Raw genomic sequence first — 56,816 nt, 5'->3', positions numbered from 1 at the left:
ATAACCACTGGCACGTCATTCCCCCAACGCGTCGGGGGAATGACGTGCAGGAATGTGAGATCATCTTACAATCCTATAAAGCAGGTGCAAACAGCCAATGCACAAATTCATCCTGTGTTTACTATAATATCTTTTGCTGTTGATACCAATAATGCCTTTGAGCCTTTTGATGGTATGACCTTTTTAATCATCATCGGCACCATCATATCATTCACCTTTCTGCCGGAATGGTCATTTTGTTATCCGGAAAACCACAGGCGTGTTCTTTGCTATTCTTTTACTGTTGACCGCCGGTTTTATTTCTGACATTTAAATTGTATATAAACTTGCTGAAAAACTTTTGCTGCGACTATACAACAGGAACTGGGAGGTTGAAACCAATCACCTGTTTGCTAACGCTTATTTTCTGTATTTTAATTTTGCGCGTTGTACGTCTTCAATATCCAATACTTCCTTTGCTTTAAAAGCCAAAGCTTTTTGAGCTGCATCCAAATCGCGGACAAGCCTTCTAAGACCATCAGGCTCTAATGAAGCAGAATGGTCAGTACCTTTCCATGTACGATCAAGGGTATAATGACGTTCTATCCATTCAGCGCCCAGCGTGTATGCCGCAATGTCTATAGCAATACCTAAATGATGGCCGGAAAATCCAATAGCTTTTACTTTGTCTCCATACTTTTTCTTAAGCGTACTAATCTCAAGCAGGCATACATCTTCAAAGGGCACCGGGTAACCGGATGTACAGTTATACACCACCAAATCCTTATTCCTGCCCTTGCTTACAAAGAACTCAATAAGGCCGTCAATTTCGTCTTTAGTCGTCATGCCGGTGGACACATGAATTTCTCCTTCATAATTATCGGCTAACCAGCCAAGCATTTCGTAGTGATTGTTGCAGGCCGAAGGAATTTTTATCAGATCCGGCTTCAAAGCGGCTATTTCCTTGGCTGATGTGAGGTCCCAAACAGAAGTGGCATAGACAATGCCCAGATCCTCGCAGTAAGCTTTTAGTTCTGCATGTTGCTTGCCGGTAAACTCCAGGAATTCACGATGTTCACCGTATGTGCTTCCGTATGAATTGGCGGGATTTGGATGTGGCGTATTATATTGCTCTTCGGTAAGCAGCTCCCGATTGTTACGTTTTTGAAATTTTGCAACATCGGCTTTACAAAAGATCTTTGCTACCTTAATTAGCTCTTTTGCAATTCCCATATCACCCTTATGATTGCACCCTATTTCCGCGATAACTTTAGCCTTGTGCATTTTTTATAATTTTTATTTGTTATATGAAATCTCCTACGTTGGATAGTTTATTTACGAATGAGCAAACTGAAAATGCATTTTACTTAAACGGATAAGAAACTTTATCTAATTTTTCCTTTTGTACAATTTCCAATTGTGTTTTGAGACGTATTGCTTAAAATCTGGTATTCATTTTTAAAATGAAATCCACACCTTCTCTTATTGCTTTATCACCACCTTTTGCATGCAGGAGGTAGTCAACCTGGCTTTTAACCTCGTTAACAGCATCCCGGGGCGCCATTCCCCAGCCAACACTCAACAGGTTGGCAAGATCGTTTATATCATCACCAATATAAGCAAGTTGATTTCTTGCATAACCCAATTGGCTGCAGAGCAAAGAAAGAAAGGTATATTTATCCTTTGTCCATTTATAATAATGATCAATCTCTAGTTTCTTCATTCGCTGGTCCACTACAGCGCTCAACTCGGATGTCATTACAATGATATTAAGGCCGTTTTCCCTGGCTATTTCCAGGCCCATACCGTCGCGCAAACTAAAGGTTTTGGAAAACTCGCCGTCGGCCGATACAGCCAGGGTGCCTGCTGTAAAAACACCATCAACATCCAATACCAGGGCCCTGATCCGATCAAAAGGCTGCTTAAATTTCCGTAACCGTTCTTTAATTATTTCCTCAACAATCACCCAATCACTTAACTCATCAATTTCATATAATGTGTCCTCTGGCATTTCTACCAAACCAATACGACCGCCCAGGCGATTATTAGTTTGCTGATATACTTCCTTTTTAATGGCATATACTGCTCCATTCTCAATAGACATTCCATCAAAATCCTGCCTGCGTGGGCGCTCCAGGTAATCATAATTCAGGCTCTTTCCCCTGGGCGACCAAATAAACCTTTTTGTGTTTACAACAGTAAGTGCAGAATCAGCCTCCCCGGAAACAACCCTTTCAATAACAAGATTAATATCCGTATGTGTAAGTAGCGGCGAGGTAGCCTGCAACAAACAAAAAATGTCAAAGTTATATTTCAGCGCTTTAGCCAATTCAAACATTCCCAACTCGGTAGAAGCGGTATCTGTTGCCGACTCATCGCTTCTGCGGAATGTTCTCACTTTATTAGTCCAATGATAAATACTGTTAATGCTTTCAATTAATTCATCATCATCCGTAAATACATACACTTCATCAATATTGCTTTGAATAGCTTCCCCTAAAACCCATTGGTACAATGGCCTTCCCAACAGTTTTTTTTTGTTTTTGCCAGGAATACCTTTCGAGCTTTTTCTAAGTGGTAAAATTGCAACTGACTTCAAGTAAGATTTATTTTAAGTTGATGTTTAAATGAATATAGCACATTCAAGCCTCTGCCATGCCCGCAAAAACCAGCAGAGTCTGATTGCCGGTTTTTAAAAATTTGTTCTTATATTTTGGCAGGTTGCAATTTGTCGCAATGAACTTTATATTTATAATTCACGATTATTGTATTTATTAAATAAATCAAAATAAAGACTGTTTGTACTAAAATCAATATTGCGCATACGCTTTTGCTACACTTGCTTACAACCTGGCATCTGCCAATTTTCTGTCAATACAGGCTTTCACATCAAATACAACGGCATTATCCTGCCTGTATTTTTTATAATCAATATTTAAAAATTCTTTATGCGCAACAGTAACAATTATAGCGTTGTATTTTTCATCAGTATTTATAGCAGGCAGCAGGTCAATACCAAATTCTTTTCTCACTTCAGCCTTATCGGCATGCGGGTCATACACATCGGTATCAATGCCAAACTGGCTTAATTCATGAAATATGTCAACAATTTTACTGTTTCTTATATCAGGGCAATTCTCTTTAAAAGTAATGCCAAGCAATAACGCTTTTGCCCCCTTTATCGCATGCCCCTTCTTAATCATCAGCTTAACAACCTTACCGGCTATAAAAGCTCCTATCATATTATTTACCCTTCTGCCGGATAATATAACCTGTGGGTGATATCCTAAAGAAGCTGCTTTATATGCCAGGTAATATGGATCAACGCTTATGCAATGCCCGCCAACCAAACCGGGCCTGAACTTTAAAAAATTCCATTTTGTACCCGCGGCCTCCAGCACATCATTGGTATCAATACCTATACGGTCAAATATGAGCGCCAGTTCATTTACAAAAGAAATATTCACATCCCGCTGGGCATTTTCAATGGCCTTTGAGGCTTCGGCCACTTTAATGCTGGGCGCTTTATGCGTGCCTGCTGTTATTATTGTTTTATATAGCTGATCAATGCGTTCTGCCACTTCCGCTGACGAGCCCGATGTTACCTTTTTGATCTTACTTAATGTATTCACTTTATCACCGGGATTGATACGCTCAGGCGAATAACCAACATAAAAATCTTTATTGAATATAAGGCCAGACAGCCTTTCAAGCACCGGCACACACTCTTCTTCTGTACACCCGGGATACACAGTTGATTCGTAAATAACAATATCACCTGGTTTTAACACCCGTGCAACCGTTTCTGAAGCCTGCAACAAATAACTAAGGTCCGGAGAGTTGTAGCGATCAACAGGCGTAGGCACTGTAACTACATATATGTTCGCCGCTCTTATATCTGCAGAACGATCTGTAAAAACAACTCCCTTTTTATCATTGTCTTCCGGTTTAATGACAGCCTTAAGCATGGCTGCATCGGCTTCTTCTGTGTGATCCTTGCAACGCCTCAATTCTGCAATCCTTTTCGCGCTAATATCAAAACCAACAACAGGGTAATGTTTTGCAAACTCCAGCGCAAGCGGCAAGCCTGCATAACCTAAACCAATTAATGCTATTTTGATATTCATACTATAAAATAACATTACTGGTACCGGTAAAAAAAATAGTAATAATTTTCACTTTGTTAACGGCTTCGCCTCCCTCACTCACATAAGTAGGCAGTTCTCATCCTTAATAGTTATATAGCATAATAACTATAGTTTTCGATAAGCAACAATTAATTATTTCGTATAGGTACAGATTGCATTAAAGGCAGGCTAAATACGTTTAAGATATTGAATGACAAACTTTCAAAAAGTGTTTGCACTTTCTTTCCGGCTTCACAGATTAAATTTTCTGGTCGCAAAAAAAAGGATAAAAAAACAAATTTCAAAATAAAAGCCATAAGAATTTAATGATGTGTTCATAGCGCATCGTTAATTAATAGATTAATAATCATTTGATTATCAAGAGCCTTTAAAAGGCCGGAATAAGGCTTCTTCCAAATTCATACATGCCCGGCCATGGGATCATTGTCAGTATAATGAGTAGTGCAAGCGCATACAGTACAATGCAGCGCCTGTGCTTTTTCTTATCGGGGATATCTTTTCTGTAAACACCGCGCGCTATTGTAATAAGTACAATGGCTGCAATCATTGCAACAGTATGCTCAACGGCAAAGAAACGGCTTGTATTGTTCTTCATTACCCCGGCGCCGTTATTTATAAAGTTTTGTAATCCCCATGAACCGGCAAACCATTCGTATAAACCAATAAGCAATTGTATATGGGCAAAGATCATGAGGATCAGGCCCAGCTTTTTATCAGCCGCTGCAAAAGGCTTATGCATGGCAGCCAGATGTTTTAGAAGATTTATGACAAGCAGCAATAATATCACCCAGCGCAGTAAACTGTGCAGGCTAAGCAGGAAATTATACATGATTTGCGAAGTTTAAATTTGCCAAAAATAAGCATTGTTGCTTATAGCGAAGCTACATTACGGGTTCAATTACAATAAGGCTGGTAAAAACAAGTATGCTTCCGCATTACCGTCCCATAAAAACTTAACTGCTGCGTGTTTTCCATCCGGATATATCAGGCCATCAGCATGTCGGGCATTTATAGAATATAGAAAAGCAGCTGCCCGGAAGATTTTGTAATCAGGCTTTTGGCAATTTTTCGCAAAGAAAAATAGTGCGCCCCTCTGTTGGCTCTGCTTTCTCCGTACGGGCACTTTTTATAAACTACTGCTGAAATTTTACTGTAATCATCCAATCTATTATCTTTCCCCAAAATTTATTATGGCTGCTTCAAGCGAATTTCTTGCTGCAATAAACAACGGTTATACTTTTAAAGGCGATCACATTAAAATAGGCTGTGGCATGCTTAACGGCGAAGTGGTGCCGGGTGCGGACATCTCTATACCGCTGCGAATGCTTAACCGCCATGGCCTCATTGCCGGTGCAACGGGAACCGGCAAAACAAAAACTCTGCAGGTACTAAGCGAATTTTTAAGCGATGCCAGCGTGCCGGTTGTTATGATGGATATAAAAGGCGACCTGAGCGGCATTGCTGCGGCTGGCGCCGTAAATGATAAGCTTGCCGAGCGCATAAAGCTGCTGAACATTAATTATACGCCAACCAGCTTTCCCGTTGAGCTGCTTACGCTCAGCAATGAAAAAGGTGTGCGGTTAAGGGCTACGGTAACTGAGTTCGGGCCGGTATTATTAAGCAAAATACTGGGGCTGAATGATACGCAGGGCGGCGTTGTATCCATGCTGTTCAAGTACTGTGATGATAATAAACTTCCCCTGCTCAACCTGAAAGACTTTATAAAAATACTGCAGTATGCCGCTAATGAAGGCAAGGATGAACTGGGCAATATGTATGGCAATATTTCATCGGCAACCACAGGCACTATCCTGCGCAAGGTGGTGGAACTGCAGCAGCAGGGCGCTGATATATTTTTTGGCGAACCCAGTTTTGAGATTGACGACCTCATGCGCATAAGCGATGATGGCCGCGGCATAATAAACATTTTACGGGTAACCGATATGCAAAACAGGCCAAAGCTTTTTTCCACATTCATGCTGCAGATGCTGGCTGAGCTATATGCCACCTGTCCGGAAGAAGGCGATATAGACAGGCCGAAGCTGGTGATGTTTATTGATGAAGCGCATCTGCTTTTTGAAGAAGCCACCGATGCTTTGCTGCAGCAGATAGAAACAATCATCAAGCTCATCCGTTCAAAAGGCGTTGGTATTTTCTTTTGTACGCAAAATCCGCAGGATGTGCCGGCTTCCATATTAAGCCAGCTTGCATTAAAAGTGCAGCATGCACTGCGTGCCTTTACGGCGGCTGACAGGAAAACCATTAAGAAAGCAGCGGAGAATTTTCCCGAATCGGCTTTTTATAAAACAGAAGACCTGCTCACCCAGCTCGGCACAGGCGAAGCGCTGGTAACCACATTAAACGAGAAAGGCATACCTACACCACTGGTGCATACCATGTTTTGCCCGCCACGCAGCCGCATGGATATTTTAACCGAAAGCGAAATAGATGCGCTGGTTAATAAAAGCAGGCTCGTAAATAAATACAACCGGGAAATAGACAGCCAGAGCGCCTACGAAATATTAAACGAAAAAATACAGGTTGCCACAGAAAGGCAGCAACAGCAGGCACAGGTGGCACAACAGCAAAAGCAGGCGGCAAAGCCGGTTAAAGAAAAAAGTATTTTTGACTCGCCGGCCATCCACCAGGTGGAACGGACAGCCGCTTCTATAATTACACGCAGCGTATTGGGCGCTTTGGGTTTGGGTGGCAGCAGCCGAAAAAGGAAAAGCTGGTTTTAAAATAGTGAGTGGCGTGAGGTATGGCCCATTGGCCCCAGGCCATAAATGCCCGCCGTTAACAACCCATTGCGGGGCGCCGCACCCACTCACCTCATACCTTCTTCTGCCTTACGCCCCACACCCCATGGGCTCGCCGTTCATTTCTCACCTTAAAAATATTACTATAATGAAAATAGCCCTGTTCAGCGCTAAAAGCTACGATAGAGAATATTTTGATAAGATCAATAAGCATCATAACATTACCTATTTCGAAGCCGGCCTTAATAAAGATACCGCCAGCCTGACGCAGGGCTTTGAGGGCGTTTGTGTGTTTGTAAATGATAACCTTGATAAAGAAACGATTGAAAAAATTGCCGCAAATGGCATTCAGGTTATTGCCTTGCGTTGCGCCGGTTTTAATAACGTTGATATGGCTGCAGCACATAACCGCAATATTAAAGTGGTACGTGTGCCTGCCTATTCACCTGAAGCCGTTGCAGAGCATGCTGCAGCGCTTATTCTTACACTGAACAGGAAAACACACAAAGCCTATAACCGGGTAAGAGAAAGCAATTTCTCCCTCGAAAAACTTACCGGCTTTAACCTGCACCGTAAAACGGTTGGGGTAATTGGCACGGGTATAATCGGCCGGGCTTTTTGCCATATCATGCTTGGTTTTGGATGCCGGATAATTGCTTATGATATGTATGAGTCAGATGAATTAAAAAGCAGGGGCGCCACATATACCAGCCTTGACGAATTGTTCAAACAGGCAGATATCATTTCATTGCACTGCCCGCTTACGCCTGAAACAAAGCATATAATTAATGAGCATACTTTCGGTAAAATGAAGGATGGCGTTATGCTCATCAACACAGGCCGCGGCGCGCTCATCAACACAAAAGATGCCATCAAAGCTTTAAAAGACCAGAAGCTGGGTTATCTTGGCATTGATGTGTATGAGCAGGAAACCAATATCTTCTTCCGCGACCTCTCGGAAGAAATTATGCAGGATGAGGTCTTTGCAAGGCTTATGACCTTTCCCAATGTTTTGGTTACAGCGCACCAGGCATTTTTTACCGGCGAGGCGCTGGAACAAATATCAACCGTAACCTTACAGAATTTAACTGATTTTGAAAACGGCAGGCTGCTGGTAAACGAAGTAAACGCCTGATGCCCGGCTGAAGCTTTTCTCGCACAGAGAACACAGAGCCAGCAGAGGCGCTTCATTACGCTGTTTACTCCTTTGCTCTTGCGAAAAAGAGCTAAACTCCTGTAAAGAATTAAATTTTCAAAAGATTTCCAAGTAATTACTGTGTTTCTTGTGGTCAAGAATACGTGTGCACATCCTGAAAGATTTAAAAAAGACGAACCTCAAAAATGAATACCAAATGAAGAAATTTACATCCGCATTGCTTATTGCCATCGCATGCTTCATATATGCAGATACCAAGGCGCAGCCGCCCCGTTTCAGCGTTGAACATTTTATAAGCGATACAGGCGATACACTGAATTACCGGCTGTTATTTCCTGATGCCGATCCCGGGCGTAAATACCCGCTTGTTATTTTCCTGCATGGCTCCGGTGAACGCGGCAGCGATAATGATGCCCAGCTAAAATGGGGCGTCATGAATTTCGCCACCGATGAAATGATGAGCCTGCACCCTGCTTTTATAATTGCGCCGCAATGCCCGGCGGGAATGACCTGGTCAAACTTTAACCGCACCAATGCCAGCCGCGCCATGACACTGTTGCCTACACCTTCCAAACCAATGGAACTGGTGATTGCGCTTATACAGCAAATGAAAAAAAATGAATCAATAGATACCAGCCGCATTTATATTACCGGGCTATCAATGGGTGGCTTTGGTACTTTTGATGCTATTGAGCGTTATCCTCACCTGTTCGCAGCAGCCATGCCGGTGTGCGGTGGCGGCGATACATCCAGAGCCGCATCCATTGCACACATTCCTGTATGGATTGCACATGGTTCGGAAGACGCCACGGTAAACCCGCAGTTTTCTGTTGATATGCTGCAGGCGTTAATGCAGGCAGGCGCACATCCCGGGTTTTCCATGTATCCTGAAACAGGCCATTTTTCCTGGCTGGCTGCTTACACTAACAAACCGGCCATGGAGTGGCTGTTCAGGCAGCGGAAATAGCATGAACCTGAATTTGCCGGATGAATACGCGGTCAGACGCTTTTCTGGCGTCAGACCGTTAGCCCACAAAAAATTTATAGCTATGGCTAAATGTATCAGCCTGGCTCATCCTTCATAAAAAGGCGTGATAAATAATTATAATGTACATGAATGATGTTACTCTTTTTTCTCATATACCAATCCCCAAAAATTAAAGCTTTTTACTTTTCCTTCTTCATTCAAATCAAAACGTAAAAAGTCTTTGCCATACCATTTGTGCTCAAACTTTCCAAGGAACGTATCATAATTCCAATGGCTCAAATTAACAGTCACATTATTCGGAAACCTGGCAATTAAAGAATCTCCCAACATAACAATAGCAGCGTCTCCATAAATTTCATTGTGATAATTGCCGGCATAATTTTTCAGTTCAAGCGATGGCTTTGTATTCAAAACCCTTTTAGCATCTGTGGAATCATCATTTGCTTTACGTTTGGCTGCAAGCCCTGTGTAGAGCGCATAAAAATCTTTGCTCCAGTCGTTTTTATCGTCATTAAAAACAAAAAGGTCCATTGCCTTGTACATTAAAGCATGGCGTATTTCAGTATGGTCCATATTGGCAAAAATGTAAATGCCAAAATTTTCATCCGGTATCATTCCTAAAATAGCAACGGCGCCATCAAGGCTGCCTGTATGAAACTGTACCATTTTGCCTTTATAATCTTCCTGAAACCAGCCCAGCCCATAAGTTGTCCAGTGTGGTTTTGTTAATTGTGCGGTGGGATAAAATTCACTCGCCGTAACCATTGCCTGCGGCTTAAATAATTCCGTGTATGTTTCAGGCGTTAATAATCTTTTGCCATTCACTTTGGCACTATCAAGCATAAATATCATCCATTTATTAATATCGTCTGTACAGCTCCAAACGCCGCCTGCAGCATCAACGGTTTTGCTGTCAATAAACGGAATGGTTTCTATCACACTGTCTTCATACATGTAGTGTGGTGTAATATGATTGCTGCTTACCAGCGATTGCCTGTAATCAGGAAAAGTATTATTCATGCCAAGCCTTGCAAACAAGCTGTCTTTTATAAACTTATCCCAGGCTATGCCGGAAACTTTGTGTATCACTTCGCCGGCCACCATGTACATAAGGTTTTGGTATATAAAAGAAGACCGGAATGAGTACGCCGGTTGTATATAGCGCATCTGGTGAATGATGGTATCCATGCTGTAATCAAACATCCAAAGTAAATCGGCATTGCCTAAACCCGTATTGTGGGTAAAAAGATCCTTTACCGTCAGTTCACTGTTGGCATAATTATCATACAGTTTAAGCCCGGGGTATATATCGCTTACCTTATCTGTCCATTTTACTTTGCCGGCATCCACCAGCATGCCCATGCAAACGGCCGTCATGGCCTTGGTGGTGGAAGCGCAAATGGATAATGTAGATGTAGTGAAAGGCGCTTTGGTGGCAATATCTTTCACACCATAACCTTTATTAAAAATCACTTTACTGTCTTTTACAATTACCACAGCAAGGCCGGGCGTTTTCCATAGCTGCATGGCAGTTTGTATGTATTTATCAAAAGCCGTTATTGTTTTTTGCCAGGCCGCATTTTGGGCGTTGGCTGTTGCCAATACCAGCAGCATACATAAGATAAATAATTTTCTCATTGCAATAGTGTTTGGTTTAAAATGACAAGATACTATTTGCATTGGTTTTTCAGAACATTCATTAGCAGTAAATCAGGATTTTATACATTATTGTGCAGAAACATGGTTAAAGCCCGTCTGCCGATGATAAAAATTAAGCACCTGTTGTAATTAATCCGCTATTCATTAACAGCATTAAAAAAGCTAATTGTATATATTTGTGCTTTAAACAATACATTATGAAACTGAAATATTTTCTTCTGGCCGTTATGAGCATTTGCTCAGTAAGCTTATTTGCCCAAACAAAAACAGATACGGTAAAGGTTTGGGGCAATTGCGATGAATGCAAAAGCAAAATTGAAAAGGCTGCAGAAAAAGCCGGTGCTGCAAAGGCTGACTGGAGCGATGAAACTTATTTGCTTGCCGTAAACTACGATGCATCAAAAACATCGGTACTGGATATTGAGAAAGCTATTGCAGCCGTTGGCTACGATACGCAGGATGTAAGGGCCGATGACGCCGCTTATAAAAAACTGCCAAAATGTTGTCAGTACAGCCGCAAACCTGCAACTAAAGCGGATTAATCAATAAAATTTTATTTTTGAAAAGTTGCAACTGTATTCCGGTTGCAACTTTTTTTATTCCGGCAACCAATTATAATATATGATGTGTAAGAAAGTTTTGTTCCTTCTTTTAATACCTGCATTATCTTTTATTCCTGCTTTTTCCATGGCACAAACGCCGCCTGCTTATAACAGCGCTGACATATACCGGCAACTGAAAAAATTAAATGTGCTGGGAAGCGTACTGTACATAGCAGCTCACCCGGACGATGAAAATACCAGGCTGCTTACTTATTTTGCCAACGGCGAATTATGGAGAACGGGTTATTTAAGCTTAACGCGGGGCGATGGCGGGCAGAATTTAATTGGCGATGAACAAGGCATTGAACTCGGATTGATAAGAACGCAGGAGTTGTTATCGGCAAGAAGGATTGATGGTGCAGAACAGTTTTTCAGCCGCGCTTATGATTTTGGCTTCTCAAAAACCTCGGATGAAGCATTAAAATTCTGGGGCCATGATAAAATATTGAGCGATGTGGTTTGGGTGATACGCAACTTTCAGCCCGATGTGATCATCACCCGCTTTCCCGGCGATGCAAGGGCCGGCCATGGCCATCATGCTGCCTCTTCCATCCTGGCAAAAGAAGCATTTACTGCTGCAGCCGATTCAGCCATGTTCCCTGAACAGTTTAAATATGGCGTGCAACCCTGGCAGGCAAAAAGGATTTTATGGAACACGTTCAATTTTGACGGCGATAATACAACCAGTAATGGCCAGTTTAAAATGGAAACCGGCGCCTATAACAGCCTGCTTGGTAAAAGCTACGGGGAGATAGCTTCGCTAAGCCGCAGCCAGCACCGCACACAGGGCTTTGGCTCTGCTGCACAACGAGGCCAGGCTTATGAGTATTTTGAACTGCTTGCCGGCACGCCTGTTGAGAATGGTTTGTTTGATGGCATTGATACAAGCTGGCAACGCATTGGCGCAGCGAATATGGAACAACAGGTTGATGCAATCATTACATCTTTTCAGTTTGAACATCCTGAAAACACGGTTGATGCCTTATTGAATTTATACACATCAATTAAACAGTTGCCGGATAGCTACTGGAAAAATAAAAAGCTGGGCGAAGTAAAGCAACTGCTTATTGAATGCTCGGGCATTTATGCAGAAGCCACCACCAGTAATGAATTTGGCGTGCAGCAGCAAAAATTCACGGTGCAGTTTTTCGTGAATAAAAGATTAGATGCAAACGTTGCATTGAAAAATATAAAGCTGCTTGCATTCGATTCTGTTTTCAATACCAATCTTGCCACCAATGCCAATCTTGGTTTTTCGCACACCTTTGTAGCAGGTGATAACATGCCCGTTACACAGCCTTACTGGCTTCAGTATGGCATTGACAGCATTGGAAGCTTTACCGTAAAAGATCAAACCCTCATTGGCAAAGCGCAGAATGATGCGGCCTGTTCGGCAAGCTTTACTTTCCATATAAACGGAACGGATGTTACTATTGACAAGCCTGTTCAATACAGGTTTACCAATCCAGCCAGGGGCGAGCTATATGAGCCGTTTATTATCATTAATCCTTTAAGCGTTTCGTTGCAGCCTTCGGTTATTTTAACCAGCATCAAACAAAATAATACCGCTGTTAAAAATGATGCGGTATATGCCCAGGTGAAATCATATATTGATGCGCCCAAAGCAAAGCTCAGGTTATTTTTTGTGCAGAATAAAGATTCTGTGTTTATAAAGGACACCGTGGTTGACCTTGAATACAATCAAACGTATGATTTCAGTTTTCCTTTATCAAAATATTACAGTCCTAAACAGGGCGACCCTTCTGTGGCGGTTGAAGTAAGCATGAACAATAAGCCCGAAGCGTATAGCGGCGACCTGCATGCTGTTCAATATGAACATATTCCTGATGTGCATTATTATGCAACAGATAAAATTCATGTGGTGAATGAGGAAGTAAAAACAGTTGGCAGGCGCATTGGATATATTCCCGGCGCCGGCGATAAGCTGCCGCAGGGTTTAAGGCAGATGGGGTATAATGTTACGCTGCTTTCTGCAAAAGACGTTACGCCTTCCAATCTAAAGCAATTCGATGCAGTTATAACCGGTGTGCGGGCATACAACATTTATGAATGGCTGAATGAAAAATACAGTGTGCTGATGAATTATGTAAAAGATGGCGGCAACTTAATTGTTCAATACAACACCAACAACCAGAATGGCGCAGGCAGGGCAAACATAGGGCCATATAATTTTATTATTGGCCGCACAAGGGTTACAGAAGAAGTTTCACCCGTGCATATTTTATTGCCCAACAGCCCGGCGTTGAATTATCCCAATAAAATTACAAGCGCCGATTTTAATAACTGGATACAGGAACGCAGCACTTACCATGCAGAGCAGTTGGATGAACATTACCAGGCGCCGCTTGGCATGCACGACGTGAATGAACCGGAAAGCAATGGCAGCCTCATTATTGCCAGATATGGCAAAGGCAATTTTGTATATGCGGGCATTGTATTTTTCAGGCAGTTGCCCGCCGGTGTGGGCGGCGCTTACAGGCTGATGGCAAATTTAATTGCCTTGCCGAAAGAGAAATAATTGAATGAAGTCCGGAGGCCCGTCAGTTGCCGGACAGGCTTCACGCATAGAACTGCGAAGTCTCCTGGCCACAAGTGTTCGAAACCATTTTCTTAAAGCCTCATAGAGGCTTAACGTTTTTTGCAAGTGTGGCTGGCCGTTGTAAGCATCAGCGTCAGTTCCATCAAATCTTCTTTTGATAGAACTGGATTCTTCCGTAAACAGCACTTTATGTATCCAGCCATCTTCAGGCAAATGCCAAATCTTCAATAACGGGATTGTTCAACACTGAGGCATTGAAATAGAAATCATTATATTCGTGATGTAGCTTTACAGGAAGATGCCGAAAAAATCCTTACAACGTTTCTCTGTACTCAAAAGCATTCCTCTCAATATAGCAGAAACAATGTGTTTCCAACATAAAAGGACAACTACACTAAATTCCCTCCATTGAACTGATGTTTTTACTTGCCATAAGCCGTCACTTAGAATTGAACAGCAGCCCTGCTTCTATATCATAAAATGGCTCATAGGAAGATTAGAATTTTGTCTCTATTTTTAACATGCCTAATGATACTTAAAAATGCTTTTACGGCATTAATAGTTAAAAATCTACAGGTTTCATTTTTGGCGTAATTGTACATACTAACAGCCATGCAATTAAAAATGAAAGTCCGCAAAAAATAAAGATAATATTATATCCTGCAGTGATATTGCCTATCCTCTTGTAAAAATCAAGAATAAACCCAATAAGCATAGGAAACAATACACCGCCTGCTGCGCCGGCCATACTGCCTATTCCAACCACAGAACTTACCGCTTTTTTTGGCAACATATCAGAAACTATGGTAAAAATATTCGCGCTCCATGCCGCATTGCCGGCAATGGCTAAAGCAATTAAACCAATTACTAACCACATATTGGTTGTATAACGGGAAACGATAATTGGCAATACGGCAAGAGCAGAAACCAGTAAGGCTATTTTGCGGGCTTTATATACCGGCATTCTCTTTTTTATTAGCCAGGATGATAAATAGCCGCCACCAATGGCACCAATTGTTGCGCCGCTATATACTAATATTAATGGCAGGCTTGGCTTTTTAAGATCAATGTGGAATGTATTGGAGAAGTAAGATGGAAGCCAAAAGAGAAAAAAATACCAGATTGGGTCTGTGAAAAATTTACCGGTAATAAAAGCCCATGTTTGCTTCAGTTTAAATAATTGAATCCAGTTAACATTTTTTATTACAGATGGCGCTTCAGTTACTTCGGCATCACTGGTGATGTAGGATAGTTCTGCAGGTTGCAATCTTTTTTGTTTGGATGGCACTTCATAAAAAATCCTCCACAAAATCAGCCATAAAAAACCAAGAGAACCCGTTATAAGAAACGCTCCCTGCCATCCATAAGTGCCCAATATCCACGGAATAATTATAGGCGCAGCAAGTGCCCCTATGTTGGAACCGGAATCAAAAAAACCTGTGGCCAGCGCCCGTTCTTTCTTAGGAAACCATTCGGTCACTGTTTTAATAGCTGCAGGGAAATTTCCCGATTCTCCGATGCCTAAAAATCCTCTTGCAATACCAAATCCAAATGTACTTTTTGCCACTGCATGCAGCATTGCAGCAATACTCCATGTTGTAATGGAAATGGTATAACCGGCCTTGCTGCCGATTTTATCAATAATTCTGCCGAATAACAAAAGGCCTGCAGCATAGGCGGCAGTAAACGCCATTACAATGTGACTGTAATCTGTTTCTGTCCAGCCAAATTTTTTTTCCAGTACCGGTTTTAACAAGCCCACCACCTGCCTGTCAATGTAATTAATTGTAGTGGCAAAAAAGAGCAGACTGCATACCATCCAACGATAATTTCCCGGCTTAGCACTTTTTTCCTTATTTCTTAAATTATTCATCTTTCATATTTTATAAAGAAAAGCTTCTTTCTTTCCTTTTAAACTGTAATAAAGCATAAATAAATATGCGGGTATCAGGATAGCGTAGGCATACTGGTTATTAATAAAGTGGGCCAGCCAACCATAGCATAACGGCATTAAAGCGCCACCTGCAATCCCCATAATCAAGATGGCTGATCCGCGTGCCGTCATCTTGATCGTTAGCCCTCTTAAAGCCTGCGGCCAAATGGCGGGCCATAACATGGCATTGGCGAGGCCTAATATAGCCACACATGCAAGCGAACCCATGCCCGGCAATACGATTATTAATAGAGTGATGATAAGCCCAAGCCATGAAGAAAAATAAAAGGCCTGCTGTTGTGATATGTATTTAGGTATTGCCCAAATGCCAGTGAGATATCCGATCATCATACCCGACAAAGTATATGATGTAAGGCTTTTTGCCACCTCAAGACTGAGACCATGATATAAGCCATAATTGCCCATCGTATCACCGGCAAGGACCTCTGCGCCTACGGCAAAAAAAATAGCGATGAACCCTAAAGTAAATTGTTTTTTGATGGCAGGATCAGAAACGGAAAGCTCGGGCGATGTAACAGGCATTGCTTCACTTTTTATTTCAGGCAAATGTGCATACCGTATTAAGATTGCAAGTGAAAACAAAATAACAGTAAGAAAAGTATAAGGCATAATAACAGTATGCGACAACTCGTTCAACCGGGCATTTTTATCGGTTTCATTCATTTTAGTCAATGCTTCTATTAGCCCATTGGAATTTTTTAAAATGATTCTGCCCATTATCAATGGCGCCAAAATGCCGGCCACTTTATTACATACCCCCATGATGCTGATTCTTCGTGCAGCAGACTTTTCCGGGCCTAATAATGTGATGTATGGATTAACGGCAGTTTGCAATAAGGTTAATCCGCCGCCCGTAAAAAATAATCCTGTCAGGAATAAAACGTAATTGCGTATAAGCGCTGCCGGTATGAATATAATGCAACCCACAGCCATTACACCAAGGCCGGTACTCATCCCTTTTATCATTCCCTTTTTTTGAAGCAACCTGCTGGAGGGAATAGCCATTGCAGTATAGGATATATAGAAAGCAAATGTAACGAGGTAAGCCTGCCACTCTTCGAGTTCGCAGGCAATTTTAAGATAAGGAATCAATGTCCCGTTTATCCAGGAGATAAACCCGAAAATAAAAAAGAATACGCCTATTATCGTGATGTTTTTAGCGTAATCTTTACGGACGGGGGATGTGACAGATGCGTTGACAGTTGTTGCCATAACTTAAGTTTTCATATTATTTAATGCTATATGAACACTTCCGTATTTTAATAATAATGATTTGGCTTCCTCATAATTACTGATTCCCGCTTTCTCCATAAACATTTTCGTTCCTCTTTCAATAAGTTTTTCATTATTGATTTTCATGTGCACCATACGGTTGTCATGTACACGCCCCAGTTTTATCATAACAGAAGTAGAAATCATATTCAACACCATCTTTTGGGCGGTACCACTTTTCATGCGGGTGCTGCCCGTAACAAACTCAGGCCCTACAATAACTTCAATAGGGTAATCTGCATATAAAGCCACAGGCGAGCCCGGATTGCAAACAATACAACCAGTGGAAATATGATGATCTCTGCATTGTTTTAATGCGCCTGCAACATAGGGCGTAGTACCGCTTGCTGCAATACCAATCACAAAATCCCTATCTGATACATTATATCGTTGCAGATCATGCCATCCTGTTTCATAACTGTCTTCTGCATCTTCAATACCAACCCGCAGTGCCGCGGCGCCGCCTGCTATTAACCCATTTACCAGCGTTTCAGGTACGCCAAAAGTAGGTGCCCATTCACTGGCATCCAGTATGCCCAGCCTTCCGCTGGTTCCTGCTCCCACATAAAATAACCTTCCGCCTTTTGACAGCTTTTCTGTTAGTGCGTCAATCAAAGCAATAACAGAAGCAAGCTCTTTCCTCACTGCGCCTGCAACTGTCGCATCTTCGGTATTTATGCTTTTAACCATTTCTTCCGTTGACATTTTTTCAAGATGCCTGTAAGATGAAACCTGTTCCGTTGTTTTATTAAAAAGGTTTTCATTGCCCATATAGTAGTAGCGATATTACTTTATCAGAGTTTTATCATGCATAAACTATTCATTGTAAAAATCAACCTGCTCTTTTGAAAGCTTGTACTGCTCTCATTCATCCGGAGACCAGGTAAAGATATCAGCAATAATGTGATGTGCATTTGAAAGTTTTTAATAATATCAGTTGCCATAATTAACAGGTTTGGTTATCGCTAAATTTTGAATATCATTTTCGGCTAATAACATAGCGGCACTTTCTTTTTCAAGGAATAAATATGCATCATCATGGTTCCTTAAAACTGTTGATGGATATAGTTCTGAAACATCAGACATAATCGTATGATAAACCGCCTGCGCCTTTAAATTTCCGGGCACCATGCAAAAGATATGTTCCGCCTGTAACAGAGCGGGTATGGTTAATGTAAGCGCATAAGAAGGCACTTCGCTGATGTCTTTAAAACAATCTTCATTTACCTGCTGTTGTTTGCAGGCCTTATCTAAATCCACTACTTTTACAAAATAGGGATCATTGAAATCTGCTACATGCGGATCATTGAATGCAAGATGTGCATTCTCTCCAATGCCCATAAAATTAATATCCAAAGGATGTTTCTTCAGCAATGTAGTATAGCGCAAACATTCTTCTCCTATATTTTCTGCATTGCCATTCAAAAAAAATAATTCTTTGAAAGGAAGCTTATCAAAAATCTTTTCTTTGAGCCAGTGGCTGAAATGTTGTGGCGCATTTTTTTCCAGCCCGATGTATTCATCCATATGAAACGCATTGATACGCCTCCAGTCAACATCTTCTTTTATTATCGACGCAAGAAATTCATTCTGTGAAGCTGCTGCTGCAAAAACAATATTTACTATTTCTTTTTTTTGGAGGATGTTGTTAATGCTTGCAGCGGCCATCTTTGCTGCTGCAGCGCCTAATTCTTTACGGTTTTCATATATCCTGACCTTTAGTTTCCCTGCTGCAAAATCTATCATAGTGTTTTTTTTATGATCCTTTTTTGAGTTAAAAATTAAAATGTATTCTGTATTCTATCGGTTTATAATTCTGCCCTGTATCATTAAAGTCCTGCTATCGTGATAGTAATAATCTTGACAGCAGAAATACTTCATCATTCTGCGAGCGACTGGCAGGACTGTTGCAGATTATGCTTTGATTACTTATAACCTGAACTTTAATCCTGCGCGTCCCCAGAAAGAATAATATTGCTTGGTATAAATTCTTTCTCTCACGCCAAAATAATCTACCTGTGGTGCATTGGTAAGGTTCACCGCCTCAGCATAAATGGTTAATTTTTTGTTGATGCTGCAAGAAGCATTGGCATCAATTTGTATTCTTGAATCGCGGATCACATCCGTAGCATCATCAGCGCCGAGACTTACAGTATATGATCCGTTATAGTTGAGATTTCCCTGGATCGTAAATCTCTTTATAGAATAGGCCAATGAAGCATTAGCCGTGTTGGTTGCCTGCCCGGGAAGCCTTATATTTTTCCTATACTGGGCGTCTGCCTGTGAATGGGAATAGGTATAGTTGGCAAGTATTGAAAATCCCTTCAAAAAGCCTGGAAGAAAAGTAAGATTGGTTTGAGCATTTATTTCAACGCCATATACATTGGCTGTATTGCCGTTTAATGTACGATACCACTGATAGCCCAAATACAAATCTGCGTTATCAAATTCACTACCCTGTATTGTGGTAACGCTGCTATATTGAAAATCATCAATCTTCTTATAAAAAGCGTTAAAAGACAGAATGCCGAGATTGGAAAGATATTTTTCTATTGCCAAATCAAAATTTGTGGCAAAAGCTGGTTTCAGGTCAGGATTGCCGTCAACTACTGTTTCAGCCAGCAGGCTGGCAAGGCGATTAGGTACAAGATCAACAAAGTCTGGCCTGGAATAACCAAAAGTTATCCCTCCACGTAATAATAAACTATTGGTAAGGTTATACTTGCCCTGAAGATTGGGAAGAAACTTTGTATAATTGGTCTTTTTGCGATTAGGCGTTGTAGAAACATATAAGCCATCAGCATCCTCGTCAACTATATTGCCCTTGTAATCTACTTCCGTAGCTTCAATACGCAGCCCGGCCAATAGCATAAACCTGTTGAACTGGATGCGATTCATTAAATAACCAGCTGTTATATTTTCAATGGCGTTGTAGAAATAAGTATCGGTTGTTCCCCGAATGCTTGAGCTGTCCATCGGAAAATCCGACGATCCCTGGTTATTATTAAAATAGTTAATGGTTTTGTCTTTGTCAACACCTAAACCAAAATCAAAATTACCATTAAGCAGGCTTGATGATACATCTTTCTTACCTTCAAAATTGGTAAGGCTTCCCGACGTGGCATCTCCATCGTAAGTACTTATGACCACACCTGTGGGATAAAATCTTTGGCTATGGGTATTTTTGATCTTAAAGCCAGCTTTGAATGTGGCAGAATTGTTTCCAATTTTGTAGGGGAGGCTCATATTTAATCTTGCCACAAAATTCCTGGCACTGGTTTTATAATGCTCACGTTCTACAGTGTTATAAGTAAAAAGTGATGCATCATTGCGCCAGTCAGTACCTGTTGCAGTTAGATAATCTCCGGTAATATCACTTATGGTTAGCGGGATATTGCCGGTAATAAAATTGTATGTGCCTGTGCTTTCTTTATACCCGGCGTTGGTTGCAAAAACACCTGCATCCAACTTTAATTTGCCGATGGCTGTTTCACCTATAAGACTTAGATTAAGGTTGTTATTATCAGTATTTCCTGATTTTACTTCGTTATATGCCCTGCCCTTTGTTGTAACATAATTTCCATCATCATCTACTGTCGTATTCTTTGTCTGCATTCTTGTGCGCTTGCGATAGCGTATAATATCAGTAAAATAATCACTATACATCAGATTTGCCACAATGTTTGAAGTGGAATTAAAGTTGTAGTCTATGGTTGCTGATCCGCCTTTTCGTGTACGTTGGTTTTCAACAAAAAGATAACGTACATCTGTAGGAAAATAAATGTCTCCTTTCCCATCATCAAAATCTACTTGTTCCCAAACCTGGGCATTCAGTTCATCATATCCGTTTTTAGTGCGATAGTAACTGCCATTAAGAAGAACACCTAATTTCCCGTTTGGATTTTTTTCATCTGCAAGAAAACGTTTTCCTAAAGTCAAATTCCCTATACCATTGAGGCTCTTTCTAAGATCATTGTATCCTGCACCTAAATCAGCACTCATTTTTGTTTGGGTAGATGTAGCGGTAGGTGATTTGAGGTTGATAGCACCCGCAATAGCATCGCCGTCCTGATCCGGCGTAAGCGTTTTTGACACTTCCATTGAGGAAAGTAATCCTACAGGAATTCCGTCAAGGCTTACACTTCTTTGCCCGTTTTCCTGGGTACTGAGTATTTGTTCTCCATTCACATTGATATTTGTAAAATTGGCCGGCGTACCCCTCAACTGAATCGTAGAACCTTCGCCACTGCTATTGCGGCCAATTGTTACGCCAGGCAATCTTTGCATAGATTCAGCTACGTTGAGATCAGGATAGCGGCCGATAAGATCAGCAGATACGATTTGTTTTACATTATCTGAATTCCGTTGTTGGTTCAGGGCCTTTTGCTGGCCCTCCACCACAGCAGATATCGTTACATTCTTTAAAGTTGCATGGGTATAGCTAAGGGTAAAATCTTTTACAATTGTTTTTCCGGCGCTTACATGTATATCTGCTTCAGCAGGCTGGTAACCCATGTAATTTACCTGGAGCGTATAATCGCCATCTTTCACATCCAGTAATTCAAAAACGCCCGATAGATCAGTTGTGGTTCCACGGGTCGTGCCATTAATGATTATGGAAGCGCCGGGAAGTGCAGTCCCCTCCGCACCCATTACCTGGCCCTTAATATTGCCGCTTCCCTGTGCGAAAACACTACAGGAAAATAAAGTTAATGCTGACACCAACATAATTGTTTCCTTCAGCCACTTAGCAGATTGTTTCATAATGCAATTTTTTCTGGTCAAAAAAAATATTTAAAGTTTGTTTAAACAGTTGCCGTCTTGATTCTCATTTTAAAAGTTATTTATACTTAAACCTCGCGTATTCAACTAAAAACCTAAGCCCGAAGGATGTTCCAATATCGCGGTTGGTTAACCACACTTTATCTTTTTTAAACCGGGTTCTTGTTTCCAAAACAGCGCCGCGGAGATTGGGATCGGGATGATCAAAGGCATAACGGTTCTTTATTATCCACTTTACCGATTTTTCAATGGAAGAATCAAATTCTTTATAGCCCTCTTTTGAAAGTTCTATCCATACAATGCCGGCAAATGCCACTGCAGAACCGGTTGAAGATCCACGGTCAGGCGCACGGCCGTTGGTATAGTTATCATAAAAAATAGTTCCGTTATCAAACTGTGCTTTTTGGAAGGCCCGCGCCGTTTTAGCCGCAGCCTCAAGATATTTTTTGTCGCCTGTAAGTTTAAATGCTTCAATCAGTGATTCCGCATACCATAACGAAAACCGGGGATGAAAGGAATGTTCTTCCACCGAGTTAGGCATGAACTCCATCCAAACACCTTCTGCGCCTTGTTTTTCAATTAAACTATTGCATAAGGTGATGAAGGCTTTTTTAAATTTTTCTTCATGTGAAAACTCATAGGCATCTTTAAAAAGATATCCTTCGGTATTCGGCCTTGATACATCAAATAATTGCTGAGTTTTTTTATCCTTCCAAAAGGGACTGTATTCTTTTAATACTTCTCCGGTTTTTGCATCAACATTATCATAGCAAACACCTTTTTCCGGGTAATACATGTGCTCGAGCATCCATGATGCGGCCGAGGTAGCTACCTGTGCATATTTAGGTTCTTTTGTAACCCTCGATAATTCATAAATGCCAGGTGTGCCATCAGACACGGTTGCAAAAACAATAAAATCATCTCCCAGCACATCTCCATGAATAGCATTTACCATTCCCTGAAGCGCAGAAGGGCCGCTGTTTTTAAACTCGAGGTTAATCCACCAATCGCCTCCTTTTTTTGCAGCTTCCAGATAATCGTTGTTGCCGGTTTCTTTATATGCAGCAAGCAATGCGCTGACGGCTTGTCCCGTATGCCACGGCACTTCATAGGGATACCATTTTCCTTCCATTACATTATAATCGCATCTTGATTTCCCATCTTTATCTAAAATTACATTTGCCACATAATAAGCCGTTTCGTTGATGGCTTCTTCAACATCTTCTTTCGAAACCTGTGTATAACCACTTGCAGCTATCAATATAAAAAACAGGGTGATTGAACAATATCTCAACTCTTTATTCAGCATCATACGATTTTATTTTTGGATTTAGCTGGTATTTATGTTTATGATTAGTAATCTGAAGATTGTCCTGGAGATGAAAATCAAATGTGCCATCACCGGCTGCATTTTTTCTTATTTTTAAAAGGATATTGTTGATTCCTTTTTTTAAAGGAAGATTTATTTCAATCGTATTTGAATCTCCCGGCTTTGTATTGCTATATACTTTTTCGCTGTTGCAAACTATCTCCATTGCCTGATTGCTGTTCGCAAAAGCTTTCGCTGTAAGCGCTGTATCTGAGCTTATATAGCAATAGGCATATACAAATGCAGGGGACGGTTCCGGATAATATTCGTGTAAATCAATAATGCCTCCATCTTCTGACGCAAATTTTCTCCACCGGTATAATTTTCCATCATATTTTGTAAAGTCGCCGGGTGCTGGAGGTTTATCATATTCTTTTGTATCTGAGTATAAAAAAGATGGAAAAGTATTTTCGTTATTAACAGGAAAGGGGCCTGTTAACATCCAGTTCTGAAAATAAAAGCTGGAGCTTTCACGAATTCCCAATCCGATAGAAGAAGCGGCAGGAAGTGCATTTGCGTTATGCAAATCTTCTTCAACTTGCTTTAGATTCTTTTGGAGTCCATCAAGGCTTGATATTTTTTTATCAAATGATTTCATTACCACATCGAGCCAATAATATTGGTTTTCATTCAACCAGGCTTTTCTAAATTCCTCCCGCAATAATTTATATTTTTTTATTAAACCGGAAAGTATCACTTCATCGTTTTTCAGCATTGGAATAGCTTGCGCAGCAGAAAGAGGCGATGAACATATCTTTTTATAATCCTCAGCAATTTTTACAGTTTGCAATCTTGATTCGATCATGATGCGGTATTGCCGGATACAAAATGAAAGTGTTTGAATATCTGAAGTGTTCATAGCCGGTTTTGCATCAGCAAGAAATTTTTCTGCTTCAGTAATTATCTTTAAAGCCTCACTTGCAGATACATTATTTACAATCAATTCTTTTCCCTTTTCAGGCAGCAGCTTTTGTTGCCAAAGCCTGAAATTAAGATCGTATGTTAAAGGCACATCCCGCAAATTCATTAAACTAAAAAGTGCATTTACATAACTGCCGTTCCTGGTTCCGTATGCATTTATTTCATAGCGTTTATCAAACGATTGCCACGCTGCAGTATCCGTATTCCAGCTGCTTTCTGCCGTAACATACACCCCATACCAATCTCCCGAAAAAAGGTAAGCGCCGCCGTCGTCCCAAATCATAGTAATAACGCCTTCCGCATTTTGCTTTGCTCCAGCTTGTGTAAAGCCCCTTATATTGCCTTTTGCCATTACCATATCAGGAAACATCCGGTACGTATTCAGAATGCCGGGGCACACCATATAATGAAGATGGCGGCTTGCAAAAGGCTGTATCCATTTTTTGTATGAAGGCTGATCGCCATATTCCCAGGTGAGGTAAATAATATCTTTGGGAAGCATGTCCAGCACCGCTTCATGATCTATAGGAAAATCACCGGTCATCATCATTATTTTTCCATGATGTTTTATTACTTCATGCAAAAATTTTAAATGATCGGCATATACAGTTGCGATGCCAAGACTGTCAACAAGCGCCTTTGTAGTACCCTGTCCAAGATCAAACGTTTCATCGCAATCAACATTAAAATAGGGAGCGTTAAAAGCATCGCACATTTCACCAATTACATCTGCAAGAAATTTTTTTGATTTAGGGTTGGTTGGGGAGATTAATGTTGACGTAGCGCCCAGTGAAGCATATTGGGGAACAGCCAAGATGTTTGCAAAATGCCCGAATGACTGAAAGCTGCCAACCAATTGCATATAAAATTTAGCGGCATACGCAGATAGCTCTTTTACCTGTGCTATGGTTAGCTTGCCATTTTCAGGAGCAAAGTCAGGATGAGAGAGCGGCTGAATAACATGCTCAATATAAAAGGAGAGATAATTAATTTTTATCTCTGACATTCTTTCAATTTGCTTTTTTATATAATCTACTGTAGAAACAGGGCCACGGCTTATATCATCATAAATCTGCCGATGTTCAAATGCAGGCCAGTCAGCTATTATAATTGATTTATTCCAGCCGGCGCGTACCAGTTGTTTGAGTGTTTGAATTCCATAAAAAAGGCCGGTTTCAGTTGTGGCAGCAATAATTTTTTGTTTATCGGTAAGTAACAAAATATATCCCTGGTCATTAATCTTGTTAATCCATTGAAAGGCTTTTTCTGCAACGAGTTTATCAAAATCTTTGTCTTTTCCCAATATGCCCACCTGGAAATTGGTATTAGTACTTTTTGACGCATTAGAATTAAGCGCTTCCAGTTTTCTCCAGTGAAATAATAATCTTTCTTCAGCAGATGTTTCTAATCCCTTCCATCCAGGTTTTTGGGGTATTGAAAAAGACAGTTGTTCTTTTTCCCCGTAAAAATATCTTGGTAAAGGCAGCACGGGAATTTTTGCAGTAGTGCCGGCCGCATTGCTTTCCCAGCCACTTGCTGCATTGGTTACATTTTGTTTTTCTGCAGATGATTCGAATGTGATGCACAAAAAGAACAGCAACAAAAAGAAGCGATAACTACAGTGTGATATATATGTTGCAGAATTCATTTGTTAAGTCTTAATATGGTTTGGCACATTCGTTTTAAAAATTACGTGTACGTACCCACAAAATAGGAAAAAAAATACTAACCCAAAGAATCTTGTTGATTTTTTGCCTTTGAATCTCTTACATTCCGCTCTCCTGAATGATCGAATCCCTGTTCACGTTCGTAAGCAATCATTGCTTCGGGACGATAATTTGTTATAAAAGCCCGTCTCATATTATTTGTAGTATTGCCTCGGCTATAATGAAGTGTTCCGCCGTGATGCCATATACAGCATCCTGCTTTAATTTCAACAGCAATACCTTCTTCTTCTGAAGCATCACACTCCAGTGCGCCTCCGCCCTTGCCTGCAGGCCTGTGCCCGCGAACCGGTAGTTTATGAGAGCCTTCTACATACCACATACATCCGTTATCTTTTGTTGCATCATCCAATGCAACCCAACAACTCGCGCTCCTCGTATCGGGCATGGTAATCCAATAAGCCCGGTCCTGATGCCATGGCGTAGCTGTTGCAGAATGAGGCGCTTTGCTGATAAGCATATCAAAATCAAGCGCCATATCTTCACCCAACAACTGCTTCGCAATAGATAATGCTTTCTTATGCAAAGGCTGATCGAGAAGTTCAGGAAACAGCCTGCTTGCCAGCATTATCTGTGTAATGCGTTCCTGTTTTAAAGTGAATAGATCATTTTCTGCATGGCTTCCCAAATCAGAACGGTATTTTTGTACATCAATCTGATTGGTAAGAAATTTTTCATAAATATCCCGGTAATACGCTATTTCTTCCTTATTCAATATATTTTCTACAACCAGATAACCTTTTTCTTCAAAAAAAGAAAGTTGCGACGGACTTATGGATAACATAACACTATTGTTTACTCCAAAAATAACATAGTACCTTTAATAATTTTTTTCAGATAATATCCTGATACAATTTTATAAATGAGCAGAAAATCTTCTTTGGATACATTGTCATCAAATGAGCGAAAAATCATAGACCTGAGGCAATATGGATTTCAAAATGTAGTGGTACTTGGAAAATATAATTATACACAGGCTAAGGAGCAATTGCCTTTACATACGCACAGGTCGATGATGGAAATATGTTTTTGCAGCAAAGGCGAACAGGAATATGAGGTGAATGAAAATGTTTATAAAATAAAAGGAGGCGACTTGTTTGTAACTTACCCGGGAGAGCCTCACGGAACAGGAAAATTCCCGGAAGAGAAGGGTGAGCTTTATTGGATTATTATAAGAATAAATAAAAAAAACACACCTACGCAATTTTTAAGGTTCGAAGGTGAACTTGCAGAAGAATGGCAAAATCAATTACTGCAATTACCACGTTTATTCAAAGGGAATAGTCAATTAAAACCAATGCTTGAAAAAATAATCAATTTTAAGATTGATAAGAAAAACCTCTTTTCACTTATTTCAATGCAGCACTTGATCGCAGGTTATCTATTGGAAGTAATCAATTGTTCTAAAAAAGAAATTGTTTATAAACAATCGGGTAAGATTGTAAAAGTGAACAATTTCCTGGAAGCTCATCTTGATGAACCCGTGTCAGTGCCGGAACTGGCACGCGTTGCAGGTTTATCAGTTTCGCGGTTTAAATCATGGTTTAAACAGGAAACAGGCACAACGCCGCTTGATTATGCTTTAAAGTATAAGATAACAAAAGCAAAGAAGTTATTGAAAAAAACGAAAGCGTCTGTAACATCCATTGCTTTTGAAACCGGATTTCCCAATTCTCAATATTTCGCTACCGTATTTAAAAAGTTTACCGGGTTTAGCCCAACAGCCTATAAGACCCATATAGTGGATAGTTTGGATTCATGATTTTATGCTAAAAGCTGCTGTGCTATTTAATTGTAACATTGTAAACAGCGCTATTATTCCAGGTAGTTATTTCTTTTTGATTAACCGCAAGCTCTATTTCAAGATTGTGCTTACCGGGTTTAGCAAGCCAGGTAAAATGTACATTTTTATGTTTCGGCATTAAACCGTTTGGCGCTTTTTTCAAAGCATAATCTTTATATTTTTTTGCAAACGCATTGTATTTTTCAATATTGATTGCATCGCCAAGCTTCATAATGCCCCACACCATCGTACCATGAGCATATTGCCAATCGGAATAAGGGTCTGTCCGGTAGGCGGCATTACTGTCTGTAACAAGTTCCGGTAAAAGTTTTTGGGGTGCAGTTTGCCAGCTAATAAATTTTCCTTTTTCCGGTTCATAAAAAGTTTGCAAATCTTTTTCCGGTGTAATCAAATTTGTTAAAGATGAAAAAGAACCGGCATACATCCAAGGTTGCTGACAATTTATATTAAACTGAACGGATATATCCAAATCGCCGGTGCCGGTAATGGGCCGCAGGAAAACAACAGGTGCAGATAGATTTGCTTCATATTTTATTAAAAACTGATTTTCTCCTTTCTTAATTTTTGCAGCGAAGCTCTTATTAAAATGAAAACGGCCATAGGACATTTCACGGGGATTTCTAATTGCCTGTTCTTGCTGTTGATATACCAATTTTTTGTTCAGCCATATCTGCATTTTGCCGGCGGCGGTTATACCAAACAAAACTGCTGTATCAGTTATAGCATTGGCCGAACAGGCTGCATAAGCTGTTTGATCTTCGTTTATCTTCATGAACCGGAAGTCAATTATCTGAATTCCTAACTGCTCTGTTTGCGGTACTAATTTGAATTCAAAATGCGCATCGTCAATTATTTTATCAGCAACTTTTTCAGCGACCTTCAAAGGCGTATCATTTTGGCAAAACACCTTTAAAGCAAATAGCATTGTGATAGATACACTTACAATAAATGTGGCAGTTATTTGCTTCATGCAGGCAATCATAAACAATCATTTTTTTATTGAATCTGTTTCAATGTTTGCAGACAATTGACCTTTCAGTAAAAATTGTTGTACAGGATAATGATGAAGATTATTTTTAATTACACCATTACTGCTGCTGTTTATATAAACTGCTGCTTTTGTATCGCTGACAGATTGTATATCCAGGCCTGTTAATAAAAAACGATCGGTTTTATCTACAATAATACCAGGCCGCACTTCTTTATTTTTTGAGCGGATAGTAATATTGGACAATTTAATATCCCTGGCGTAGCGTATAAAAAAACCGTAGGAAGGGAGTTTACCAAACATTGCAGCCTCGGGATATTCGCTTTCTTTTTCTTCAACGGGTTTTGATAAATCAACCGGTTCGTCACTGCCTGATGTTTCAATACTGATATTGCTTAATGAAATATTTTCGATTGCTGCTTTTTCAATTCCGGTAAATGAACAACCTGTTTCATCTGCACTTGTTGCAATAATATTGGAGATATTAATGTTTCTTATTTTACCGGGTAAAGGAACTTTTGCCGCATCAATATATTTTCTTGCCCTGTTACCCAACCGTATAAATAACGGAACCTGCGGCCCTTCAATCACAATATTATCTACCGTTACATTTTCCATTATGCCCCCATCAACCAGCTCCAGTGAAATACCACTGTTACCGGCCGGCTTGCCATAAATTGTACTAAGCTGTGCCGAAGGTTTTATGATGCAATTAGACACTGTAATATTTCTAAAACCGCCCGTAGATTCTGTACCAAACTTCAGTGCATTGCAATGGCTGCTTAACACGCAATTGGTTATAGTAATATGTTCTGAAAGCAAAGGTGATGTACTTTTTATAGTGATGCCATCATCATCAGAATCTCCAATAACATTTGATATAGTAACGTATTTGCAGCCATCTATATCCATCATATCATTATTCTTATTGGAATGATTCCAGATTTTAATACCATTAATATTTACATATTCACAACCCAGATAATGCTGCATCCAGAAAGCTGAGTTCCTTAATTGTATTCCTTTTACAGAAATATTTTTACAGTTAATAAACCAAAGAAGGTATGGCCGGTTTTTGTACCGATCCGGCTTTTTTATTGTAGCTGTAATAAATTTTGCACCCTGCCCATCAATGATTCCATTGCCTTCGATGGAAACATCTTCCTGATCTTTGCAAAAGATAAGGCTTTGCTTAGCCCAGTCTTCTCCATAAAAATGAATACCTGCATTTAGGTAGGGGTATTTTTTAAAATCAGCTATGCCAAGAATAACGGCGCCACCGGAAAGATCAAGTGTAACATGGCTTTTGAGGTATAATGTAGCTGTTAAGAAAATGCCCCTGGGAAAATAAACCTTACCGCCTGTTTCAGCACAACTATCAATTGCCTTTTGTATAAAAAGAGTATTATCAGTAATGCTGTCGCCGATTGCGCCAAAACGGGTAACATCATATACCTGTGCATGCAACGATGAAAAATTTATTATTAGCAACCAACAGGCAAGCATCAACCGCTTTCTCAGAATAAGATTCCCTTTCATTTCTTTTTTAGTTTAATGCGTATGCTGACAATTTTTCGTTTAGCCAGTTGGCAGATCGAATGTATGCTTGTCGTATATCCGCAATGTTTGTTTCTGCACCGCCTACATCTATCGCAAAATTTCCTTTAAAATCTATGGTACGAAGCATGGCAAAAAAACTGTTCCTGTCAATTTCTCCGTCACCGGGAACAAGGTGATCCACAAGGTTACCCCTGTTATCAGATATATGTATGTAGCTGACTTTTTTTGAAAGCCGTAAAAGGCTCAATGGCAAATTATCCTTATAATAAAACTGGTTGGCTGTATCAAGATTGAATAAAAGATTTTCACTTTTTACGGATGATGCAAAATTTAAAAAAGATTCTGTTCCTGTAATAAGGCTTCCTTCACATGGATGAAGATGATAGGACAAATTATAATTCGCCGCAATAGCACATGCCTTTTGAAATGTATTTGTAAGCGAAAGCCAATAATTATTCCAGTCAAAACCAGCGGGCAGCCCAATTCTTGAAAGTGTTGCTGAAGAATAGTGTCTTTGTATCGGTGCATTTTTAGGATACTCCAAGGGAAGCAGGGGGCTATTATCTAATACTGCGTTCGCACCAAGTTGGTTTGCTGTGATACATCCTTTATCAAAAAGTTCAAGGCTTTTTGCCTGTTCAGAGGAATAAGCAGAACCTAATTTTGGAAGCACTATGCAGAAAACGGGAACCGAGCAATTAGCAGATGTGAGCTGCTCCGCTATCAAAGGGTAATGCTTAAACATATATTCAACATTGGCTTCGCCAATTGCTTCAAGTTCTATCGAGGAAAAGCCCATACTTTTCATTTCATCTATATACTGAACGGTATTGCGCACATCGGAAGGGTAGCCATATTTAGTGATAGAATATAAATAAGCACAGGTTATTTTATTTGAATATTGATCTGTATTCATATTATAGTTTTCAACTAAACTGAATAAAAATAAGAATTTCCGGTTACGTACACGAAAAATTAATAAAAAAATTCTACCGGAAATTTTATTCCTAACCTATTTTACTATTGTTATTCTGTAGATAACTGAATTGGTAAAATTGTTTGGCCTGGGATGGACTTCCAATTCAAGAGGATAGGTTTTCAGGGCAGGATAAGGTGTCCAGAATTTACCTTCATTTCTTCCTGTAGTCAAATCAGCAACTGATCTGTTGTAGTTCCTGTCCATTCTTCCGGGGTTTCTTTCCAACTGCCATTGGACTGTTGCTGTCGTATCAGCCAGGACACATCATTTTTTGCAGCCGCAAGGTATTTTTTTTCGTTAGTTATTAAATACATTACGGTAAAAGGGAAAACGGCTTCAGCAGCACGGGTGTGCCATGCATGGCAATGCTCACACCAGATACCACCAAAATTTTGGTTAAAGCTATCCTTCATTTGCCTTTTTAACAGCGCGTCTGTTAATTCATTGGAGTATGGCTGCATATTCTTTTTTAGGATAGATACTTTGTGACCAGACAATAGTATTCAGTAATGCTAAAAAAAGAATAAAGGTGGTCTTTTTTAAAATTTTCAATTCCTGATTTATTATTTATACGACAGTTTAAAGATCAAAAAAACCGGGACATTAAAAATGCAAAAACCGTTTTTATAAAAAGCTTAAGTATTAGTTACGATAAAACTGATAATTCTCTTTTGTGATGATGTCAATCGGCATGAAATATTTTTTTTCCATTGGTTTGGAAAAAACCAGGTATTGAAAGAGAGCCATAATACCGCGGTAACCCTGTTCCTGCGGTTTTTCACAAATAAGAAAATCAATAAATCCCTTTTTCAGGTAAGTTATATTTTCATTTATAAAATCATACCCCAGCAAAATAATATCTTTTAATCCCGCACTCTCCAAATACTTTGCAACTACAGACACACGTGAGTTTGTAACCAGGATAGCTCCAATATCATTTTGTTTTTTTATCAGCCCACTTAATCTTTTGGAAACAGATGAATAGCTCGTTTGAGTGGTTTTAAATGATAGCACTTCGTTAGGCAGATTATTATCTTTGAAGTAATTCATAAAACCTTCTTCCTTTCTGAGAATTGCATAATTGTTGTCTATCTCTGCAGCAATATTGGCAACAAGTACTTTCTTTTTTTCATCAATACAATAATGTACGAGTTGCGCTGCAATATAGCCGCTGCTGAATATTTCAGCCCCAATATAACAAAGTGTATCTGTCTGCGGGATATCAGCGTTGATGAGTACATAAGGTGTTCCTGTCTTTTCTGCTCTTTCAATTAATTTAGTTGATTCTTCGGGAAAGGTTGGTGTAAAAAGAATGCCATCAGCCTTAAATTTAATAAGGTTTTTAACTTGTTTACTAAATGATTTTTGATCGTTTTGATCAAACAAAAATTGTTCAATATGTATTCCATATTGCTTTATTTCATCTAAAGCTTGTTTTGCACCATCCAAAGGTGCCTGCCAAAATTCTGTTTCTTCCGATATAGCTGGCAAAAGAACGGCTAAGCGAATAGTACCACGGGAAGTAAGTGCCAACCTTTGAGCAAGCACATTGGGTTGATAATTTAATTTTTCAATGATAGATTGAATTTTAGCTTTTGTTTTCTTGGAAACGCCGCCCCTGTTGTGTATTACTCTGTCAACGGTAGCGATAGACACTTTACCCAACCTGGCTATTTCTTTAACTCCTGCTGTAACCTTCTCTTTATTTTTTTCCATTATAATCTTAATACTAAAAACAAATTTATTAAACGTTCCTTGGCTAATTCTGCTTTGACAAACTTAATCAAATCATTTTAGAGGCATATAGGGTGCATTCCAAATTGTCGCAATTTAAGTGGCTCGTTTAAAATCAGTTTTAACCATCTTTATTATTTTGTTCCATTGGCCAATTCATTTTAATCACCCTTAGGTTTAGCATTTTTTGAGCGCCTTCATAACTCCAACGTTGTCCGGGTTGTTTCATCCGTTTTTGCACTGCAGTTCTATGTGCTGACTCTATGGATCCTGAACCAATAATGCCTGCGCCTATCGCTTTGTAATAGCTATAATCCATCCGGTTGGCATTGCTGCTATAATAATTACTGTCACTCAAACAATCTTGCAAAATGATTTTGCAGATGATTACGCATCGCATTTCTAAAAAGTTCTGGATTGCCTTTTTCAAGAATGCTTATAAGTTCCTTATGCGAGATAAATGTTTTTAATTGCGGCTGCTTTTTTAGTAACCCACTTTTATGTACATAGTCAAAAATGGGCAGTAATAATTTTTGAAACTTTTTCATTGTTTCGTTGCCAGTTATTTCGTATAACTTTCCATGAAAAGCAATTTCATGTTCAATATTAAATAAATGGTATTGTGTAGCCGGTGGTTCATTCTGCACTATTTTTTTTAATTCTTCAATATCTTCCTTCGTGATCCTATAGAATAAAAGGTCTGCCATACCAATTTCCAGAACTAATCTAATCTCAAACATCTCCCTCAATGTATCCTGGTCAAGAATATGGGGATTCATGCTTTTACTGAGAGTAGCAAAAACATCGGGGCTTGTGACTACCGCCCCTTTTTTCTTTTTTGAATCAATCAGCCCCATCATTCTCAAGCGCAATAAAGCTTCACGTATAACAGTTCTGCTCACACCCAGGGTTTCAGCCAGCTCCACTTCTTTCGGAATACTATCACCAACTTTTAGCTTGCGTTTTTGCAATAGTTCCACAAGTTTTGATTCTACCTTATCAACCAGCGAACTTTTGTCAAGTGATTGAAAATTGTATTTTAAATTATTTGTATCCATATAAATAAATTGCTAAACAACCAATTTTCCAATTATTAAAAAAAGATAAATTTTTTTCGGCAATTCATTTTAAATATTACATTTGTATTATGTAGTACATAATACAAAATTAAATTGCTATGAATTTATTGTCAAAAAAATTACTTGCGTTTTTTGTGTGCCTGCTTGTTGCAGTTACGTCTATTGCACAGTCAAAAACCATAACAGGAAAGGTTATTTCAGCGGACGATGGCGGTCCACTTGCCGGCGTTAGCATCTCTGTAAAAGGAAAACCTGCCGGAACTTCTACCAGCAACGCCGGCGACTTTTCCATCAACGCAGAACCAACTGATGTACTTCAGGTTTCTTATGTTGGATTCACTTCGCAGGAAGTGCCTGTTGGCGAGAATTCGAGTTTTACAATCAGTCTTATATCAAATGCCGGCAAACTGGGTGAAGTTGTAGTAGTAGGGTATGGTACCCAAAACAGGAGAAATGTAACCAGTGCTATTGCAAAGCTGGATAACAAAGTGCTTGAGACGGCGCCGCGTTCCAATATCGGCACAGCGCTGCAAGGATCTGTTCCGGGTTTACAGGTAGTAAACTCCAGCGGCACGCCGGGTTCTTCACCCTTGCTTATACTCAGGGGTGGTGCTTCCATCAGCAGCCCCGGTTCGCCGCTTGTGATTATTGATGGCGTAATACGTTCTTATAATGATATAGCATCAGAAGACATTGCCTCTGTTGAACTGCTTAAGGATGCCGCCGCCACGGCCATTTACGGGGCACGGGCAAACAATGGCGTTATTCTTATTACCACCAAACAGGGCAAAACCGGCAAGGCGGAAATTTCTTATAAATATACCCATGGGTATAACCAGAGGAGAGAGGGGTATACATACTTAAATGCACATGATTACATTTATTATAACCGCCTGGGCAATCTCAATTCCGGGAGAACGCTGGCACAGGTAAACGCATCCAGGGGCTATGGCTTGCTTACCGATGATGCCAACCTGGCTACATTTGATATCCGCTCATACAGTTCAGATAATGCCTATCTTTTAGATAAGGGTTGGGATACCGTTGGCGATCCTTATGGCGGTACAATAATCTTTAAAGACCATAGCGGTGAAGTAGAAGACATCGTATTCCGGAACACCAATACACAGGATCATTATATTGATGTTTCCGGTGGCAACGACAAAGCTAAATACCTGGCATCATTTGATTATTATAATGAAGATGGCACAATTGTGGGTTCATATTACAAACGTTATTCGGGTAACATTAACGGCTCGTATAAGGTAAAGCCCAACGTGGAGGTTAGTACCGGCGCAACCATGTCAACCTCATCGCAAATTGGCGTGGTTAGCTCAGAGGTAAATACCTTATACCGCACGCTTGCCTTGTGGCCAACATTCAATCCCTGGATGGACAGCGCCAAAACGCTGCCTAACCCGGGCAATGGTATAAGCGACGGCAACCCTTTATACTGGTTAAGCAAATATCATCGCAGCAACGAAGTGAACAGGATTTCTGCCAATGCCGCTGTTAAATGGGATGTTTTGCCGGGCCTTTATATAAAAGGAACAGGTAATTTTTACCTGGCCGAAACCTTATCACAATCCTTCCAGGAGGCAACACAGCTATACACAAATATTTATGCAGATCCACAAACATACAACAGCACAACCCGTCCTTCCATTTCTTATTTTGGCAGGGATTTTCAGCAGCAGTATAATGTTATAATCAACTACACCAAAACCTTTGCAGAAAAGCATCACCTGAATGTTATGCTGGGAAGCGAATATTATGATACGAAAGCTTATGCCATGCAGGTGTATGGCACAAGCGCTGCAACAGATGATATTGAAACCGCAAATGCATCAACCACTTTTGCTTCAGGCGATAATTATACTACCCGTACCGAATATAAAATGATCTCCAATTTTGGCAGGATTAATTATGACTTTATGGAGAAATACCTGCTGACATTCGTACTTCGCGAAGATGGCGCATCCAGCCTTGCTTATGATAACCGTATTGGTTATTTTCCCGGTATGTCTGCCGGCTGGAATGTGCACAAAGAAGAATGGTTCAGGCAATCAAATGTTAGCAATATCATATCTTCCCTTAAGCCTCGTATAAGCTACGGTCAGAATGGTAATATTTCAGGACTGGGCCGTTATGAGGTGCAGGGTGTTTACAGTTCGCAGGGCACCTATAATGGCAGTACCGGTTTTCTTAATTCCAGTGTAATAAACAGCGACCTTAAATGGGAAAAAAGTAAAACCTTTGATATTGGCGCTGATATTGGCTTGCTGAAAGACAAGATTGCTGTCATCTTCGATTATTACAACAGGAAAACAAGCGATTTACTTACAGATTTATCACTGCCCAGCTATCTTGGCTTCAGCTCGGTTACAACCAACCTGGGCACGCTGCAAAACAAGGGGTATGAAGTAACGGTGAATGCCAATATTATTACTTCGCCCAAAGGGTTTAGCTGGAGTGTGAGCACCAATGCTTCTTTTGTAAAGAATAAAATTTTGCAGTTGCCCTATAATGGCAATGACAATAACAGGCAGGGCGGTTTGCAGGTTTATGATCCAAAGCAAGGTGAAGTGGTATGGGTGGGCGGCTTGCAGGAAGGGCAGGCCATGGGCGCAATTTATGCCTATAAACAGGTGAGCATTTTTAAAGACGATGATGAGGTTGAAAAAATTGCCGGCAACCGTTACGATGCCGTTGCCGATATTTCCGGGCCAAACCTTTCAAGCGGCGCCGGAAAAATAACGCCGGGCGATGTAAACTGGCTGGACGTGGACCAGAACGATACCATAGACTCAAGGGACCAGGTATATATGGGCAACATTAACCCTAAATGGACAGGTGGCTTTTCTACAAATCTTTCTTATAAAGGGTTTTCTTTTTATGCACGCTTTGATTTTGCATTGGGCCATACCATATACAACGATTTAGTGGCCAGAACGCTGGGCAATTACCAGGGAACATTCAATTATATTGAATTACAAAAAAGGTCATGGACTGAAACCAATACAAACACCGATATTCCCAAAGTGTATTATGCCGACCAGGTATCTGCGCCCCTCGGCAAAAAAAATTATACACGGTCTAATAATGCCAACGCTGCACTAAACAGCAACAATTCGAGGTTTTACGAAAAGGGAGATTACCTGGCCTGCCGGGAAATTTCATTATCCTACACATTACCAAAAAGCTTTTTTAAAGTAAATGCTTTAGAGAACCTGTCGGCAAAATTGTTTGTAAGCGCAAATAATCTCTTTTACATAACCAAATTCAGCGGCCCTTCGCCGGAACCTCCGGTTAATACCAGCGGTGTTATTACGGGTATCTATTCCGGTACATACCCCACGCCCAAAACATTTGTGTTTGGCCTTAACGTTAATTTTTAATGCAATAAAAAATTTATATGAAGAATTATATTATTCTCCTCAGCATATTATCACTGAGCGCCTGCAAAAAAGCGCTTGACCTTTCGCCGGAAAGCAGCATTTCAGATGCAAATTATTGGAAAACGGCAGACCAGTTCGATGCTTTTGTAACAGGCGTTCACACACAGTTTAGGAGTGATAACGTGTACTTTTTGTTTCTTGGTGAACTTCGTTCAGATATTTTCGGCACCGACCCCGGCTCCTCTACTGCATTTACAGGAGAAGCTACACAGGGACTGGAAAACGCCTGGAATCAAACCTTAACTTTAGATAATCCTGTTGTAAGTAATTTCGGTGGCTTTTATTATAATATTAATCAAATTAACCTGTTGATAAATAAAATTTATTCAACGACCGTGCTTACCAGCGCCGACAAAAATTATTACCTTGGAATAGCGTATGGCCTGCGGGCTTTTTATTACTTTCAAATGGTAAGAAGCTGGGGCGATGTGGTAATTCAAACCGACCCTGTTACAAACATTGATGTATCTTCTCTGGCTAAAGCAGCCTCTCCGGCAAGTGATGTAATGCTGCTTATAAAAGAGGATATAGATAGTTCTGAAACAAATTTTGGAACAGATTATTCTTTCATGAACACTAAATCGTTCTGGAGCAAGCCCGCAACGCTTATGCTAAAAGCGGAAGTGTATTTATGGACTGCCCACAGAGACGGGGGAACTGCAGATGCTGCCATAGCCGAAAATGCATTAACTGATATACAGGCTAATGTAAGTGCTCTATCGCTTTTATCAGATTATGAAGACATCTTTTCTACCACCAATCGCGGGAATGATGAAGTAATTTTTGCTTCACGATATTTACTGAATGAAGCAACACAATCATTCATATCCACCTATTTTGTTCCGCAAACCGGCCTTATAGCCAATTATTACGATTCAGTGGAAAACAGGCAGTTTAATACATCAACAGACAATTGGGGCGGCCTGCTGCGGGCGCCGGTTTTAATTTCAACTTTCAGGAAATTTGATGATGCAGACACCCGTAAATGGGTGTCTATACAAGCTGCCTATACTTTAAGCGGAACTGAATATACCATCGCAGGTTGTTTTGCAGGTAAATACTCAGGCGAACAAAGTTCAAGTGTGCGTTATTATACAAACGATTTTATTATTTACCGGTATGCTGATTTGCTCTTACTGCTGGCTGAAGCCAAAGTAATGCTTGGTGAAAGCCCTGCCACAGAAATAAACCAGGTAAGGGCAAGGGCTTTTGGCAGCGCGTACGATGCATCTGTAAATGGTTATCCTAACCAGGCAATAGACAGCGACCCTTATGAAGCAATTTTGCAGGAGCGTTTATATGAATTTATTCTTGAAGGCAAACGCTGGTATGATTTGAGAAGAATGGGAGACGATTACGTATTTGAGCATACCTCCGTGTTATCATCAGAATCCTATAAATTGTTGTGGCCTATTGACAGGTCTTCTTTAACCAACAATAGTGCCCTCGTACAAACAACCGGTTATGCCAGTTTTTAAAGTTAAAAACATATATTAGTTATATACATGGAAATACAACATTTAGGCGGCCTTATTGCTGCTCCCTTTACACCAATGCATAAGGATGGGTCTTTAAACTTATCAGTCATACCTTATTACTACAGGTTATTAAAAACAAATCAGAACACCGGCGCTTTTATCTGTGGTTCAACAGGAGAGGGAGTTTCTTTAACGCTTGCTGAAAAGAAAGAGATGATAAGCGCATGGACAGATTGTACAAAACACGATAATGACTTCAAGGTAATGGCATTAATTGGCGGCACCTGCCTCAGCGACTGTATTGACCTCGCAAAATTTTCAAAGCAGGCAGGCATTTATGCGATTTCATTTACAGCGCCGTTTTATTTTAAGCCATCAACCGTGCAGGTACTGGCTGAATGTTGCAAAACCATTGCTGATGAAGTGCCGGGCATGCCTTTTTATTATTATCATATCCCGGTGCTGAATGGCGTTGGCTTTCCTATGATTGACCTGCTGCAGGCCATTGATGGTGACATACCAAATTTTGCCGGCATTAAATACACGCATGAAGACTTTATGGATTTCCTTTCCTGCCTGCATTTTAAAAACGGCAAATACGATATGCTTTGGGGCAGGGATGAGAACATGCTGGCAGCGCTGGCAACAGGCGCAACAGGCGCTGTGGGCAGCACCTTCAATTATGCAGCGCCATTGTACCACAGTTTAATTGAGGCTTTTAATAAGAATGATTTAAAAACAGCACAGTCATTGCAACAGCAATCCATTGATATGATACGGTTACTTGGCAAATATGGCGGCATTGCAACGGGCAAAGCTTATATGAAATTGATTGGCCTTGATTGCGGCGGATTCAGGTTGCCTGTCAAGAACATGAGCAGGCAGTCTTTCGAATTGTTTAAGAAAGATGTGGAACAATTAAACTTTACAAGCTTTTGTTCACGCATGCCTGCGGCAGCAACAGCACAATAAAGAATGCATTATTTTATCAATAACATTTTACCTGCACTCTGCATGAGTTTGATTTTTTGCGCATGTACGCATGCTGATATAACTGCAATGGAATGGAAGCTGGCGGGTGAATTGCCGCAGGCGGGCAAAGGCCTTGCAGGCCCTGCAACAGGTGTGAGCAATAACAGGCTTATTGTTGCAGGCGGTTCCAACTTTCCTGATGGCATGCCCTGGCTTGGTGGTAAGAAAAAATATTACAGCGAAGGATACATTTATAACAAAGCGAATGAAGATTCACTTGTTTATAATAAATCATTCAGCCTGCCCTTCAATCTTGCGTATGCCGCATCCTGCAGCACACCGAAGGGCATTGTGGTTGCAGGCGGCGAAAACGAAACAGGCATCAGCAATAAAGTATTATTGATTGAGATAAATAAAGCAGATAGTGTAATTACAACGTATTTACCTGAGCTTCCTTTTGCTGTTACCAATGCTGCTATCATATATTATAACAATAAAGTGTACCTGGCAGGCGGTGAATTATCAAATGCAGTATCTGATAAACTTTTAATGCTTGACTTAAATGATACCACAAAAGGATGGCAAAGCCTGCCGCATTTAATGCATCCTGTTTCATACGCGGTGATGGTTACGCAATTCAATGGTATTGATACAAGTATTTATCTTATCGGCGGCAGGAAGAAGAATGATAATGGCATCAGCGATTTATATGCTTATACTTTTGAATTCAATTTGAATAAAAATAAATGGTCACAAAAACAATCATTGCCATATACACTTTCTGCAGGAACAGGTGTTGCAGCAGGCCATCACAACATTATATTGTTTGGCGGCGACAAAGGGATAATCTTTCATAAAACAGAAGAAATTATAGCGGAGATTAATACAATAACGGACGGAACAAAAAAGCAACAGTTAATTGAAGAAAAAAAGCAGTTGCAATCTTCCCATCCCGGCTTTAGTAAGGCGGTGCTTGCATACAATACAATTGAAGATAAATGGACAGCAATTGATTCTATTCCGTTTACTGCGCCTGTAACAACAACAGCCGTAAAGTGGAATGATATGATATTTATTCCCGGCGGCGAAATAAAAGCAGGCGTAAGAACGCCGCAGATTTTATCGGCGAAAATGAATGTAAAATAAAATATGGAGTGATGGTTGTGCATGATAACAAATAAAAAAATAGCGCATGTTACAGCTCCCCCTTCAGGGGGTAAGGGGGCTGCGTGGATTGTCGTTGCGCTGCTGTGGGTAGTGGCTTTATTAAACTATATGGACAGGCAAATGCTCAGCACCATGAGGCCTTCCATGCAGGTGGATATTACCGAACTGCAATCCGCAACCAACTTCGGCCGCCTCATGGCCGTCTTTCTCTGGATATACGGCTTTATGAGCCCGGTATCCGGAATGATAGCTGATAAGCTCAACCGCAAATGGCTGATTGTGGCCAGCCTTTTTGTATGGAGCGGTGTAACATACATGATGGGGTATGCAACAGCTTTCAGCCAGCTATACTGGCTGCGTGCCATTATGGGCATCAGCGAAGCTTTGTATATTCCTGCAGGTTTATCGTTGATAGCCGATTATCATACCGATAAAACCCGTTCGCTTGCCATCGGCATGCACATGACGGGCTTGTATATGGGGCAGGCGCTGGGTGGTTTTGGCGCCACCATCGCCGCTAAGTTTTCGTGGCATCAAACCTTTCACTGGTTTGGCTTAACCGGCGTTATATATGCGCTTGTGCTCATCATTTTTTTAAAAGAAACCAGAACACAATTCAAAGCGGTGAATGCTTCTCAAAACAAAGCATCATTGCTAAAAGGTTTTGGTGTTTTATTCACCAATACCTCGTTCTGGATTATACTTTTTTATTTTGCTGTTCCATCGCTGCCGGGCTGGGGTGTCAAGAACTGGCTGCCTACTTTATTTGCCAGTAATTTAAAGATTGATATGCCGGCGGCAGGCCCGCTTTCAACCATTACCATTGCCGCATCTTCTTTTTTGGGCGTAATCTTTGGCGGCATCTTATCAGACAAATGGGTGCAAAAAAATATACGCGGCAGGATTTATACCAGCGCCACCGGGTTGGCATTAACCATTCCCGCATTGTTGCTGATTGGCTTTGGAGAATCACTCTTTAATGTTATTGGCGCAGCATTTTGTTTTGGCTTTGGATATGGCATGTTTGATGCGAACAATATGCCGATACTCTGCCAGTTTGTGTCACCGCAATACAGAGCCACCGCTTATGGATTAATGAACATGGCCGGTGTGTTTGCAGGCGCATTCATCACAGATATTTTAGGCAAATCAACTGATGCAGGTAACCTGGGTGAAAGCTTTGCGATGCTGAGCGGTATTGTATTGGTGGCGTTGCTTATTCAGTTATATTTTTTGCGGCCAAAAGCGGCAGTAAATGATGATGATGTTTAAAGCTTGAATAAACATTGAAGTATAAAAGTTGTTTGAATTTATTCTTTGGTTACCGGCAAATGAACTTCGATTGAGCTTCGTTGGTCATCTATCCCGATTTTAATCGTGGCCTCCCTTGTACTGTTGTTTTTCATGGCAGCAATATGATGCATCTTTCAGATTATTGTTTATGGCCAAAGAAAAAATAGCAACCGTGTAACGTGGTCAAACGCTTCAAAGCGTCAGACCGGTAATCAAAAGATGAATAATGAGCGGCACGAGGTGTCAGACACCTATCCACACAATTCTAAATTAATTATATAATGAGATATTTATTGATCAGCCTGCTTTTCTTTTGTTCATGCATACAAAGTTTTGCGCAGCAAAAAATTCCTGTTTTTGTTTCAGGAACAGAAGGGCATAAAAGCTATCGTATTCCTGCAATCATTGGTTTGCCCGATGGAAAACTGCTGGCCTTTTGCGAAGGCAGGGTAAACGGCGCCGGCGATTTTGGCGACATCAATATTGTAATGAAGCATAGTACCGATGGCGGCAAAACATGGTCGTCTTTACAAACCATTGCAGATGCTGATTCATTGCAGGCAGGCAACCCTGCACCGGTTGTTGACCTTACTGATCCCTGCTATCCAAACGGCCGCATTTTTTTATTTTATAATACTGGTAACAATCATGAAGGCGAAGTAAGAAAAGGAAACGGTTTGCGTGAAGTATGGTATAAAACATCAACCGATAACGGTGATACATGGAGTGATGCCGTGAACATTACAGCACAGGTGCATCGCCCCAGACAACCGCAAATAAATACAGCCTACAATTTTACGGAAGACTGGAGAAGCTATGCCAATACACCCGGCCATGCCATGCAATTTCAAAGCGGAAAATTTAAAGGAAGGATTTTTGTCGCCGCCAATCATTCTGCAGGTGGGCCGCAACCACATTTTACAGATTATGAAGCGCATGGTTTTTATACCGACGATCATGGCAAAACTTTTCATCTAAGCGCAACGGTCAATTACCCCGGAAGCAATGAATCTATGGCGGCGGAGTTGAGCAATAATAAATTAATGATGAACAGCCGCAACCAAAGCGGAAATGTGAAAGCAAGAATTGTTTCCATCAGCAGCGATGGCTGCGCAACCTGGGATACAACATACATTGATGAGACACTTGTTGACCCTGTAAACCAGGGAAGCATTTTAAATATTGGTACAAAGAAGGGAAAGCACATTATTGCTTTTTGTAATGCAGCAGATACACAACGTAGGGATAATCTTACGCTGCGCATCAGTTATAATGATGGAAAAACATGGAGTAAAGCCATTGTGGTAGATAAAAGCCCTGGTGGAAATGAAAAAGATTTTACCGCTTACTCCGATTTGGTGAAGCTAAACAAGCGTGCAATTGGCGTGTTATACGAAAGGAATGGCTATAAAGAAATTGTTTTTACAGCAGTGAAGTGGAAGTAAAAATTATACAACATGAATTATACAAAGCAAGTTTACCAATGCGCATGAACGTAATTACAAAAAAATCTTTATCCTCGCTGCTGTTTTGTATTATATCTGTTTTTTCATTGGCACAAACGTCAATAAAAGTGCCCTGTATTGGCAATTCGGTAACCTATGGTTATGGCCATAAAAACCCGCAGCTTACATCATATCCCGCACAGCTTCAAAAATTATTGGGTGAAAAATATTCGGTAAAGAATTTTGGCCACAGCGGCGCTACGCTTTTACGTAAAGGGCATAACCCATATTATAAAACCAAAGAATTTGAAGACGCGTTATCGTTTCATCCTGATGTTGCCATTATTCATCTTGGATTGAATGATACCGATCCGCGCAACTGGCCCAACTATCGCGATGAGTTTATGCCGGATTATGCCTGGCTCATTGATACTATCCGCAAAGCGAACCCTTCAGTAAAAATTTTTATCTGTAAACTCACGCCCATCTTCAGCGATCATCCGCGGTTTAAATCAGGAACAAGGGATTGGTCCTGGCAAATACAGGAACTGATTCCACAGATTGCCAAAGCGAATAATACCGGCCTGATAGACCTTCACATACCATTATACAACCGCCCCGATTTATTTCCCGATGCATTGCATCCCAACGAAGAAGGCGCAGCTATTTTGGCAAAGACTGTTTATGAAAAAATAACGGGGGATTTTGGCGGGTTGCAACTGGCTTCTGTGTTTTCATCACATATAGTTTTGCAAAGAAATAAACCCATAAAATTTTATGGCATTGCCAATGCCGGCGAAAAGATCAACATCAGCTTTAATAAAAATCAGCAGACGATTGTTGCAGATGATAATGGAAAATGGAATGTTAAATTTCCTGCCATGCAAGCAGGCGGGCCTTTTTCTGCAAGTTTTGCAACTACTGATAAAAAAATTTTAGTTGATGATATTTTAGTTGGTGAAGTGTGGTTGTGTTCCGGCCAGAGCAATATGTATTTTCCTTTGAGCAGCGCCATAAACGGTGCAGGTGAAATGCAGGCTGCTGAAAAAAACAATACGCTTCATTTATTGAAGATGCAGCCCATTGCAGAAACAGATAATGATGCATGGGATTCATCCATTCTGCAAAAAGTAAATGCGCTTGAATATTTTTCCGGCGCCTGGCAGCAATGCGATTCTGATCATGCAAAAAACTTTTCCGCAGTTGCATATTATTTCGGAAAAAAATTACAGCAGCAACTGCATGTGCCTGTTGGTTTAATTGAAGTGGCGGTTGGCGGCTCTACCACAGAATCATGGATTGACCGTTATACTATGGAATATCACCCGGTGTTGGTAAATGAATTGAGCAACTGGCGTAAATCAGATTTTTTTCAGCCCTGGGTTAGGGAAAGGGCAGATACCAATTTAAACAAGGCAACGAATATCAAACAGCGGCATCCTTATGAACCCTGTTATAATTACGAAGCAGGAATAAAACAGTTTGTTGATTTTCCCATTGCGGGTATAACCTGGTACCAGGGCGAAAGCAATGCGCACAATATTGAACTGCATACAACTGTTTTTCCAGAACTGGTAAAGAGCTGGCGAAAACAATGGGGCTATGATTTCCCTTTTTATTATGTGCAATTGTCTTCGCTTAACCGCCCTTCGTGGGCCTCATTTCGTTACAGCCAGTTGCAATTATTGAAAATGATCCCTAATTCAGGCATGGCCGTTAGCAGCGATGTAGGCGATTCAACCAATGTGCATCCGCACAATAAAAAACCGGTGGGGGAAAGGCTGGCAGCGCTGGCGCTTCATTTCACTTATCAGCAAAAAAATGTTGTTCCTTACGGGCCCATGCCGTTGAAAACTGTTCAGCAAAATAATCAAATCATAATTTTTTTTCAATATGCAGATGGCCTTAAAACCAGTGACAGCGGGGCTTTGCGTGGTTTTAAATTAATGAATGAAAAGGGAATACTGGTGGAGGCAAATGCATTTATTCAAAATAATAAAGTGATTATTCCAATTGATAAAAATGATGCAATAACTGAAGTATTGTATGGATGGGAGCCTTATACGGATGCTAATTTGGTGAACGGTGCAAACCTTCCTGCATCTACATTCAGGTTGAAGATAGAATGATGAATTTGATTGAATATGTAGCGTGCGGTCAGACGCTTTCTGCAACGTCTATGAATTGCTTAATACTTTCCAAAATGTCAGACCGGTTTTTAAATTAATCGCAGAACAATATGATAAGCGTTTGGGTTTATCAGTAAAATATTTTTATGGCTTATTCAACACAACATTTAACTGAACTGAAAAATTTTTATACCAATCAATTATTGAACGATACGATCCCGTTTTGGTTTCCGCGTTCTTATGATATGGAACATGGCGGCTATTTATTAATGCGGGATGCCGATGGCACTTTGATTGATGATGATAAAGCCGTATGGATACAGGGTCGCGCCACGTGGCTGTTATCAACTTTGTATAATACCATTGAAAAAAAACAGGAATGGCTGGAAGGCGCAAAGCTGGGTTATGATTTTTTAAATAAATATTGTTTTGACAGTGATGGGCAAATGTTTTTTCATGTAACAAGGGATGGCAAACCTATTCGTAAAAGAAGGTACTTTTTCTCTGAAACTTTTTATGTGATTGCTGCTGCAGCTTATGCCAGGGCAAGCGGCGATGAAGAAGCGACGAACAATGCACGAAAAGTTTTTGGTGAATGCATTGCCTACGCAACAGGCGAGAAAAACTTAACGCCAAAATTTACTGAAACACGCAAAGCCAAGGGTATTGGCGTGCCGATGATAATGATAAATACGGCACAGCAATTACGGGAAACGATTGGCGATGAACGTTGTGATGCATACATTGAAAAATGGATAAAAGAGATTGAAGCTTATTTTGTAAAAGATGATATACGCTGTGTAATGGAGCAGGTGGCGCCCGATGGCAGCATCATTGATCACATTGATGGAAGAACGTTAAACCCCGGCCATGCCATTGAAGGCGCCTGGTTTATTCTGCATGAAGCGATGTATAGAAATAATGATGCGCATTTAATTGAACTGGGCTGCAAAATGCTTGATTATATGTGGGAACGTGGCTGGGATAATGAACATGGAGGCATCTTATATTTTCGCGATGTTTATAACAAACCTGTACAGGAATACTGGCAGGATATGAAATTCTGGTGGCCGCAAAATGAAACTATTATTGCAACATTACTTGCTTACTTAATTACAGGCAATGAAAAATACGCAACCTGGCATAAGATGATACATGACTATGCTTACAACCATTTTCATGATAAAAATAACGGTGAATGGTACGGTTACCTGCACCGTGATGGAACGATAGCGCAAACAGCAAAGGGCAATTTATTCAAAGGGCCTTTTCATCTGCCAAGGCAGGAATGGTATTGCATGCAAATACTTCAAAAATTTATATAGCTGATGATAAGGCTGCCGTTTGTAATGTTTGCCCGTCAAACAATAAACATTATTCCGCGATGAATTAAAGTATAATAACTTTTACAACGGAAACTAAATTCCTGATTGTATTAATTATGCAAGCCAAATCTTTCTGTCTCACTCAAAGCTTCTCTTTAAAAATTACACAATCGTTTGCAAATATGTAAAAATAGTATAACAGCTACCTTCAACTGGCTAAACAGCGTAAATCAATAGCAGCTATTGATTGTTATAAGGCTGTTTTATTGTTTATCTAACCATATCCTCCAGATGAAATATATAATGCTTATACTTTTTATTGCTGCCGGTTTAAACAGCATAGCGCAGGATGTTAGTCTTGCATTGCAAAAAGCGCCAAAAATAAGCGAAGCTGAACGTACTGTAATGTGGAACAAAATGCCGGCGAATACCGTGGTAAGCTTTGCCCAAAGCGCCATACGTTTTCCGCAACAGCTTCCGCCAGATATCATACAAAAGAATGCATGGAATGTAAAGGCATGGAAGAATGAAAAAGTGCATGTGCAAATAGTCGTGTCTTCAAAAAATAATATCAATAATATAACAGTTGATGCAGGTGATTTGAAGGATGACAAAGGCAATGCCATCAACAGTAAAAATATCTCTACCGGTTTTGTACAATATGTTATAACGGATGAGTTTCGCAATGGCTGCGGTTATCGCAATCCAAAAGATTTTGATTCTTCAGAAGTAGCAGATATTATTAACACAGATATACATTCATCAAGCATCAGTAAAAACACAACGCAAGCTATTTGGTTAAGCATTCATATTCCTGCAAACACACCGGCCGGAATGTATAAAGGAAATATTGTTGTTACAGCAGGTAAGCAATATGTGTTGCAGGCAGCGTTAACGGTTATTGATAAAATATTGCCTGATCCGAAGGACTGGACTTTTCAACTGGATTTCTGGCAACATCCTGCAGCAATTGCAAGAGTGCACAATGTGCCGCTTTGGGGCGATAAACACTTTAACCTGATGCGGAAATATTATACCATGCTTGCCAATGCCGGCCAAAAAATAATTACTGCAGGCATTGTGGATGAACCCTGGGGTCACCAGACGTATGATGATTACCCCGGCCTTATAAAATGGACAAGGAAAAGTGATGGTTCATGGGCCTATGATTACAGCTTGTTTGACAGGTACATTTCTTTTGTAATGAGCTGCGGCATTACCCAAAGAATTAATTGCTACAGCATGGTGCCATGGAAGATCGCTTTCAAATATTATGATGAATTATTGCAGCATGATACCGTGTTTACGGGCGCTATCGGCACACCGGAATACAACGCATTCTGGGGCGCAATGCTGAAAGATTTTACGGCGCATTTAAAAGAAAAAGGCTGGTTTGATATTACGGCTATCGCCATGGATGAGCGGCCTATGGAAGCAATGAAATCTGTAATTGCATTGCTGAAAACCATAGACCCGGGTTGGAAAATTTCATTGGCCGGCGATTACCATCCCGAAATTGAAAATGATATTGATGATTATTGTGTGGCATCGCGATGGGTGTTTCCCGACAGTGTTTTACAGGCGCGTAAACAACAGGGCAAAGCCAGCACCTGGTACACCTGCTGTACAGAAAAATATCCTAACCTTTTTACATTTTCCCCACCCGACGAAGCGGTATGGATTGGCTGGTACACGGCTGCAACCGGTATGGATGGCTACCTGCGCTGGGCATACAACAGCTGGCCTGAAGCACCTTTAAAAGACAGCCGTTTTACAGCATGGCCTGCAGGCGATACTTACCAGGTTTACCCGGGCCCTTTATCGTCTGTACGTTTTGAAAAAACGATTGAAGGCATCCAGGATTTTGAAAAGATAAACATATTGCGTACCGCTTATAAAAACAATGGTGAAACTGTAAAACTTAATGCGCTTGAGGCGGCATTAAAAACTTTCACCATCGAAAAATTATCATCAACACCTGCACAGCAAATGATTGAACAGGCAAAAAATGTTTTGAATGAATGAGGTTATAATCACCTTGATTAATAATTGACGCGGTTTAAAAGTGTTGTTTCAGTTTACTGAAACTGTTTAAGTACCGGCAATATGATTACTGAAATTGAAATAGGCCAATGAGAACAATATTCTTTTTAATATTCACTGTTTTATCAGCAACTATTTATGCACAACAGCAAAACAGCCGGTTGCAATTACTGGGCACCCGCAGTTGGATACGTTTGGGCTGGGATGATGTTCCGGGCGTTGAAGCATATAACATTTATTGGTCTGCAAATGACGAAAGACCGCAGCAGCCTGATACGGTTATCAAAGCTGGCATTGGCAAATTTTACATACAAAATCTAACACCGGAAACATCCTATAAAGTGTGGCTGGAACCGGTTGCCGCCGGTGTTGTAAAAAATATTTTAACGGCCACAGTACGCACTCAAAAAAACTGGGTAGCAGATAGCCTTGAGCTGCAGGAACTGCAAACAAATCCCAGCTCCGCTGCAGTTCCCGAAGGCATGCAATTATTTTGGCAGGATGAGTTTAATGATGCATTGCTGAATCGCAATAAGTGGACAACCAATTATTTTTCTACGTTCAATTACATGGATGAAGCATCGAGAAATGAAATGCTTGAAGATAAATTGCCGCAGCCGGCTTACATATTAAACGGAAAAACAATTAACCTGTTTGTTAATGATTCATTGCCATACAGGTTATATAATGTAAAAGGCAACCAGAAAATATCTTCCATTCAAACCTATGACTGGCGTACCAATGAGAATTTGCTGAACAACAGCCGTGGCGGTTATTTTGAAGTAAAAGTAAAAAGAAGTAAAACCGGCAGTCCTAAAGGATTAAACACAGCATTTTGGTTCGATTCTCCCGGTCCTGATTTAAAATACTATTTGCAGCAAGGCTCAACAGTGAATGGCGTTGCAGGCATTCGCCCACCCGGCCAGGTTTTTGAAATTGATGTATTTGAGTTATTGAACGCACAATTCGTGTTGCATGGCCAGGTTGATAAAGATGGAAAGTTCGTACATAACCTGGCTACACACATAACAGAAGGCGTTCAGCACGAAAACAATTGGGTAACACATGGCATCTTATGGACACCCACCGCTATTAAACATTACATCAACGGCAAATTGATGGGTGAATATACCGACAGGCACAAAATATATTCCCCCGATCATTTTATGAGCGTATTCCTGGGGAGTTATGGATCTGACGGCGGCGTAAATATGGAGGTGGATTATATCCGTTATTATCAATGGCCGTTAAATGGTGGCAACGAACTGCCCAACCCTGGTTTTGAAGATGGCGATAGCCTTTTGCCATGGGAAGGTGATGGAACAAGGGTTCAGCATGCTGGTAATAACAATACTGCCGGCGTGTTATTAAAGCCCGGTCAAAAAATAGAACAATACGTTTACCTGAATAATGACACGGATTATAAATTGTCTTATTGGCATTACGGAAATGGCCGGCTTAATGTAAGCATAGATAATGTAGAAGCTGTTACGGGCACACTCACTTCACTCAACAAACAAGCGCCTGCCTGCAAAAACAATTTTACAGAAGACAGCATTAATTTTCATTCCGGTAAAGCCTTTGGAAATAATATGAAAACTATTCGCATTCATATTTCCAATGAAGGCTATTCAGACGTTATTCTTGATGATATCACCATTAAAAAGCCTTGATAAATTAATCATATGAATTAAAATTATTCTTATGCAACAAACACGTTTAAAACTTATACTCATCTCCGCATTCATATTTATTACAGCCAGCTCAGGCAGGAATATCCCGGTTTATAATGCAGGCAGTAATAACGTTAAAGTAATAACGTATAATGTGCATCATTGCAACCCGCCGGAGAAAGCAGGTGTTATTGATGTGAATGCCATTGCAGCAGTTATAAAAAAACAAAACGCAGATATTGCTGCTGTGCAGGAAATAGATGTAAATACAGTGCGTTCAGGAAAAATTAATGAAGCGGAACAACTGGCAACCAAAGCCGGTTACAAATCTTCCTTTTTTGCAAAAGCGATGGATTATGATGGCGGCCAGTACGGTATTCTTATCTTATCAAAGTATCCTTTAACCGAAACGAAAGCTTATGCTTTACCAATGGATTCGTCCAACGGAGGCGAGCAGCGCATGCTGGCAACAGGAACCGTTACACTTCCCGGTGGAAAAACCTTTCGCTTTGGCTGTACTCATTTGGAAGCTTATCATAAAACCAGCAGGGATTTACAGATTAAAGAAATCTGCCGTATTGCAGATGAAACATCGCTGCCATTTATTGTAGCGGGAGATTTTAATGCAAATGAAGGCAGCGATGTGATTAATACGCTTGATGAACATTTTATGCGCACCTGCAGTAATTGCCCGCCAACATTTTGGGAAGATGGTGAAACCGGCGCTATTGATTTTATTGCATCCAAGCCCAAAAATGCAATCACTGTTTTATCGCATAATGTAATACAGAATAAGGAAGCATCAGACCACATGCCCGTTGTAGCCGAACTGCAGTTAAAATAATCATTCAAAAAATATCATCCTTTTTCATGAACAGCAAAACAGCCGGTTTTTTATTAATGCTTACAATGCTTGCGTCATGCGCAGGCACAAAGCATGCGCATAAAAGAAAACTTACCTGGGAAGAAAATTTTAACCAGTTACATTCTTTTGATACAACCCGGTGGTCTAAAATACCACGTGGCCCATCAGACTGGAACCGGCACATGAGTGATTTTGACAGTTGTTATGCCATGCGTGATGGCAAGCTGATATTACGCGGTATAAATAATACAACGGTATCGAACGATACATCCAGATATCTTACCGGTGGCATTTACACAAAAGATAAAGTAAGCTTTGGTTTGGGAAGGCTCGAAATAAGGGCGAAGCTGAATGGTGCAACCGGCGCCTGGCCTGCATTCTGGCTATTGGGGCAGGGTGAAAAATATCCCGGTGGCGGAGAGATAGATATTATGGAGCATCTTAATTATGACAGCATTGCTTATCAAACCGTTCATTCTTATTATACTATTGACTTAAATATAAAACACGATCCTGAGCATGGCGGCACAGCGCCGATTAAACTAAATGAATTTAATACATACGCTGTGGAGAAATACCGCGACAGTGTTGTGTTTTACGTAAATGATAAAAGAACATTTGCTTATCCGCGTATTAAAACAGATAAGAAAGATCAGTTTCCTTATGCCAGTGCCAACCATTATTTATTGCTGGATATGCAGTTGGGCGGTAGCTGGGTTGGAAAAATTAATCCCGCAGACCTGCCTGTTGAAATGGAAATTGACCGGGTGCGGTTCTATACTTTTTAAATAGGATGAATAGTGATGATAAGTACATACAAAAACAGAATGTTTTCACATACCAAAAACATTAAGCAATATATGCTGCCACGCAAAAACAACGAACCAGCGCCTCGTTATACCCCGAATATTCCTGCCCGACTGATCCGGTCAGGCGGGGATTATTGTAAATTGAATATTGAGCATCCAGCGCTCTAAACTTTACAAATTCCCCACCAGCGCCTTAAACAGCGCCGTCATTTTCGGCTCGGCCTCACTGGCAGCAGCCAGCACTTCTTCATGGGTAATAATATTATCTTCTTCGCGAATGCCCATATCGGTAATAATGCTCATGGCAAATACCTTCATGCCCACGTGTACGGCAGCAATCGCTTCCTGCACGGTGCTCATGCCCACCGCATCGCCGCCCACCGTTTTAATAAGCTTATATTCCGAACGGGTTTCAAAGGTGGGGCCGGTAACCCCGCAATACACACCTTCCTTCACTTCATGCCCCAGGTCTTTTGCAATGGCTTTTGCTTTTTCAATAAGCGCTTTGCTGTACGGCTCGCTCATGTCAGGAAACCGGGTGCCCAGCGCCTCTTCATTTTTACCGATGAGCGGATTTATGGTAAAAAAGCTGATATGGTCGTTAATGATCATCATGTCCCCTACTTTAAACGAAGGGTTCACGCCGCCTGCCGCGTTAGACAAAAGGAGGGTTTCTACGCCCAGCATCTTCATTACCCGGATAGGGTAAACCACCTGCTGCAAGGCATAACCTTCATAAAAATGAAAACGGCCGGCCATAACCACAACCAGCTTATTGTTTATACTGCCAAAAACCAGCTTGCCTTTATGGCCGGCAACGGTGCTTACGGGGAAATGCGGCAGATCGCTGTAATCAATCTCATACTCCACCTGCATGCCGCTGGTAAAATTGCCAAGCCCGCTGCCCAATACCACGCCAACCAATGGCTGCTTTGCATATTTTAACCTGATAAAAGCAACAGTTTCGCTTAATTGCTGTATTAAATTATTTTCCATGATGTATAAAGAAGGCGCCAAAGATAAAGGCAGTTTATTGCAATCTGCGTTTATTTGCATAACCTGCAGATAAAGGCATGCAGGAAGCCAGGATAATGATTTGCCCTGGTGTTCCAGGCTTTTAAGCCTGGGTTAATTTCTTTATCCCGGGCTAACGTTAAAAAAACAAGCGCCAAATACAGTTAAACGAATGGCTATAATTCCTCCATATTTAAAACCGGGCGATACCATTGGCATGATCTGTCCATCGGGCTGCATGCCGCCTGAAAAAATTCAGCGCTGTATGAATATGCTGCAGCAATGGGGTTTTACCGTTAAACAGGGAAAAACATTAGGCACGCAATGCAGTTATTTTTCCGGCACAGATGAAGACAGATTAAATGACCTGCAAACCATGCTGGATGATGAAGCGGTAAAAGCCATCTTTTGCGCAAGGGGCGGCTATGGCTTAAGCCGGATAATTGACAACATCAACTTTGAAAAATTTGTGCAACATCCTAAATGGATCATCGGCTACAGCGATATAACCCTGTTGCTTTCCCATGTGCATTCAAACTATAACATTGCTTCCCTGCATGCGCCCATGGCATCTGCATTTAATGACATGGAAGAAGGTGAAGGTTACATTCAGTCCATATTCAACAGCATTACGGGCCAACCACAATTTTATACCATTTCAGCACATGCTTTAAACAGGAATGGGCTTGCACAGGGTGAACTATCTGGCGGCAACCTGGCCTTGCTGGCACATATTGTTGGTTCAGCGTCGGATATTGATACAAAAAATAAAATACTGTTTATAGAAGACATTGGCGAATACTTATATAATGTTGACAGGATGCTGCTGCAACTGAAACGCGCCGGCAAATTAGATGGGCTTGCTGGTTTTATAGTTGGAAGGTTTGCCGATATGAAAGACACCGCCATTCCTTTTGGGCAGGAATTATATGAACTGATATTTGATAAAGTGAAAGAATATACTTATCCGGTTTGCTTCGGTTTTCCCGTTGGCCATGTGAAGGAAAACTATGCACTGAAGGTTGGGACAAACTTTCGGTTTAATGTGAACGGAGATGCTGTAACGCTTGCAGAGCAGGCAGGGTAGAAAGCTATTTATTATAGGTTAGTTTTCCCAGGCTGCGCAATGCATAATAAATCGTGCTTAAATGCATGCTTTGCATGATCTTATTATCATCAATCAACTGCATCAGCTCATCAAAACTTATTTCATACACATCAATCTCTTCATTTGCATCGAGCGACTGGCCTTTTGTTTTTCTGCCGCCCGTTGCCAAAAACATGTGCATAAGGTTGGTGTTGGTAGAAGGATTGGCCGAAATTTTTCCCAGCGGTTTTATTTCATCAAATTCATATCCTGTTTCCTCAAGCAATTCCCGCCGGATGCCATCTTCATACGATGCATCGTCAGCATCTACGCAACCGCCGGGCAATTCAATGCATACTTCACCCAAAGCCTGGCGGTATTGCTTGGTTATTAATATTTTCCCTTCCTCCGTTAAAGCAAAAGCCGTGGCCCATTCCGGAAATTCAAATACATAATAATCATCAATGATTTTGCCGTCATTCCGCTCGCAAACATCTTTCCTCACGGTAAACCAGGTGGCATGCGATAAATATTCAGACGATAAGGTTTTCCATTTTAAATGTCCATCGTTTTCCAAAATATTGCTCATGTTTTATTATTTGTTTTTGTAAAAATAACTATCGCTGTTTGTTTTATGATACCGGCAAATATCGTTGTGGCAACGTTCCTTGCGTCACAACACTTCATCTGAAGTTTTTCATGGCAGCATACTCCAACTCAACAACAAATTCAATAATCAACTTTAAAATAAATGAAACCCGTGAACTTGTGAACAAGTAAACTCCCAATCTTTACCAGTCCATTCTTTCCCGCAGGCTTTTAATATGCGCCACATGGTGTTTGCCATGCCAGGCATACATGCCCAGCAATTCCCAAAGGCTTATCTTCTTTTTATGCTCCGGGTGAAAAACAGTTCGTTCCCAGGCATCATCATGTATGTCTTTTATAGTTGCATATAACCGTTGGTGCAAGGCATGCAATAAGGTTAATGATATATTTACGGGCAGCGTTTTTGTATCATTCAATTGTGCCCAGGCATCCTGGTTATATGGTTTTATGGTGGGGTCATTTTCTGTAAGCCCCAGCCTGAAACGCATGTAGGCGTTTATATGGCTGTCGGCAATATGGTGCACCAGTTGATGGACCGTCCAGCCGCCTTCGCGATAAGGTGTTTGCAGTTGCGCCTCATCTAAATTTTGAATAGTCATCTCCAGTTCCGATGGCAGGAATTTAATATCCAGCAGCCATTCTTCCTTTTGCTTTTGCGAAAAAGGTTGTGGCAAAAACTGGCCTTTGGGAAAGCGTAAATCTATGCTCATAAAATTGAAATTGCTGGTAAACGGCGTAAATATCTTTAAAACCCCGTTATATTTACAGGGGTTAAAAAACCTTGGCGGTTAACTTTTCTTATTTGGCTATGGATGCCTATATTTGCAGCCCCAAAAGGGGAACAGGCCTCGTAGCTCAATTGAATAGAGCATTTGACTACGGATCAAAAGGTTTCAGGTTTGAATCCTGACGAGGTCACACTTAGCCAGTACGATATTCATTGTATTGGCTTTTTTATTTTGTGTATCTCCCTGTAAACCACCCTAACACTACACCAATATTCTATTAGCAATCCATTAACATTCTGGGACTGTTTTAGGACTGCAAAAAAATTTCCGCTAAATAGCCTTGAAATCTCATTTTACTCAACTTTTTTGATATATATAATAAAATAAACAATGAAGAACATTGCTGTTAAGGTCTCTTTTCGATTATTGAATAGTAAACTGAATAAAGAGAAAGATATTGTACCCGTTTATATGCGTTTGCGTTTCAACGGTCAATATAAAAATCTTAGTAACGGCATTTGGATTTCCTCCTCTGATTGGATAAAGAAAAAATGCAGAATAAAAGGTACATCTTATAAGGCGGTCACAATGAATAATCAGCTTTCTGATTTGGAAAATCGTGTATATGAAATCATCAGTGATCTTGTCTTAGCCCCTAAAAGACTGGACAAAAATTGTAAAACAATTTAGTCAAACCCGGCCTG

The 56,816-nt window shown here is 40.6% G+C and carries 44 protein-coding genes and 1 tRNA gene; 22 read left to right on the top strand and 23 right to left on the bottom strand.

The features are described 5' to 3' along the window. Positions 1-306 (top strand): hypothetical protein (locus tag QM629_RS21260; RefSeq protein WP_415161926.1); only part of this gene is annotated, 306 nt, incomplete at its 5' end. Between the two features lie 93 nt (positions 307-399). Here QM629_RS21260 and QM629_RS21255 read toward each other — a convergent pair. The 4 genes from QM629_RS21255 to QM629_RS21240 form a co-directional block, all read right to left on the bottom strand. Continuing rightward, positions 400-1,263: an N-acetylneuraminate synthase family protein gene (locus tag QM629_RS21255; RefSeq protein ID WP_415161925.1), complete on the bottom strand. Its 864-nt coding sequence runs from the start codon at positions 1,261-1,263 to the stop codon at positions 400-402. A gap of 154 nt (positions 1,264-1,417) precedes the next feature. Then, positions 1,418-2,578 carry a cytidylyltransferase domain-containing protein gene (locus QM629_RS21250; protein WP_415161924.1) on the bottom strand — a complete coding sequence of 387 codons (1,161 nt, stop codon included), beginning with the start codon at positions 2,576-2,578 and terminating at the stop codon, positions 1,418-1,420. A gap of 244 nt (positions 2,579-2,822) precedes the next feature. Beyond that, positions 2,823-4,106 carry a nucleotide sugar dehydrogenase gene (locus QM629_RS21245; protein ID WP_415161923.1) on the bottom strand — a complete coding sequence of 428 codons (1,284 nt, stop codon included), beginning with the start codon at positions 4,104-4,106 and terminating at the stop codon, positions 2,823-2,825. Between the two features lie 388 nt (positions 4,107-4,494). Further along, positions 4,495-4,956 carry a hypothetical protein gene (locus QM629_RS21240; protein ID WP_415161922.1) on the bottom strand — a complete coding sequence of 154 codons (462 nt, stop codon included), beginning with the start codon at positions 4,954-4,956 and terminating at the stop codon, positions 4,495-4,497. A gap of 361 nt (positions 4,957-5,317) precedes the next feature. Here QM629_RS21240 and QM629_RS21235 point away from each other — a divergent pair, with 361 nt between their 5' ends. The 3 genes from QM629_RS21235 to QM629_RS21225 all read left to right on the top strand — a co-directional run bounded on the left by QM629_RS21235 (position 5,318) and on the right by QM629_RS21225 (position 9,009). Continuing rightward, positions 5,318-6,868, top strand: coding sequence for a helicase HerA-like domain-containing protein (locus tag QM629_RS21235; RefSeq protein WP_415161921.1), 1,551 nt, complete (start codon positions 5,318-5,320; stop codon positions 6,866-6,868). 166 nt (positions 6,869-7,034) lie between these two features. Then, positions 7,035-8,021, top strand: coding sequence for a 2-hydroxyacid dehydrogenase (locus QM629_RS21230; protein ID WP_415161920.1), 987 nt, complete (start codon positions 7,035-7,037; stop codon positions 8,019-8,021). A gap of 217 nt (positions 8,022-8,238) precedes the next feature. Continuing rightward, complete coding sequence (locus tag QM629_RS21225) at positions 8,239-9,009, top strand: prolyl oligopeptidase family serine peptidase (RefSeq protein WP_415161919.1); 771 nt, start codon at positions 8,239-8,241, stop codon at positions 9,007-9,009. A gap of 156 nt (positions 9,010-9,165) precedes the next feature. Here QM629_RS21225 and QM629_RS21220 read toward each other — a convergent pair whose 3' ends face one another. Continuing rightward, positions 9,166-10,668 carry a serine hydrolase gene (locus QM629_RS21220; protein ID WP_415161918.1) on the bottom strand — a complete coding sequence of 501 codons (1,503 nt, stop codon included), beginning with the start codon at positions 10,666-10,668 and terminating at the stop codon, positions 9,166-9,168. Positions 10,669-10,886: 218 nt separating this feature from the next. Here QM629_RS21220 and QM629_RS21215 point away from each other — a divergent pair, with 218 nt between their 5' ends. Further along, the gene (locus QM629_RS21215) at positions 10,887-11,231 is read left to right on the top strand and encodes a copper chaperone (RefSeq protein WP_415161917.1); all 345 of its coding nucleotides are present in this window, start codon (positions 10,887-10,889) and stop codon (positions 11,229-11,231) included. A gap of 79 nt (positions 11,232-11,310) precedes the next feature. Beyond that, the gene (locus QM629_RS21210; RefSeq protein ID WP_415161916.1) at positions 11,311-13,830 is read left to right on the top strand and encodes a PIG-L family deacetylase; all 2,520 of its coding nucleotides are present in this window, start codon (positions 11,311-11,313) and stop codon (positions 13,828-13,830) included. 583 nt (positions 13,831-14,413) lie between these two features. On the opposite strand, the gene QM629_RS21205 is transcribed toward QM629_RS21210, so the two are convergent. The 8 genes from QM629_RS21205 to QM629_RS21170 form a co-directional block, all read right to left on the bottom strand. Further along, positions 14,414-15,724 (bottom strand): MFS transporter, encoded by a 1,311-nt coding sequence (locus tag QM629_RS21205; protein WP_415161915.1) that lies wholly within the window; start codon positions 15,722-15,724, stop codon positions 14,414-14,416. Positions 15,725-15,727: 3 nt separating this feature from the next. Beyond that, complete coding sequence (locus QM629_RS21200) at positions 15,728-17,017, bottom strand: sugar MFS transporter (protein WP_415161914.1); 1,290 nt, start codon at positions 17,015-17,017, stop codon at positions 15,728-15,730. A 3-nt stretch (positions 17,018-17,020) separates the two neighbouring features. Then, complete coding sequence (locus tag QM629_RS21195) at positions 17,021-17,848, bottom strand: N-acetylmuramic acid 6-phosphate etherase (protein WP_415161913.1); 828 nt, start codon at positions 17,846-17,848, stop codon at positions 17,021-17,023. A gap of 162 nt (positions 17,849-18,010) precedes the next feature. Further along, positions 18,011-18,823 (bottom strand): 6-phosphogluconolactonase, encoded by an 813-nt coding sequence (locus tag QM629_RS21190; protein ID WP_415161912.1) that lies wholly within the window; start codon positions 18,821-18,823, stop codon positions 18,011-18,013. 183 nt (positions 18,824-19,006) lie between these two features. Beyond that, complete coding sequence (locus QM629_RS21185) at positions 19,007-21,841, bottom strand: TonB-dependent receptor (RefSeq protein ID WP_415161911.1); 2,835 nt, start codon at positions 21,839-21,841, stop codon at positions 19,007-19,009. Between the two features lie 76 nt (positions 21,842-21,917). Continuing rightward, positions 21,918-23,171, bottom strand: a complete 1,254-nt coding sequence (locus QM629_RS21180) for a hypothetical protein (protein ID WP_415161910.1) — start codon at positions 23,169-23,171, stop codon at positions 21,918-21,920. Next, positions 23,158-25,797, bottom strand: coding sequence for a glycoside hydrolase family 20 zincin-like fold domain-containing protein (locus tag QM629_RS21175; protein WP_415161909.1), 2,640 nt, complete (start codon positions 25,795-25,797; stop codon positions 23,158-23,160). Before QM629_RS21175 ends, QM629_RS21180 begins: the two co-directional genes overlap by 14 nt. Before the next feature lie 77 nt (positions 25,798-25,874). Continuing rightward, entirely contained in the window at positions 25,875-26,657 is a 783-nt protein-coding gene (locus QM629_RS21170) for a phytanoyl-CoA dioxygenase family protein (RefSeq protein ID WP_415161908.1), read from the bottom strand. Positions 26,658-26,735: 78 nt separating this feature from the next. On the opposite strand from QM629_RS21170, the gene QM629_RS21165 reads away from it, so the two are divergent. Next, complete coding sequence (locus QM629_RS21165; RefSeq protein ID WP_415161907.1) at positions 26,736-27,635, top strand: AraC family transcriptional regulator; 900 nt, start codon at positions 26,736-26,738, stop codon at positions 27,633-27,635. Positions 27,636-27,657: 22 nt separating this feature from the next. Here QM629_RS21165 and QM629_RS21160 read toward each other — a convergent pair whose 3' ends face one another. From QM629_RS21160 to QM629_RS21130, 7 genes are all read right to left on the bottom strand, one after another. After that, positions 27,658-28,647 (bottom strand): hypothetical protein, encoded by a 990-nt coding sequence (locus QM629_RS21160; RefSeq protein ID WP_415161906.1) that lies wholly within the window; start codon positions 28,645-28,647, stop codon positions 27,658-27,660. Positions 28,648-28,665: 18 nt separating this feature from the next. Next, positions 28,666-30,204: a glycoside hydrolase family 28 protein gene (locus QM629_RS21155; RefSeq protein ID WP_415161905.1), complete on the bottom strand. Its 1,539-nt coding sequence runs from the start codon at positions 30,202-30,204 to the stop codon at positions 28,666-28,668. Between the two features lie 7 nt (positions 30,205-30,211). After that, entirely contained in the window at positions 30,212-31,141 is a 930-nt protein-coding gene (locus QM629_RS21150; RefSeq protein WP_415161904.1) for a sugar phosphate isomerase/epimerase family protein, read from the bottom strand. Positions 31,142-31,371: 230 nt separating this feature from the next. Continuing rightward, positions 31,372-31,665, bottom strand: coding sequence for a hypothetical protein (locus tag QM629_RS21145; protein WP_415161903.1), 294 nt, complete (start codon positions 31,663-31,665; stop codon positions 31,372-31,374). A 181-nt stretch (positions 31,666-31,846) separates the two neighbouring features. Then, on the bottom strand, positions 31,847-32,920 hold the full coding sequence (locus QM629_RS21140) for a substrate-binding domain-containing protein (RefSeq protein WP_415161902.1): 1,074 nt from the start codon (positions 32,918-32,920) through the stop codon (positions 31,847-31,849). Positions 32,921-33,059: 139 nt separating this feature from the next. Further along, a complete protein-coding gene (locus QM629_RS21135; protein ID WP_415161901.1) occupies positions 33,060-33,296 on the bottom strand; it encodes a hypothetical protein in 237 nt (78 codons plus the stop codon). Continuing rightward, complete coding sequence (locus QM629_RS21130) at positions 33,289-33,996, bottom strand: FadR/GntR family transcriptional regulator (RefSeq protein ID WP_415161900.1); 708 nt, start codon at positions 33,994-33,996, stop codon at positions 33,289-33,291. The genes QM629_RS21135 and QM629_RS21130 overlap by 8 nt, the downstream gene beginning before the upstream one ends. Before the next feature lie 119 nt (positions 33,997-34,115). On the opposite strand from QM629_RS21130, the gene QM629_RS21125 reads away from it, so the two are divergent. The 12 genes from QM629_RS21125 (at position 34,116) to QM629_RS21070 (ending at position 52,653) form a co-directional block, all read left to right on the top strand. Then, positions 34,116-37,415 carry a SusC/RagA family TonB-linked outer membrane protein gene (locus QM629_RS21125; RefSeq protein WP_415161899.1) on the top strand — a complete coding sequence of 1,100 codons (3,300 nt, stop codon included), beginning with the start codon at positions 34,116-34,118 and terminating at the stop codon, positions 37,413-37,415. A 17-nt stretch (positions 37,416-37,432) separates the two neighbouring features. Then, on the top strand, positions 37,433-38,953 hold the full coding sequence (nanU, locus tag QM629_RS21120; RefSeq protein WP_415161898.1) for a SusD family outer membrane lipoprotein NanU: 1,521 nt from the start codon (positions 37,433-37,435) through the stop codon (positions 38,951-38,953). 27 nt (positions 38,954-38,980) lie between these two features. Next, the gene (locus tag QM629_RS21115; RefSeq protein ID WP_415161897.1) at positions 38,981-39,925 is read left to right on the top strand and encodes a dihydrodipicolinate synthase family protein; all 945 of its coding nucleotides are present in this window, start codon (positions 38,981-38,983) and stop codon (positions 39,923-39,925) included. 42 nt (positions 39,926-39,967) lie between these two features. Beyond that, entirely contained in the window at positions 39,968-41,071 is a 1,104-nt protein-coding gene (locus QM629_RS21110) for a kelch repeat-containing protein (RefSeq protein WP_415161896.1), read from the top strand. Positions 41,072-41,092: 21 nt separating this feature from the next. Further along, positions 41,093-42,364, top strand: coding sequence for an MFS transporter (locus QM629_RS21105; protein WP_415161895.1), 1,272 nt, complete (start codon positions 41,093-41,095; stop codon positions 42,362-42,364). 302 nt (positions 42,365-42,666) lie between these two features. Beyond that, the gene (locus QM629_RS21100) at positions 42,667-43,830 is read left to right on the top strand and encodes a sialidase family protein (protein ID WP_415161894.1); all 1,164 of its coding nucleotides are present in this window, start codon (positions 42,667-42,669) and stop codon (positions 43,828-43,830) included. A gap of 44 nt (positions 43,831-43,874) precedes the next feature. After that, positions 43,875-45,959: a GDSL-type esterase/lipase family protein gene (locus tag QM629_RS21095; protein WP_415161893.1), complete on the top strand. Its 2,085-nt coding sequence runs from the start codon at positions 43,875-43,877 to the stop codon at positions 45,957-45,959. 146 nt (positions 45,960-46,105) lie between these two features. Continuing rightward, entirely contained in the window at positions 46,106-47,284 is a 1,179-nt protein-coding gene (locus tag QM629_RS21090; protein WP_415161892.1) for an AGE family epimerase/isomerase, read from the top strand. A 291-nt stretch (positions 47,285-47,575) separates the two neighbouring features. After that, complete coding sequence (locus tag QM629_RS21085) at positions 47,576-49,309, top strand: glycoside hydrolase domain-containing protein (RefSeq protein WP_415161891.1); 1,734 nt, start codon at positions 47,576-47,578, stop codon at positions 49,307-49,309. A 107-nt stretch (positions 49,310-49,416) separates the two neighbouring features. Next, on the top strand, positions 49,417-51,000 hold the full coding sequence (locus tag QM629_RS21080) for a hypothetical protein (protein ID WP_415161890.1): 1,584 nt from the start codon (positions 49,417-49,419) through the stop codon (positions 50,998-51,000). A 31-nt stretch (positions 51,001-51,031) separates the two neighbouring features. Then, positions 51,032-51,844 (top strand): endonuclease/exonuclease/phosphatase family protein, encoded by an 813-nt coding sequence (locus tag QM629_RS21075; protein ID WP_415161889.1) that lies wholly within the window; start codon positions 51,032-51,034, stop codon positions 51,842-51,844. Positions 51,845-51,870: 26 nt separating this feature from the next. Further along, the gene (locus QM629_RS21070; protein WP_415161888.1) at positions 51,871-52,653 is read left to right on the top strand and encodes a glycoside hydrolase family 16 protein; all 783 of its coding nucleotides are present in this window, start codon (positions 51,871-51,873) and stop codon (positions 52,651-52,653) included. Positions 52,654-52,845: 192 nt separating this feature from the next. Here the strand turns inward: QM629_RS21070 and QM629_RS21065 are convergent, their stop codons facing one another. Further along, on the bottom strand, positions 52,846-53,730 hold the full coding sequence (locus QM629_RS21065; protein ID WP_415161887.1) for a purine-nucleoside phosphorylase: 885 nt from the start codon (positions 53,728-53,730) through the stop codon (positions 52,846-52,848). Between the two features lie 130 nt (positions 53,731-53,860). Between QM629_RS21065 and QM629_RS21060 the strand changes: the two genes are divergently transcribed. Beyond that, the gene (locus QM629_RS21060; RefSeq protein WP_415161886.1) at positions 53,861-54,775 is read left to right on the top strand and encodes a S66 peptidase family protein; all 915 of its coding nucleotides are present in this window, start codon (positions 53,861-53,863) and stop codon (positions 54,773-54,775) included. A gap of 4 nt (positions 54,776-54,779) precedes the next feature. Here the strand turns inward: QM629_RS21060 and QM629_RS21055 are convergent, their stop codons facing one another. After that, complete coding sequence (locus QM629_RS21055; RefSeq protein WP_415161885.1) at positions 54,780-55,364, bottom strand: NUDIX hydrolase; 585 nt, start codon at positions 55,362-55,364, stop codon at positions 54,780-54,782. Between the two features lie 202 nt (positions 55,365-55,566). Then, positions 55,567-56,094 (bottom strand): YfiT family bacillithiol transferase, encoded by a 528-nt coding sequence (locus QM629_RS21050; RefSeq protein WP_415161884.1) that lies wholly within the window; start codon positions 56,092-56,094, stop codon positions 55,567-55,569. 134 nt (positions 56,095-56,228) lie between these two features. Here QM629_RS21050 and QM629_RS21045 point away from each other — a divergent pair. Beyond that, positions 56,229-56,302: transfer RNA gene (locus QM629_RS21045), tRNA-Arg, on the top strand. 200 nt (positions 56,303-56,502) lie between these two features. Continuing rightward, positions 56,503-56,802 (top strand): Arm DNA-binding domain-containing protein, encoded by a 300-nt coding sequence (locus tag QM629_RS21040; RefSeq protein WP_415161883.1) that lies wholly within the window; start codon positions 56,503-56,505, stop codon positions 56,800-56,802. The last annotated feature ends 14 nt before the right edge of the window (positions 56,803-56,816 follow it).

It is taken from the genome of Parafilimonas sp. (assembly GCF_047606085.1).
Classification (GTDB): Bacteria; Bacteroidota; Bacteroidia; order Chitinophagales; family Chitinophagaceae; genus Parafilimonas.
The sequence above is the reverse complement of the archived record's forward strand: the minus strand, read 5'-3'. Positions and strand labels throughout refer to the sequence as shown.

Excerpts from the sequence above, each read along its gene's own strand:
- QM629_RS21255 (WP_415161925.1), bottom strand. The coding sequence starts at position 1,263 with ATGCACAAGGCTAAAGTTATCGCGGAAATAGGGTGCAATCATAAGGGT.
- QM629_RS21245 (WP_415161923.1), bottom strand. The coding sequence starts at position 4,106 with ATGAATATCAAAATAGCATTAATTGGTTTAGGTTATGCAGGCTTGCCG.
- QM629_RS21240 (WP_415161922.1), bottom strand. The coding sequence starts at position 4,956 with ATGTATAATTTCCTGCTTAGCCTGCACAGTTTACTGCGCTGGGTGATA.
- QM629_RS21235 (WP_415161921.1), top strand. The coding sequence starts at position 5,318 with ATGGCTGCTTCAAGCGAATTTCTTGCTGCAATAAACAACGGTTATACT.
- QM629_RS21230 (WP_415161920.1), top strand. The coding sequence starts at position 7,035 with ATGAAAATAGCCCTGTTCAGCGCTAAAAGCTACGATAGAGAATATTTT.
- QM629_RS21225 (WP_415161919.1), top strand. The coding sequence starts at position 8,239 with ATGAAGAAATTTACATCCGCATTGCTTATTGCCATCGCATGCTTCATA.
- QM629_RS21220 (WP_415161918.1), bottom strand. The coding sequence starts at position 10,668 with ATGAGAAAATTATTTATCTTATGTATGCTGCTGGTATTGGCAACAGCC.
- QM629_RS21215 (WP_415161917.1), top strand. The coding sequence starts at position 10,887 with ATGAAACTGAAATATTTTCTTCTGGCCGTTATGAGCATTTGCTCAGTA.
- QM629_RS21210 (WP_415161916.1), top strand. The coding sequence starts at position 11,311 with ATGATGTGTAAGAAAGTTTTGTTCCTTCTTTTAATACCTGCATTATCT.
- QM629_RS21205 (WP_415161915.1), bottom strand. The coding sequence starts at position 15,724 with ATGAATAATTTAAGAAATAAGGAAAAAAGTGCTAAGCCGGGAAATTAT.
- QM629_RS21200 (WP_415161914.1), bottom strand. The coding sequence starts at position 17,017 with ATGGCAACAACTGTCAACGCATCTGTCACATCCCCCGTCCGTAAAGAT.
- QM629_RS21195 (WP_415161913.1), bottom strand. The coding sequence starts at position 17,848 with ATGGGCAATGAAAACCTTTTTAATAAAACAACGGAACAGGTTTCATCT.
- QM629_RS21190 (WP_415161912.1), bottom strand. The coding sequence starts at position 18,823 with ATGATAGATTTTGCAGCAGGGAAACTAAAGGTCAGGATATATGAAAAC.
- QM629_RS21185 (WP_415161911.1), bottom strand. The coding sequence starts at position 21,841 with ATGAAACAATCTGCTAAGTGGCTGAAGGAAACAATTATGTTGGTGTCA.
- QM629_RS21180 (WP_415161910.1), bottom strand. The coding sequence starts at position 23,171 with ATGATGCTGAATAAAGAGTTGAGATATTGTTCAATCACCCTGTTTTTT.
- QM629_RS21175 (WP_415161909.1), bottom strand. The coding sequence starts at position 25,797 with ATGAATTCTGCAACATATATATCACACTGTAGTTATCGCTTCTTTTTG.
- QM629_RS21170 (WP_415161908.1), bottom strand. The coding sequence starts at position 26,657 with ATGTTATCCATAAGTCCGTCGCAACTTTCTTTTTTTGAAGAAAAAGGT.
- QM629_RS21165 (WP_415161907.1), top strand. The coding sequence starts at position 26,736 with ATGAGCAGAAAATCTTCTTTGGATACATTGTCATCAAATGAGCGAAAA.
- QM629_RS21160 (WP_415161906.1), bottom strand. The coding sequence starts at position 28,647 with ATGAAGCAAATAACTGCCACATTTATTGTAAGTGTATCTATCACAATG.
- QM629_RS21155 (WP_415161905.1), bottom strand. The coding sequence starts at position 30,204 with ATGAAAGGGAATCTTATTCTGAGAAAGCGGTTGATGCTTGCCTGTTGG.
- QM629_RS21150 (WP_415161904.1), bottom strand. The coding sequence starts at position 31,141 with ATGAATACAGATCAATATTCAAATAAAATAACCTGTGCTTATTTATAT.
- QM629_RS21145 (WP_415161903.1), bottom strand. The coding sequence starts at position 31,665 with ATGCAGCCATACTCCAATGAATTAACAGACGCGCTGTTAAAAAGGCAA.
- QM629_RS21140 (WP_415161902.1), bottom strand. The coding sequence starts at position 32,920 with ATGGAAAAAAATAAAGAGAAGGTTACAGCAGGAGTTAAAGAAATAGCC.
- QM629_RS21130 (WP_415161900.1), bottom strand. The coding sequence starts at position 33,996 with ATGGATACAAATAATTTAAAATACAATTTTCAATCACTTGACAAAAGT.
- QM629_RS21125 (WP_415161899.1), top strand. The coding sequence starts at position 34,116 with ATGAATTTATTGTCAAAAAAATTACTTGCGTTTTTTGTGTGCCTGCTT.
- nanU (WP_415161898.1), top strand. The coding sequence starts at position 37,433 with ATGAAGAATTATATTATTCTCCTCAGCATATTATCACTGAGCGCCTGC.
- QM629_RS21115 (WP_415161897.1), top strand. The coding sequence starts at position 38,981 with ATGGAAATACAACATTTAGGCGGCCTTATTGCTGCTCCCTTTACACCA.
- QM629_RS21110 (WP_415161896.1), top strand. The coding sequence starts at position 39,968 with ATGAGTTTGATTTTTTGCGCATGTACGCATGCTGATATAACTGCAATG.
- QM629_RS21105 (WP_415161895.1), top strand. The coding sequence starts at position 41,093 with ATGATAACAAATAAAAAAATAGCGCATGTTACAGCTCCCCCTTCAGGG.
- QM629_RS21100 (WP_415161894.1), top strand. The coding sequence starts at position 42,667 with ATGAGATATTTATTGATCAGCCTGCTTTTCTTTTGTTCATGCATACAA.
- QM629_RS21095 (WP_415161893.1), top strand. The coding sequence starts at position 43,875 with ATGAACGTAATTACAAAAAAATCTTTATCCTCGCTGCTGTTTTGTATT.
- QM629_RS21090 (WP_415161892.1), top strand. The coding sequence starts at position 46,106 with ATGGCTTATTCAACACAACATTTAACTGAACTGAAAAATTTTTATACC.
- QM629_RS21085 (WP_415161891.1), top strand. The coding sequence starts at position 47,576 with ATGAAATATATAATGCTTATACTTTTTATTGCTGCCGGTTTAAACAGC.
- QM629_RS21080 (WP_415161890.1), top strand. The coding sequence starts at position 49,417 with ATGAGAACAATATTCTTTTTAATATTCACTGTTTTATCAGCAACTATT.
- QM629_RS21075 (WP_415161889.1), top strand. The coding sequence starts at position 51,032 with ATGCAACAAACACGTTTAAAACTTATACTCATCTCCGCATTCATATTT.
- QM629_RS21070 (WP_415161888.1), top strand. The coding sequence starts at position 51,871 with ATGAACAGCAAAACAGCCGGTTTTTTATTAATGCTTACAATGCTTGCG.
- QM629_RS21065 (WP_415161887.1), bottom strand. The coding sequence starts at position 53,730 with ATGCAAATAAACGCAGATTGCAATAAACTGCCTTTATCTTTGGCGCCT.
- QM629_RS21060 (WP_415161886.1), top strand. The coding sequence starts at position 53,861 with ATGGCTATAATTCCTCCATATTTAAAACCGGGCGATACCATTGGCATG.
- QM629_RS21055 (WP_415161885.1), bottom strand. The coding sequence starts at position 55,364 with ATGAGCAATATTTTGGAAAACGATGGACATTTAAAATGGAAAACCTTA.
- QM629_RS21050 (WP_415161884.1), bottom strand. The coding sequence starts at position 56,094 with ATGAGCATAGATTTACGCTTTCCCAAAGGCCAGTTTTTGCCACAACCT.
- QM629_RS21040 (WP_415161883.1), top strand. The coding sequence starts at position 56,503 with ATGAAGAACATTGCTGTTAAGGTCTCTTTTCGATTATTGAATAGTAAA.